Annotated in this window: 56 protein-coding genes and 1 riboswitch (1 of these 57 only partly in view); of the genes, 23 read left to right on the top strand and 33 right to left on the bottom strand. The window is 63.9% G+C overall.

Going from position 1 to position 56,670, the window contains the following annotated elements; all coding sequences use genetic code 11:
- The 6 genes from PJL15_RS18315 to PJL15_RS18340 form a co-directional block, all read right to left on the bottom strand.
- On the bottom strand, positions 1-542 hold a 542-nt coding region (locus PJL15_RS18315; protein WP_281452565.1), incomplete at its 3' end, for a serine dehydratase beta chain.
- Positions 543-1,231: 689 nt separating this feature from the next.
- Complete coding sequence (gene glyA / locus PJL15_RS18320; RefSeq protein WP_281452566.1) at positions 1,232-2,551, bottom strand: serine hydroxymethyltransferase; 1,320 nt, start codon at positions 2,549-2,551, stop codon at positions 1,232-1,234.
- Positions 2,548-2,931, bottom strand: coding sequence for a glycine cleavage system protein GcvH (gene gcvH, locus PJL15_RS18325; RefSeq protein ID WP_281452567.1), 384 nt, complete (start codon positions 2,929-2,931; stop codon positions 2,548-2,550). Before gcvH ends, glyA begins: the two co-directional genes overlap by 4 nt.
- A 23-nt stretch (positions 2,932-2,954) precedes the next feature.
- Positions 2,955-4,091 (bottom strand): glycine cleavage system aminomethyltransferase GcvT, encoded by a 1,137-nt coding sequence (gene gcvT / locus PJL15_RS18330; protein ID WP_281452568.1) that lies wholly within the window; start codon positions 4,089-4,091, stop codon positions 2,955-2,957.
- Positions 4,092-4,102: 11 nt separating this feature from the next.
- Complete coding sequence (gene gcvP, locus PJL15_RS18335) at positions 4,103-6,994, bottom strand: aminomethyl-transferring glycine dehydrogenase (RefSeq protein ID WP_281452569.1); 2,892 nt, start codon at positions 6,992-6,994, stop codon at positions 4,103-4,105.
- A gap of 137 nt (positions 6,995-7,131) precedes the next feature.
- A riboswitch (glycine riboswitch) is annotated at positions 7,132-7,230 on the bottom strand.
- 74 nt (positions 7,231-7,304) lie between these two features.
- Complete coding sequence (locus tag PJL15_RS18340) at positions 7,305-8,798, bottom strand: PucR family transcriptional regulator (protein WP_281452570.1); 1,494 nt, start codon at positions 8,796-8,798, stop codon at positions 7,305-7,307.
- Positions 8,799-8,963: 165 nt separating this feature from the next.
- Here PJL15_RS18340 and PJL15_RS18345 point away from each other — a divergent pair, with 165 nt between their 5' ends.
- The 13 genes from PJL15_RS18345 to PJL15_RS18405 all read left to right on the top strand — a co-directional run bounded on the left by PJL15_RS18345 (position 8,964) and on the right by PJL15_RS18405 (position 23,608).
- The gene (locus tag PJL15_RS18345; RefSeq protein ID WP_281452571.1) at positions 8,964-10,346 is read left to right on the top strand and encodes an MFS transporter; all 1,383 of its coding nucleotides are present in this window, start codon (positions 8,964-8,966) and stop codon (positions 10,344-10,346) included.
- Positions 10,343-11,347, top strand: a complete 1,005-nt coding sequence (gene speB, locus PJL15_RS18350; protein ID WP_281452572.1) for an agmatinase — start codon at positions 10,343-10,345, stop codon at positions 11,345-11,347. Before PJL15_RS18345 ends, speB begins: the two co-directional genes overlap by 4 nt.
- Complete coding sequence (locus tag PJL15_RS18355; protein ID WP_281452573.1) at positions 11,344-12,795, top strand: purine-cytosine permease family protein; 1,452 nt, start codon at positions 11,344-11,346, stop codon at positions 12,793-12,795. The genes speB and PJL15_RS18355 overlap by 4 nt, the downstream gene beginning before the upstream one ends.
- A 41-nt stretch (positions 12,796-12,836) precedes the next feature.
- Positions 12,837-14,363, top strand: coding sequence for an aldehyde dehydrogenase family protein (locus PJL15_RS18360; RefSeq protein ID WP_281452574.1), 1,527 nt, complete (start codon positions 12,837-12,839; stop codon positions 14,361-14,363).
- 29 nt (positions 14,364-14,392) lie between these two features.
- A complete protein-coding gene (locus PJL15_RS18365) occupies positions 14,393-15,673 on the top strand; it encodes a D-arabinono-1,4-lactone oxidase (protein ID WP_281452575.1) in 1,281 nt (426 codons plus the stop codon).
- A gap of 187 nt (positions 15,674-15,860) precedes the next feature.
- Positions 15,861-16,310 carry a large conductance mechanosensitive channel protein MscL gene (gene mscL, locus PJL15_RS18370; protein WP_281452576.1) on the top strand — a complete coding sequence of 150 codons (450 nt, stop codon included), beginning with the start codon at positions 15,861-15,863 and terminating at the stop codon, positions 16,308-16,310.
- 185 nt (positions 16,311-16,495) lie between these two features.
- Positions 16,496-17,374: an amino acid-binding protein gene (locus PJL15_RS18375; protein ID WP_281452577.1), complete on the top strand. Its 879-nt coding sequence runs from the start codon at positions 16,496-16,498 to the stop codon at positions 17,372-17,374.
- Positions 17,375-17,752: 378 nt separating this feature from the next.
- Positions 17,753-19,093, top strand: a complete 1,341-nt coding sequence (locus PJL15_RS18380) for an MFS transporter (protein ID WP_281452578.1) — start codon at positions 17,753-17,755, stop codon at positions 19,091-19,093.
- Between the two features lie 106 nt (positions 19,094-19,199).
- The gene (locus PJL15_RS18385) at positions 19,200-19,883 is read left to right on the top strand and encodes a GntR family transcriptional regulator (protein WP_281452579.1); all 684 of its coding nucleotides are present in this window, start codon (positions 19,200-19,202) and stop codon (positions 19,881-19,883) included.
- Positions 19,880-20,686 (top strand): aspartate/glutamate racemase family protein, encoded by an 807-nt coding sequence (locus PJL15_RS18390; protein ID WP_281452580.1) that lies wholly within the window; start codon positions 19,880-19,882, stop codon positions 20,684-20,686. Before PJL15_RS18385 ends, PJL15_RS18390 begins: the two co-directional genes overlap by 4 nt.
- 26 nt (positions 20,687-20,712) lie before the next feature.
- Positions 20,713-22,131, top strand: a complete 1,419-nt coding sequence (locus PJL15_RS18395; RefSeq protein ID WP_281452581.1) for an amidohydrolase family protein — start codon at positions 20,713-20,715, stop codon at positions 22,129-22,131.
- 30 nt (positions 22,132-22,161) lie between these two features.
- Positions 22,162-22,887 carry a maleate cis-trans isomerase family protein gene (locus PJL15_RS18400; protein ID WP_281452582.1) on the top strand — a complete coding sequence of 242 codons (726 nt, stop codon included), beginning with the start codon at positions 22,162-22,164 and terminating at the stop codon, positions 22,885-22,887.
- A gap of 97 nt (positions 22,888-22,984) precedes the next feature.
- Positions 22,985-23,608, top strand: coding sequence for a hypothetical protein (locus PJL15_RS18405; RefSeq protein WP_281452583.1), 624 nt, complete (start codon positions 22,985-22,987; stop codon positions 23,606-23,608).
- Positions 23,609-23,705: 97 nt separating this feature from the next.
- Here PJL15_RS18405 and PJL15_RS18410 read toward each other — a convergent pair whose 3' ends face one another.
- A complete protein-coding gene (locus PJL15_RS18410) occupies positions 23,706-25,259 on the bottom strand; it encodes an MDR family MFS transporter (protein ID WP_281452584.1) in 1,554 nt (517 codons plus the stop codon).
- 114 nt (positions 25,260-25,373) lie between these two features.
- Between PJL15_RS18410 and PJL15_RS18415 the strand changes: the two genes are divergently transcribed.
- On the top strand, positions 25,374-25,961 hold the full coding sequence (locus PJL15_RS18415) for a TetR/AcrR family transcriptional regulator (RefSeq protein WP_281452585.1): 588 nt from the start codon (positions 25,374-25,376) through the stop codon (positions 25,959-25,961).
- 36 nt (positions 25,962-25,997) lie between these two features.
- Here the strand turns inward: PJL15_RS18415 and PJL15_RS18420 are convergent, their stop codons facing one another.
- The 5 genes from PJL15_RS18420 to PJL15_RS18440 form a co-directional block, all read right to left on the bottom strand.
- On the bottom strand, positions 25,998-26,345 hold the full coding sequence (locus tag PJL15_RS18420; RefSeq protein WP_281452586.1) for a hypothetical protein: 348 nt from the start codon (positions 26,343-26,345) through the stop codon (positions 25,998-26,000).
- A 75-nt stretch (positions 26,346-26,420) separates the two neighbouring features.
- Entirely contained in the window at positions 26,421-26,675 is a 255-nt protein-coding gene (locus PJL15_RS18425) for a hypothetical protein (RefSeq protein ID WP_281452587.1), read from the bottom strand.
- A 125-nt stretch (positions 26,676-26,800) separates the two neighbouring features.
- Complete coding sequence (locus tag PJL15_RS18430; RefSeq protein WP_281452588.1) at positions 26,801-28,174, bottom strand: NAD(P)(+) transhydrogenase (Re/Si-specific) subunit beta; 1,374 nt, start codon at positions 28,172-28,174, stop codon at positions 26,801-26,803.
- Positions 28,171-28,503, bottom strand: a complete 333-nt coding sequence (locus tag PJL15_RS18435) for an NAD(P) transhydrogenase subunit alpha (RefSeq protein ID WP_281452589.1) — start codon at positions 28,501-28,503, stop codon at positions 28,171-28,173. Before PJL15_RS18435 ends, PJL15_RS18430 begins: the two co-directional genes overlap by 4 nt.
- Positions 28,503-29,699, bottom strand: coding sequence for an NAD(P) transhydrogenase subunit alpha (locus tag PJL15_RS18440; protein WP_281452590.1), 1,197 nt, complete (start codon positions 29,697-29,699; stop codon positions 28,503-28,505). The genes PJL15_RS18435 and PJL15_RS18440 overlap by 1 nt, the downstream gene beginning before the upstream one ends.
- A gap of 185 nt (positions 29,700-29,884) precedes the next feature.
- On the opposite strand from PJL15_RS18440, the gene PJL15_RS18445 reads away from it, so the two are divergent.
- Both PJL15_RS18445 and PJL15_RS18450 read left to right on the top strand, forming a co-directional pair.
- A complete protein-coding gene (locus PJL15_RS18445; protein WP_281452591.1) occupies positions 29,885-30,496 on the top strand; it encodes an NADPH-dependent FMN reductase in 612 nt (203 codons plus the stop codon).
- 118 nt (positions 30,497-30,614) lie between these two features.
- Entirely contained in the window at positions 30,615-31,013 is a 399-nt protein-coding gene (locus PJL15_RS18450) for a hypothetical protein (RefSeq protein WP_281452592.1), read from the top strand.
- Here PJL15_RS18450 and PJL15_RS18455 read toward each other — a convergent pair.
- Positions 31,010-31,693 (bottom strand): HAD family hydrolase, encoded by a 684-nt coding sequence (locus tag PJL15_RS18455; protein WP_281452593.1) that lies wholly within the window; start codon positions 31,691-31,693, stop codon positions 31,010-31,012. The two genes, PJL15_RS18450 and PJL15_RS18455, sit on opposite strands and share 4 nt — an antisense overlap.
- Entirely contained in the window at positions 31,683-32,009 is a 327-nt protein-coding gene (locus tag PJL15_RS18460) for a hypothetical protein (RefSeq protein ID WP_281452594.1), read from the bottom strand. The genes PJL15_RS18455 and PJL15_RS18460 overlap by 11 nt, the downstream gene beginning before the upstream one ends.
- Before the next feature lie 115 nt (positions 32,010-32,124).
- Here PJL15_RS18460 and PJL15_RS18465 point away from each other — a divergent pair, with 115 nt between their 5' ends.
- The 3 genes from PJL15_RS18465 to PJL15_RS18475 all read left to right on the top strand — a co-directional run bounded on the left by PJL15_RS18465 (position 32,125) and on the right by PJL15_RS18475 (position 35,384).
- On the top strand, positions 32,125-32,766 hold the full coding sequence (locus PJL15_RS18465) for an NADPH-dependent F420 reductase (RefSeq protein ID WP_281452595.1): 642 nt from the start codon (positions 32,125-32,127) through the stop codon (positions 32,764-32,766).
- A gap of 125 nt (positions 32,767-32,891) precedes the next feature.
- On the top strand, positions 32,892-34,484 hold the full coding sequence (locus PJL15_RS18470) for a phytoene desaturase family protein (RefSeq protein ID WP_281452596.1): 1,593 nt from the start codon (positions 32,892-32,894) through the stop codon (positions 34,482-34,484).
- A gap of 120 nt (positions 34,485-34,604) precedes the next feature.
- Positions 34,605-35,384: a VOC family protein gene (locus tag PJL15_RS18475; RefSeq protein ID WP_281452597.1), complete on the top strand. Its 780-nt coding sequence runs from the start codon at positions 34,605-34,607 to the stop codon at positions 35,382-35,384.
- A gap of 72 nt (positions 35,385-35,456) precedes the next feature.
- On the opposite strand, the gene PJL15_RS18480 is transcribed toward PJL15_RS18475, so the two are convergent.
- Positions 35,457-36,341 carry a PaaX family transcriptional regulator gene (locus PJL15_RS18480; RefSeq protein ID WP_281452598.1) on the bottom strand — a complete coding sequence of 295 codons (885 nt, stop codon included), beginning with the start codon at positions 36,339-36,341 and terminating at the stop codon, positions 35,457-35,459.
- A gap of 202 nt (positions 36,342-36,543) precedes the next feature.
- On the opposite strand from PJL15_RS18480, the gene PJL15_RS18485 reads away from it, so the two are divergent.
- Positions 36,544-37,077, top strand: coding sequence for a hypothetical protein (locus PJL15_RS18485; RefSeq protein ID WP_281452599.1), 534 nt, complete (start codon positions 36,544-36,546; stop codon positions 37,075-37,077).
- Positions 37,078-37,159: 82 nt separating this feature from the next.
- On the opposite strand, the gene PJL15_RS18490 is transcribed toward PJL15_RS18485, so the two are convergent.
- From PJL15_RS18490 to PJL15_RS18520, 7 genes are read right to left on the bottom strand one after another with little or no spacing between them, the layout of a single operon-like run.
- Positions 37,160-37,573, bottom strand: coding sequence for an acyl-CoA thioesterase (locus tag PJL15_RS18490; RefSeq protein WP_281452600.1), 414 nt, complete (start codon positions 37,571-37,573; stop codon positions 37,160-37,162).
- 7 nt (positions 37,574-37,580) lie between these two features.
- Positions 37,581-38,936 carry an MFS transporter gene (locus PJL15_RS18495; RefSeq protein ID WP_281452601.1) on the bottom strand — a complete coding sequence of 452 codons (1,356 nt, stop codon included), beginning with the start codon at positions 38,934-38,936 and terminating at the stop codon, positions 37,581-37,583.
- 2 nt (positions 38,937-38,938) lie between these two features.
- On the bottom strand, positions 38,939-41,329 hold the full coding sequence (locus tag PJL15_RS18500; protein ID WP_281452602.1) for a bifunctional salicylyl-CoA 5-hydroxylase/oxidoreductase: 2,391 nt from the start codon (positions 41,327-41,329) through the stop codon (positions 38,939-38,941).
- A 14-nt stretch (positions 41,330-41,343) separates the two neighbouring features.
- The gene (locus PJL15_RS18505) at positions 41,344-43,014 is read right to left on the bottom strand and encodes an AMP-binding protein (RefSeq protein ID WP_281452603.1); all 1,671 of its coding nucleotides are present in this window, start codon (positions 43,012-43,014) and stop codon (positions 41,344-41,346) included.
- Between the two features lie 43 nt (positions 43,015-43,057).
- Positions 43,058-43,924, bottom strand: coding sequence for an acyl-CoA thioesterase (locus PJL15_RS18510; RefSeq protein ID WP_281452604.1), 867 nt, complete (start codon positions 43,922-43,924; stop codon positions 43,058-43,060).
- Between the two features lie 3 nt (positions 43,925-43,927).
- Complete coding sequence (locus tag PJL15_RS18515; RefSeq protein WP_281452605.1) at positions 43,928-44,410, bottom strand: cupin domain-containing protein; 483 nt, start codon at positions 44,408-44,410, stop codon at positions 43,928-43,930.
- Positions 44,411-44,436: 26 nt separating this feature from the next.
- Positions 44,437-45,273, bottom strand: coding sequence for a fumarylacetoacetate hydrolase family protein (locus PJL15_RS18520; RefSeq protein WP_281452606.1), 837 nt, complete (start codon positions 45,271-45,273; stop codon positions 44,437-44,439).
- 135 nt (positions 45,274-45,408) lie between these two features.
- On the opposite strand from PJL15_RS18520, the gene PJL15_RS18525 reads away from it, so the two are divergent.
- The 3 genes from PJL15_RS18525 to PJL15_RS18535 all read left to right on the top strand — a co-directional run bounded on the left by PJL15_RS18525 (position 45,409) and on the right by PJL15_RS18535 (position 46,718).
- Positions 45,409-45,807, top strand: coding sequence for a RidA family protein (locus PJL15_RS18525; protein WP_018779341.1), 399 nt, complete (start codon positions 45,409-45,411; stop codon positions 45,805-45,807).
- Positions 45,808-45,908: 101 nt separating this feature from the next.
- Positions 45,909-46,289 (top strand): VOC family protein, encoded by a 381-nt coding sequence (locus tag PJL15_RS18530; RefSeq protein ID WP_281452607.1) that lies wholly within the window; start codon positions 45,909-45,911, stop codon positions 46,287-46,289.
- Between the two features lie 84 nt (positions 46,290-46,373).
- Positions 46,374-46,718: an iron chaperone gene (locus tag PJL15_RS18535; protein ID WP_281452608.1), complete on the top strand. Its 345-nt coding sequence runs from the start codon at positions 46,374-46,376 to the stop codon at positions 46,716-46,718.
- A gap of 12 nt (positions 46,719-46,730) precedes the next feature.
- On the opposite strand, the gene PJL15_RS18540 is transcribed toward PJL15_RS18535, so the two are convergent.
- From PJL15_RS18540 to PJL15_RS18590, 11 genes are all read right to left on the bottom strand, one after another.
- On the bottom strand, positions 46,731-47,534 hold the full coding sequence (locus PJL15_RS18540) for an IclR family transcriptional regulator domain-containing protein (protein ID WP_281452609.1): 804 nt from the start codon (positions 47,532-47,534) through the stop codon (positions 46,731-46,733).
- A gap of 45 nt (positions 47,535-47,579) precedes the next feature.
- Positions 47,580-48,248 carry a 3-oxoacid CoA-transferase subunit B gene (locus PJL15_RS18545; RefSeq protein WP_281452610.1) on the bottom strand — a complete coding sequence of 223 codons (669 nt, stop codon included), beginning with the start codon at positions 48,246-48,248 and terminating at the stop codon, positions 47,580-47,582.
- Positions 48,249-48,250: 2 nt separating this feature from the next.
- Complete coding sequence (locus PJL15_RS18550) at positions 48,251-48,934, bottom strand: 3-oxoacid CoA-transferase subunit A (protein WP_281452611.1); 684 nt, start codon at positions 48,932-48,934, stop codon at positions 48,251-48,253.
- A 5-nt stretch (positions 48,935-48,939) separates the two neighbouring features.
- Positions 48,940-50,160, bottom strand: coding sequence for a thiolase family protein (locus PJL15_RS18555; protein WP_281452612.1), 1,221 nt, complete (start codon positions 50,158-50,160; stop codon positions 48,940-48,942).
- A 77-nt stretch (positions 50,161-50,237) separates the two neighbouring features.
- Positions 50,238-50,684: a 4-carboxymuconolactone decarboxylase gene (gene pcaC / locus PJL15_RS18560; protein WP_281452613.1), complete on the bottom strand. Its 447-nt coding sequence runs from the start codon at positions 50,682-50,684 to the stop codon at positions 50,238-50,240.
- Positions 50,681-51,484, bottom strand: a complete 804-nt coding sequence (locus PJL15_RS18565; protein ID WP_281452614.1) for an alpha/beta fold hydrolase — start codon at positions 51,482-51,484, stop codon at positions 50,681-50,683. The genes pcaC and PJL15_RS18565 overlap by 4 nt, the downstream gene beginning before the upstream one ends.
- Entirely contained in the window at positions 51,477-52,898 is a 1,422-nt protein-coding gene (locus PJL15_RS18570) for a lyase family protein (RefSeq protein ID WP_281452615.1), read from the bottom strand. The genes PJL15_RS18565 and PJL15_RS18570 overlap by 8 nt, the downstream gene beginning before the upstream one ends.
- Positions 52,895-53,503 (bottom strand): protocatechuate 3,4-dioxygenase subunit alpha, encoded by a 609-nt coding sequence (gene pcaG / locus PJL15_RS18575; protein ID WP_281452616.1) that lies wholly within the window; start codon positions 53,501-53,503, stop codon positions 52,895-52,897. The genes PJL15_RS18570 and pcaG overlap by 4 nt, the downstream gene beginning before the upstream one ends.
- Positions 53,504-53,507: 4 nt before the next feature.
- Entirely contained in the window at positions 53,508-54,377 is an 870-nt protein-coding gene (gene pcaH / locus PJL15_RS18580; RefSeq protein ID WP_281452617.1) for a protocatechuate 3,4-dioxygenase subunit beta, read from the bottom strand.
- A gap of 44 nt (positions 54,378-54,421) precedes the next feature.
- On the bottom strand, positions 54,422-56,296 hold the full coding sequence (locus tag PJL15_RS18585) for a bifunctional sugar phosphate isomerase/epimerase/4-hydroxyphenylpyruvate dioxygenase family protein (RefSeq protein WP_281452618.1): 1,875 nt from the start codon (positions 56,294-56,296) through the stop codon (positions 54,422-54,424).
- Positions 56,296-56,670, bottom strand: partial view of a shikimate dehydrogenase gene (locus PJL15_RS18590; protein WP_281452619.1) — the 3' portion only. Its footprint extends 543 nt past the window's final position; 375 of the gene's 918 nt are visible here — the last part of the coding sequence; the start codon falls outside the window, past its right edge; it ends in the stop codon at positions 56,296-56,298. Before PJL15_RS18590 ends, PJL15_RS18585 begins: the two co-directional genes overlap by 1 nt.

Here is a 56,670-nt window from a genome sequence, read left to right on the forward strand (position 1 = left end):
TCCGCCGCCGTCCGGAACGGCAACGGCAACTCCTTCTTGGACTCCTCCAACTCCTGCTGCGCCGCGTTCTCCTCACCCTCACGAACAATGAACCCACCACCGACCGAAAAGAACGTCGCCTCCTTCAGGACATTCCCCTCAGCATCAAAGACCTGGAACTTCATCCCATTCGTATGCCGCGGCAACACCGTCAACGGATGCAACACCATATCCTCCACGGCGTAGTCCAGGAGCACACCGCCAGCCAGGTTCAGCTTCCCCGTTTCGGCTATAGAGGCAAGCCGCTCCTCCACTTCGTCAGGAAGGATTTCCTCGGGCTCGAAACCTTCGAGGCCCAACAAGGTGGCCGTGAATGTGCCGTGTCCCTTCCCTGTGGCAGCCAACGAGCCGTAGAGGTCCACCCGCAACGAGGCGACGGATTCGAGCACGCCGGAGGTACGCAGCTCGCGGGCAAACACCGCCCCGGCCCGCATCGGCCCCACAGTATGCGAACTCGACGGACCAATACCCACAGAGAACAGATCGAAAACACCAACAGCCATAGCCGTGATCCCTTTCAGGGAAGAGGTTAAAACAAACAAGAATGCGGGGCCGGGCCAAATCCCGAGCCAAGGCGGCCCGGCCCCAGGAGGTCCCAGTGCGGACCTCCAACCCGGTTTTTGTGTGCAGCATTCGTTCCCAGCAAATGCAACACCCGGGTAGATCAAAAAGCTGCTCCGTCGAGCCATCGGCCGGTTGGCCCGTTGCCGGTTGGCCCGTGGGGCCGTTGCCGGTTGGCCCGTTGGGGCCGACGTCCTCTGCGGCCTCGGTCGCAGTTGCACCCGCTGAGCGGATGCGATGCTCCCTTAGACGGCCGCTGCCGGACCCCGCCCCCAAAGGGGCCGCCGCGTCGTCACCTCCGTTTCGGGGTCCAGCTGCCAAACATGCCGTGCGCACGGCACACCCAGCAGCCAACCCACGAACCGGCCAGACAACATGTCCCCAAACCAGCCCGGCCCCCCTCAGAACACGTCCGGTAGCTAAACCCCTCCACAACAAGCCAACGAACGACGCCCCCACTCACGCTGAGCCCCGCGAGTAGACCTCCCGGCAGCCACCCCATCCGGGGCAACCCAGGATCCGGTGATGAGACCTCAGCACGCCTGCCCCTATGGGCCTGACATCCGGCAGCGGGCGTCTTCGCGACCGAGCCCGCAGAGAATGTCAGGCCCGCGGGCCGCCGCAGCGAGACTCAAGACAGGTTCGCAACCCCCGGATACAGCGGGTGCGCCGCAGCCAGGGCGTCTACGCGGTGACGCAACCCCGAAAGGTCCGCGTCGGCGTCGGCGATCAACGCTTCGGCGATGATGTCCGCAACCTCGCGGAAGGCTGCTTCCCCGAAGCCTCGGGTGGCCAAGGCCGGCGTGCCGATCCGCAGGCCGGACGTGACCATCGGCGGGCGGGGGTCGAAGGGGACGGCGTTGCGGTTGACGGTGATGTCGATCGCGGCGAGGCGGTCTTCGGCTTGTTGGCCGTCCAATTCACAGTTGCGCAGGTCCACCAAAACAAGGTGTACGTCCGTGCCGCCCGAAACCACCGAGATTCCCTTGGCTGCGACGTCGGGCTGAACCAAGCGTTCGGCCAGAATCCGCGAGCCGGCCAGAACGCGCGACTGACGCTCACGGAATTCCTCCGAAGCGGCGATCTTGAACGCCACGGCCTTCCCCGCGATCACGTGCTCCAGCGGTCCACCCTGCTGGCCCGGGAACACGGCCGAGTTGATCTTCTTGGCGATGTCGGCGTCGTTGGAGAGGATGATGCCGCCACGCGGACCGGCGAGGGTCTTGTGCGTCGTCGACGTCGTGACGTGGGCGTGCGGGACCGGCGACGGGTGCAGCCCCGCGGCCACCAGGCCGGCGAAGTGGGCCATGTCCACCATGAGGTAGGCCCCCACGGAGTCGGCGATCCGGCGGAACTCAGCGAAGTCCAGCTGCCGCGCATACGCGGACCAGCCGGCAACGATCAGTGCCGGTTTGTGCTCCTGGGCCAAAGCTTCGACCTCGGCCATGTCCACGGTGTGGGTGTCCTCGCGGACGCCGTACGGGACCACGTTGTAGAGCTTGCCGGAGAAGTTGATCCGCATGCCGTGGGTGAGGTGGCCGCCGTGGGCCAGGTTCAAGCCCATGATGGTGTCGCCGGGCTTGATCAGCGCGTGCATCACCGACGCGTTGGCCTGGGCTCCGGAGTGCGGCTGGACGTTGGCGTACTCGGCGCCGAACAGGGACTTGATCCGGTCGATCGCGAGCTGCTCAATCACGTCAACGTGCTCACAACCACCGTAGTAGCGCTTGCCCGGGTAGCCCTCGGCGTACTTGTTGGTCAGCACCGAGCCCTGTGCCTGCATCACGGCAACCGCGGTGTGGTTCTCGGATGCGATCATTTCCAGGCCGTCGCGCTGGCGGCCCAGTTCGTCGTCGATCTTCGCGGCGATCTCGGGGTCCAGCTCGGCGAGCTGCGCGTCCAACGACGCCGACACAACCTGCTCGAATTCCGTCACTGCTGCCGGGTTCACAGTTCGCCTCCGTTGGCTGCTGCGTACTCTTCGGCGGACATGAGCGGCCCCTCTTCGGTGGCGGCAACCTTGAACAGCCAACCCGCACCGTAGGGATCGTTGTTGATGAGCGCGGGATCTCCGACCACGGCGTCGTTGATCTCAGTGACCTCACCGGTCACGGGCGAGTAGAGGTCGGACACGGACTTGGTGGACTCAACTTCGCCACAGGTCTGGCCCGCGGTGACAGTTGAACCGACCTCGGGCAGGTCCACGTACACGATGTCACCCAGGGCGTCAGCGGCAACCGCAGAGATCCCAATCCCCACGGGTCCACCGCCATCGGCGGAAACCCACTCGTGCTCAGCCGAGTACTTCAATTCAGCAACTACCTTGCTCATTCCAATTCCTATCTGTGGTCTGGTTACTTTTGGCGCTTGTAGAACGGCAGGGCGACGACTTCGAACGGTTCGGCTTTGCCGCGAAGGTCCACGTCAACAACGGTGCCCGGCTCGGAATGCTCGACGTCGACATACGCCAACGCCACCGGGTAACCGAGTGAGGGGCTCGGCTGGCCCGACGTCACCTCACCGATCAGGGAACCGTCCTTCAGGACCGAGTAGTGACCGCGGGCGGCGCGACGTCCGGCGCCCTTGAGGCCCACGAGTTTCTGGCCGATGGTGGATCCGACGCCGGCGGCCTTGATCGCGGTGAGTGCTTCCCGGCCCACGAAGTCGCTTTCCTTGGCCAGTGAAACCACCGGGCCAAGTCCTGCCCCGTAGGCGTTGACGTGGCGGGAGAGTTCGTTGCCGTACAGCGGCATCCCAGCCTCCAGGCGCAGTGAATCGCGGGCGGCGAGGCCTGCGGGGATGAGTCCGTGGTCTTCGCCGGCTTCAAGCAACGCCTCCCAGAGCGAAGGGGCGTCGGAGTTGGCCACGTAGATCTCGAAGCCGTCCTCGCCGGTGTAGCCGGTGCGGGCCAGCAGCAGCTCGTCGCCGTCAATCGTGACCTCAACAGCCGCGTAGTACTTAAGCTCCGTCACCAGGGCGTGCTGTTCGGCTGGCACAAGCTTCAGCAGGATCGCTTCGGCGTTCGGGCCTTGCACTGCGATGAGTGAAGTCTCAGCGGAAGCATCCTCAACCGCGACGTCAAAACCGGTAGCGCGTTCCATCAGCTCGGAAGCAACCACCTTGGCGTTGCCGGCGTTGGGAACAACCAGGAACTTGTCCACGCCTTCTTCGGGTGAGGGGCGGCGGTAGGAAATGAGGTCGTCGATGATGCCGCCGTCGGCGTTGCAGATCAGCGAGTATTTCGCCTTGCCCACGGTGATCGCCGAAAGCTTGCCCACCAGCGCGTAGTCCAGGAAGGCTGCGGCGTCCGGTCCGGTGACCCAGATTTCGCCCATGTGGGAGAGGTCGAACAGCCCCGCTGCGTTGCGTACGGCATGGTGTTCGGCGAGCTCGGACTCGTACTTCAGGGGCATCTGCCAGCCGCCGAAGTCCGTAAAGGAGGCGCTGGCCTTTTTGTGCTGCTCGTAGAGAGCGGTGTGGTTCTCAGTCATGTCGGGAATCCTTAGTTCTCAAAGTCTGCTGTGTTTTCCTCGAACGCCTCGAGCGGCGGGCAGGAGCACACCAGGTTGCGGTCACCGGCGGCGCCGTCGATCCTGCCAACCGGCGGGAAGTACTTGTCCTGCTTCAGCTGTTGGACCGGGAAGGCGGCCTGCTCACGCGGGTAGTCACGGTCCCAGTCGGAACTTACGACGGCGGCAGCCGTGTGCGGCGCGTTGCGCAGCGGCGACTTCTCAACAGTGAAATCACCGCTGGCTACCTGTTCGATCTCGCCACGGATGATGATCATGGCTTCGATGAACCGGTCGATTTCGGCCAAGTCCTCGGACTCCGTGGGTTCGACCATGAGCGTGCCGGCAACCGGGAAGGCAAGCGTGGGGGCGTGGAAGCCGAAGTCGATGAGGCGCTTGGCCACGTCCTCGGCCGTCACACCTGTGCGGGCCGTGAGTTCGCGGAGGTCCAGGATGCATTCGTGGGCCACGAGTCCGCCTTCCCCCGTGTACAAGACGGGGAAGTGCTCATCCAAGCGGGAGGCAACGTAGTTCGCAGCCAAGAGCGCAGATTTCGTGGCTTCGGTGAGTCCTTCGCCGCCCATGAGCTTCACGTAGGCCCAGGAGATCGGGAGCACACCGGCCGAGCCGAAGCGTGATGCGGAAATCGCTACACCCTTGTTCGAAGAAGCATCCTCGGAAGAAGCGTTCGCGTCACCGGGCATGAACGGTGCCAGGTGTGCTTTCGCAGCAACCGGGCCAACGCCCGGTCCGCCGCCGCCGTGCGGGATGCAGAAGGTCTTGTGCAGGTTCAGGTGGGACACGTCGCCACCGAACTTGCCGGGCTGGGCAAGGCCGACCAGGGCGTTGAGGTTGGCGCCATCAACGTAGACCTGTCCGCCGGCCTCGTGAACGGCGTCGCACACTTCGCGAACATCAGCGTCGTACACACCGTGCGTGGACGGGTACGTGATCATGATGCAGGACAGGACGTCCCGGTTGGCTTCGATCTTGGCCGTCAGGTCCGAGTGATCGATTGTGCCGTCAGCAGCGGTGGCCACAACAACAACCTTCATGCCGGCCAGCACTGCCGAAGCAGCGTTGGTGCCGTGGGCAGAGGCCGGGATCAGGCAGATGTTGCGCTGCTGGTCGCCACGGGAGTGGTGGTAGCCGCGGATCGCGAGCAAACCGGCGAGCTCACCCTGGGAACCGGCGTTCGGCTGGATGGACACCTGGTCGTAGCCGGTGATCTCGGTCAGGTCGGCCTCAAGGTCCTCGATCAGTTCGCGCCACCCGGCTGTCTGGTGGTCCGGAGCGAACGGGTGGATCGAAGCGAACTCCGGCCAGGAAATAGCTTCCATCTCGGCCGTGGCGTTGAGCTTCATGGTGCACGAACCCAACGGAATCATGGTGCGGTCCAGTGCGAGGTCCCGATCGGACAGCTTGCGGATATAGCGCAACAACTGTGTCTCGGAACGGTGCGTGTTGAACACCGGGTGCTGCATGAAGTCGGAGGTCCGGACCACAGCCGAAGGCAGCTCGAACCCGGCGGCGTCCCCTACCGGGCCGGCGCCAAACGCGACGGCCACCGCGGACAGTACTTCCGGCGTCGTGGTTTCATCGACACTGACCCCAACGGTGTCGGCGTCGATGATCCGCAGGTTGATGCCGCGGGCTTCGGCTGCCGCGATGACCTTGTCCGCCTTGCCGGGGACGCGGACGGTGAGGGTGTCGAAGAAGGAGTCGGACACGAGTTCGCGGCCGGCCTTCTGCAGGGTGGTAGCCAGGACGCGGGCATGTCCGTGGACGGTTTCAGCGATCGCCTTCAGGCCCTCGGGACCGTGGTAAACCGCGTACATCGAGGCAACGATCGCAAGCAAGGCCTGGGCCGTGCAGATGTTGGACGTGGCCTTCTCACGGCGGATGTGCTGCTCGCGGGTCTGCAGCGCCAAGCGGTAGGCGGGGACACCGGCGTCGTCCTTTGAAACACCCACGATGCGGCCCGGAAGAGTGCGCTCCATGCCTTCGCGGACGGCCATGTAGGCAGCGTGCGGGCCGCCGAAGAACAGCGGCACACCAAAGCGCTGCGCGGTTCCGACGGCGATATCCGCACCCTGTTCGCCGGGGGGCGTGATGAGGGTGAGCGCCAGCAAATCAGCGGCAACCGTGACCAGGGCACCGCGTTCCTTGGCGTCGGCGATCACAGCGGAGTGGTCGAAAACCCGGCCCGAAACGCCAGGCTGCTGCAGGACGACGCCGTTGATGGCGCCTTCCGGGAGGCCTGCGCTCAAGTCAGCGACTTCAACCTCGAAGCCCAGTGCCTCGGCGCGGCCCTTCACAATGGCGATGGTCTGCGGGAGGAGGTCGGCATCCAGGACAGTCTTGCCGTCCTTGGCAGTCTTGTTCTTGTTCGCGCGGCGCATCAACAGCACAGCCTCGGCCACGGCGGTAGCTTCGTCCAGCAGTGAAGCGTTGGCCACGGGAAGGCCCGTGAGGTCCTGCACCATGGTCTGGAAGTTGAGCAGCGCCTCAAGGCGGCCCTGGGAAATTTCCGGCTGGTACGGCGTGTAGGCCGTGTACCAGGCCGGAGCTTCAAGGATGTTGCGGCGAATGACCGGCGGGGTGACGGTGTCGTAGTAGCCCTGGCCGATCATCTGGACGGCGGTCTTGTTCTTCGAGGCCAGCTTGCGCAGCTCGGTAAGGACCTGGGTTTCGCTCAGCGCCGCCGAAAGGGTCAGGGGCGAGGTTTGACGGATGGAATCGGGGACGGCTACGTCCACCAGGCCGTCGACAGAGTCGTAGCCGATGGCCTTGAGCATGGTGTCAACGTCGGCCTGGCGGCGGGCGCCGATGTGCCGGTCCGCGAAAGCGGTGGGGGTTGATTGAACAGTCAAGAGGAACTCCATGATTCAGGCGCCCAGTGAGCGCCACGATGATGTGGGGTTCCTCCCCGCTCTGTATTGGACCTGAGAGATTCCGCAGGAATGGTTGCCTGCTTGCACCGTCGGTGAGCCCAGTTGCCCGGACTGCTTTCCAGAGTTGCCTAACCGCGGCGGTACATGGGCCTGAGAGATTCCTGGGGAGGATTTGCTCCTACGGCGCCTGACTGGATGTACCGGCAGGACTCTCCCGCCGCAGATCAAAAGCGTTGCGCCACGTGAGTGACACGCTTCACACCATAGCTGGTTGTTTTGAAAAAGCGCAAGCAAGGTGTGGCTACTGATGCATCGCCTCGTGGATCTGGAGCGCGAACCACAGCTGGGCCACCGTGGACGTCTCACCCATGTCCAGGCCCGTCAGTTCACCGATTTTGCGCATGCGGTAGATGATCGTTTGACGGTGCGCGAACAAGGCTGCGGCCGTCTTTTGCCATGACCGTTGCGAGTCCAGATAGGTCCGCAGCGTCACAAGGAGATCTCCGTCCTGGCTCTGCTCATAGTCGAAAATCGGACCCAGCAGCCGCCGGACCAATGCCGTCCCTTCCTCGAATCCGGTCAGCCCGAGCCACGACGGTCCCTGTGCATAACGGGCCAGCTCAAGCTTGTTGGCGCGTGCCGAGCCAAGCGCCCAGAGGGACTCCTGGAGCGCGCGCTGGATGCTCGCCACAGCGGCCGGAGCACTGATCCCGATCGTGGCGCCCGGTCCGGCGCAATGCACCAGGACCTCATCGGGCACGTCGGCGGGAACCACCACGTGGAGCCTGTTGTTCCGCTTCAAGGACGCCGACGCAACCCCGTGCCTCCACAGTTCGACGTGGACGCTGGCCAGCCGGTCGCCGTCGTCCGCTGAGATCGAGGCGACCAAAAAGTCCTGGGACGGGACCTCGAAACCTGCCAGCCTGCTCTCCATTTCCGCCGCGCCCAGCCGTCCATCCATTGCCTGCAACAGGAACTCACCGGCCAGCCTGTGGCGGCTCTCCAGGGACAGGACGATCCGCGAAAGCTGCAGCCCCAGCACGGTTGCGGCGTGCAGGAGCACGACGGCGTCCGGGTGCGGTTCGCTGTTGGGCAGCACCACCAGGAGCGCGTTGGCGTGGGTGGGGATGTCCATGGTGAGCACATGCCGGCCACGAACCCGGTGCCACTGGAAATTCTTGCCCGCCAAGGACACCTGGCCGGGTGTCGCCGACCATTCCTCAGCGAGGAACACCGGGAGCTCGTGCCCGTCGGGATGCCAGGGATGAAGGCACCGACGGTCCACCACGAACAGCTCCGCATCGAGTTCCGTGGCCAACCTCCGGACCAGGCTTTGCCAATGGTCTTCTGCTTCCCCGGAAGTACGCAGGAGATCGTAGACCCGGGCAGTCTGGCGCAGGCGGCGGGATTCTTCGAGCAGCGACGACTCGGCCACTGAGCGGGCTATCGCGATGAACGGCAGCGGGTACGGGATGTTGAGCAGGGGCAGCGGGAGGCGGTCGCAAGCAGCCAGGAACTCCGGATGAAGCGCTGGGGCGTGCATCTTTTCGCCGATCGCCAAGGCGCTGGCACCGGCATCCACCATGGCTTCCGCGAGCGCCACTTGACCGTCGGCGTCGGCCGGGATGGACAGGCCGTTGGTCATCATGAGCTCGCCGCCAGTGACCCATTCCCACAGCCGGGGCAGGTCCGACGTATGGGCCCACGTGATGCGGTTGTCCCGGCCTTCCAGCCCAGCCAGGATGGTCAGTCCCAGCTGCGGTTCGGCCACCAGTTCGGCCACGGTGATTGCCATGAAGCTCCGTATGCTTGAGCGGCCTGTTCTTGGGTTCTTAGACATTCGTCTAAGCGTCTCGGCCATTTGTAGTCAATCTACCGCTATACGCCGTGATGCGCGTCACCAAGACTTGAAATACATACTTTCCGCTCAACGATGAGCACTAACGAGAGAGGGATTCCAATGAGCGCAACGAGCAATCTCATTGACGACGCCCCACTAACCACCTTCCACAAAAAGCTGACGTTCTTCGCTTCGGGTGGACCCTTCATCGACGGCTACGCGCTGTCCATCATCGGCATCGCACTGATCACCATGGTTCCGGGCTTGGACATGACGCCCACCGAAATTGGCCTGGTGGGCGCGGCAAGCCTGGTGGGCATCTTCTTCGGTGGCGGCATCTTTGGATGGCTCACCGACAAGATCGGCCGGCACAAGATGTACATCGCCGACCTCATCGCGCTGGCCCTGTTCTCGGTGCTGAACGGCTTCGCCACCGAGATCTGGCAGGTTGTCCTCTGCCGGTTCTTCCTGGGAATGGCCATCGGCGCCGACTACCCCATCGCCACCTCCCTCCTGGCCGAGTTCCTGCCCAAGAAACACCGCGGCCGTCTCCTGGGCGCCACGTTCGTGGTCTGGGCGATCGGCGCCGCAGTTGCCTACGCCGTCGGCTTCCTGCTCCGTGACATGGGCCCCGATGCCTGGCGGGTCATGGTTGCCAGCCCGGCGATCTTCGCCATCATCACGCTGCTGTTCCGCCTTGGAACGCCCGAGTCACCACGCTGGCTGCTTTCCCGTGGCCGCCGGGACGAGGCTAATGCCGTGATCAAGAAGGTTTACGGACAGCAGTACGGCCTGGCTGATATCGCATCGGACAGCGAAGGTCCGGCGAAGCAAGGCAAGTTCCGGGATATCTTCCGGGGCCAGTACTGGAAGCGCACCCTCTTTGTCTCCATCTTCTGGACCGCCCAAGTCATCCCGCTGTTCGCGGTGTATACCTTCGCGCCGGACCTCCTGCACTCCATGGGCATGACCGGGGACGCAAACCTCTACGGCGGATCATTCCTGATCTCCATGCTGTTTGTCGTTGGCGGCATCCCGGGACTGTGGCTTGTCGAGAAGATCGGCCGCCGAAAGCTGCTGTTGTCCAGCTTCACTGTGATCGTGGTTGCCTTGGCTGTCCCGGCCTTCATCCCCAACGCGCAAGCCACGCCACTGTTCATTGCCTTGGCCGTCTTCGCACTTGCTTCCGGCGCCTCAAGTTTCCTGGAGGTGGTCTACCCCAACGAGCTGTTCCCCACGGAAGTCCGGGCAACCGCCGTAGGCTTCGGAACCGCAATCAGCCGGGTTGGCTCCGCAGCCAGCACCTACCTCATGCCAGTGGCCATCATCAATTTTGGGGCCGCAGGGTCTCTGCTCATCGGAGCCGGAATCTCCTTGGTGGGCCTCCTGGCCACCTTCTTCCTGGCCCCGGAAACGGCCAACCGGTCCCTCTCCGAACTCACCACCGAAACCAAGCCGGCGTCGCCGGAAACCAGCAAACTCACCGAAGGATCCCTGTCATGACCACCCACAAGCCCATCGGCCCCGTCGACGCCACCAAAGTCCCCCGCTATGCAGGCCTCGGCACCTTCGCCCGACTTCCCCAAATCGACCGCGTCCCGGATTACGACATCGCCATTGTGGGCGTGCCGTTCGACGGCGGAACCTCCTTCCGGCCCGGCGCACGTTTTGGTCCTGCTGCAGTCCGCGAGGCCTCCCGGCTCCTGCGCCCGGGCTACCACCCGGAGCTCGACGTCGAACCGGTCTACGAGGCCCAGGTCGTGGACGCCGGCGACATCGCCTGCACCCCTTATGACATCACCCGGGCCGTCCGCGAGATCGAGGAACAGGCGCTCCCGCTGATCAGTGCGGACAAGAAGTTGATCTCGATCGGCGGTGACCACACCATCGCGTTGCCCATGCTCCGGGCCCTGAACAAAGTCCACGGCCCGGTCGCCCTGCTCCACTTCGATGCCCACCTGGACACCTGGGACACCTATTTCGACCAGCCGATCACCCACGGAACCATCTTCCGGCGCGCGTTCGAGGAAGGCCTCCTTGTGGAGGACAAGTCCATGCATGTGGGCATCCGCGGGCCAGTCTATGACCGCAACGACTTCCTCCGCGACCACGAGTTCGGCTTCCAGATCATCCGCTGCTCAGACCTGGACGTCATCGGCGTTCCGGCGGCCATTCAGCGCGTGAAGGACAGGCTGGGCGACACCCCGGTCTACGTGTCCATCGACATCGACGTCCTGGACCCGGCCTTCGCCCCCGGCACCGGCACGCCGGAGATGGGCGGGCTCCACTCCCGCGAACTGCTGGCGCTGCTCCGCGGACTGGACGGCATAAACATAGTGGGCGCCGACGTCGTGGAAGTTGCCCCGGCATACGACCACGCGGACATCACCACCGTGGCCGCGGCTACCCTGGTGTTCGATCTCCTGGCGCTGATGGTGAACCGCAGCAAGGCCGAATCGGAGACGGTCCGCGAACTTGCCTCGGCATCCCGGCCCCTGTCATGAATTCTCACGCAACAGCCCCGGCCACCGCCGAAGTACCGCGGCTCGAAGACAAGACCATCCAGCCCATCCCCTTGAATGAACGGCATGGCAAAGCCAGGGACCTGTTCACCATCTGGTTCGGTTCCAACATCATGATCATGACCATCGTGACCGGCGGCCTCGCCACCACGGTGTTCGGCTTGGGCTTTGTTCCAGCGATCGTGGGCATCATCATCGGCAACGTGGTGGGCGGCATCTTCATGGCGCTCCACTCAGCCCAGGGCCCGCAACTTGGCGTGGCCCAGATGATCCAGACCCGCGGCCAGTTCGGTTCATTCGGGGCGCTGCTGATCGTGGTGATCGTGGTGGTCATGTACGTGGGCTTCTTCGCGGCGAACCTGGTGTTCGGCGGTGAAGCCATGGCCGCGGTCAGCCCGGGCATCAGTGTTGACGCGGGCATCATCATCATTGGCGTGGTGAGCGTGATCGCCACGATTTTCGGTTACCGGCTCATCCACGCCTACGCACGGGTGCTCAGCGTCGCAGCCGGACTGGCACTGCTCCTGGCATTCGGTTGGATCCTGGTTGTCCACGGACTGCCCTCCAGCTTCCTGGAGCAGGGCAACTTCAACTGGGTCGGCTTCATGGGAACCATCTCGGTCTCGGCCCTGTGGCAGCTGGCCTACGCCCCCTACGTCTCGGACTACTCCCGCTACATGCCGCAAGGCACAGGATCCGCGCCTGCCTTCTGGGCCTCCTACTCGGGCTGCGTCCTTGGAACACTGTTCCCCATGATCCTCGGTGCATTGGTGGGCACGCTGGCCATGACCATGAGCGCCGACAACGTCGAAATCGTTGGCAGCCTGGGCGCGTTGCTTCAGCCGTGGACGCTCATCATCGTCGGCATCTTCTGCCTGGGGGTGGCGGCGTCGAACGCAATGAACCTCTACTGCGGCGTCCTCTGCACCCTCACCATCGGGCAGACGTTCAGGCCAAACTGGTTGCCCCGCGCCAAGACCCGAAGCATCGCGGCCATCATCCTCTTTGTCCTCGCGGTGTCCATTGCACTGTTTGCCCGCGACAACTTCATCCTCTTCTACACCAACTTCCTGTCCTTCCTCATGTACGTCCTGGTCCCGTGGACAGCCATCAACCTGGTTGACTACTACCTTTTGCGCCACGGCGACTACCGGGTTGAAGACTTCTTCAAGCGCGACGGCGGCGTGTACGGGCGGTTCAATTGGATCGCCATCGGCTCCTACGTGGCAGGCGCCCTCATCCAGGTCCCCTTCTCGGCAACCGCCATCTACACAGGCCCGATGGCCGCCGCATTGGGCGGCGTGGACATCTCCTGGATTGTCGGCCTCGTAGTGGTGGCGCCCCTCTACAACATCGCGGCCCGGGTCTTCCGGAAAAAGACGGAAGCCGCCCCCTTTCCTTCCGCTGCACTCACCGCCGACCTGATCTGATCAGCCCCTCTGGCCAGCCCCTCATCTGAAAGCGAACCATCATGACTACCACCCAGACCGAACAGTTCACCGTCCGCCGCGCTCCTTCGCACCAGTCCACTGAGGGCGTCGGTCCCTTGCCGCTGCCTCTCTCCTTACCTCCGGTGGGGCACTTCATCAACGGCTCCTTCGCCCCGGGCTCCTCAGCCCAGAGCATCGACGTCGTGGATCCCACCACCGAGCACGTCATCGCCTCGGTGCAGGCCGGCACGGCCGATGACGTCGACGTCGCTGTTGCCGCCGCCGTCGACGCCCAAAAGAGCTGGGGTGCCACCACCCCCAAGGAACGCGCGGATGTCCTGAACCTGATCGCGACGATCATCGAGGAAAACCGCGAAGCGTTCGAGGCCATCGAGTCCGCCAACACCGGCAAGCCCAAGGCTGTTGCCGAGGACGACGTCTCCAGCACCATCGACACCTTCCGTTTCATGGCTGGGGCCTCGCGAACCCTGACCTCCATGGCAGGCGGCGACTACGCCTCGGACCACACCTCGGTGATCCTCCGGGAACCTGTTGGCGTGGTGGGTGTCATTACTCCGTGGAACTACCCACTGCTCATGGCGGCCTGGAAGATTGCCCCCATCCTCGCGGCGGGCAACAGCCTGGTCATCAAACCGTCCGAACAAACCCCTTTATCCACACTGAAACTTGCCGAAGTCACTGCCGGACGCATCCCCGACGGCATCCTCAACGTCGTCACAGGCCGCGGCCGGACCGTGGGGCAGCGCCTGTCCGAACACCCCGATATCGCCTTGGTTGCCTTGACCGGCAGTGTGGTCAGCGGCCAGGCGGTGGCCGAAACCGCTGCCAAGTCCGTCAAGCGCGTCCACTTGGAGCTCGGCGGCAAGGCGCCCGTTGTGGTCTTCCCCGACGCCGATCTCCGCGCAGCCGCCGCCGGCGTCCGGAACGCCGGGTTCTGGAACGCCGGACAGGACTGCGGCGCCGCCTGCCGCGTGCTGGTCCACGAGTCCGTCGCAGAAGAGTTCACAGAGCATCTGGTCCGCGAAGTCGGCACCCTGGTGATGGGCGCGCCGGACGCGGGCGACGACGTCGAAATTGGCCCCATGATCTCCCTGCCGCACTATGAACGCGTGAAGGAATCACTCGCCGACGCGAGGGCTGCGGGGCTGGAGATAGCCATCGGCGGATCCGCAGTGGATGGCCCTGGGTACTTCATCGAGCCAACCGTGATCACCAACGTTCCCGCCGGCGCACACATCGCGACACACGAGATTTTCGGCCCCGTCGTCACCGTGGAAACGTTCAGCACCACGGAGGAAGCAGTCACCCGTGCGAACGAAAGCCCCTACGGTTTGTCCGCCTCGGTGTGGACCCGCGATTCCAGTTTGTCCCTCCGGATTCCCAAGCAACTCGATTTCGGCACGGTCTGGGTCAATGCCCACCTTGTGCTGGCGTGCGAGGTACCGTGGGGCGGATTCAAAGGGTCCGGCTATGGCCGCGACCTCTCCCTCTACGCCCTGGATGACTACTCGCGCACCAAGCACGTCATGATCAACCACGGCGCCTAGGCGTTCAAACAAGCAACGGAGCTTCTTCGATGACCACCAACCTTTCCGCTGCGGGTGCTGCGACTCCCACGGCCCCCTTTGATACCGACACCACCTGGACCAATTGGGGCGGGAACCAGAGTGCGACGCCTGCCTTTACGGTGCGGCCCCGGAACGAACAAGAAGCGCTCGACGCCGTCCGTTTCGCCATTCGCGAAGGCTTACCCGTGCGGGCGGTCGGCTCGGGGCACTCGTCCTCGCCCCTGGTCCAGACGGGCGGAGTACTGATGGACATGTCCGGGCTCTCGGCGATCACTGGCACGGATCGCCTGGCGCGTCGGGCCAGGGCTCTGGCCGGGACCACTATCAACGCTTTCGGCGATCCCCTCTGGGCCCAGGGGCTGGCGCTGAGCAACCAGGGCGATATCGACAAGCAGCAGATCGCCGGTGCCCTGGCCACCAGCACGCACGGCTCCGGCAAGGACCTGGGCAGTTTCTCCTCCAAGTTGCGATGGGTGAAACTGATCAACGGCTACGGCGAAATCGTTGAAATCGGCGAGGGCCAGCTCCGGGAGCTCCGGGCCGCGCAAGTGGCCCTGGGCACGCTGGGGATCTTCCTGGAAGTTGAACTCGCCGTGGAGGACAGCTACTACCTGCAGGAACAGATCACCTATCCCACGTGGTCCGAAACTGCGGCCTCCTGGCAAACCGACATCGACTCGAACAGGCACTACTCCTTCCTGTGGTGCCCCGAGGACGACTCATGCGAGCTCCTGGACCTCCCCGGCTCACCCGAGCACCGGATGGCGAACCGCAGCTACACCAAGCGGTACAACGTGGCTTCGATCCAGGATGAAAGCGAGATCTCCACGGTGGAAGGTGCCCGGCTGGACCGCTCCTACCGGATCTACCCGGACGGTTTCACCACGCAGTTCCACGAACTTGAGTACTTTGTCCGCAGCGAGGACGGCTTGGAGGCCGTCGAGTCAATCCAGGACCTCATCCGCAGCAAGTATCCCGAGCAGAAGTACCCGGTGGAAGTCCGCTGGGTGAAGTCGGACGACGCCTACATGTCCCAGTTCCAAGGCCGCGACAGCACTGTGATCACCCTGACCACGGAGCCTGGTACGGACTACTGGCAGTTCTTCCGGGACGCAGACGCCGTGCTGCAGGAATTCGAGCCGCGCGCCCATTGGGGCAAGATCCACTTCATGACCCGGAGCCGTCTGGAGCGCCTCTACCCGGAGCTGGACACCTTCCTCCAGGTCCGTCGCGAGTTCGATCCCCGCGGCATGTTCCTCAACGACCACACCCGGGCGCTATTGGCGTGATGTGGGAGAGGGTTTGCCCGAAGAGGGGTGGGATGTGAGAGAGGATCCGCCAGAATTGGACCCTCCCTCACATCCCACCCCCTTCCGACCAACCCTCTCGCATATCCCTGTGACACCCGCCCGAAACCCCGGAATGGTAGTTTGATTTCTGCTGAGGCAGACAACGCACCCAACCGGAGGACCACCCATGTTTAAGGGTTTCAAGGACTTTATACTTCGCGGAAACGTGATCGAACTGGCCATTGCTGTCGTCATCGGCAGTGCATTCACCGCACTCGTCGGAGCTTTCACCAACCACATCATCAACCCCGTGATCGCCGCCGCCGGTGGCATGAACGCCGAAGGCCTGGGCTTCAAGATCTGGGAAAACAACCCCGCTACATTCGTCGATTTCGGCGCCGTCCTGACCGCACTGGTGACCTTCCTGATCACCGCCGCCGTGGTCTACTTCATTTTCGTGGCGCCCATGAACAAGATCAATTCCCTTGTCAAGGACCGCCTCTCCACCGAGGAGCCCGAGGAGGAGCCGCTGCCCGCAGACACCGCACTGCTGGCCGAGATCCGCGATCTCCTGAAGGACGCTGCCGCCAACAACCGCGGAGGCAACCGCGATCTGGACGAAGACCCGATCCGCTAGTAACCCAAGCCCGCCAGGAAAGCCCGCCGCATCCTCCCTGTTGTTGCGGTCCTTCCGGTTGGCCCCGTAGAAGCCCGGCGTTCTCCCCGCGAGAAGGCCGGGCTTTTGCTTGCCCAAAGGAGCTGCCGCGAGACCGTGACGCAGCAGCAACCCACACGAAACACCAGGACGACACCATTGGATTCATGAAGCCCAATGCGAGCTCCCCCGCAACCGCAGACCTCTTGTGCGAAGTGTGCGGACAACTGCCGGAGCCTCCCAAGGCCCGGCTGACCCTGGCCAATATCGCCGTCATGCTGCCCATCGAGCTCCTGGTACACGCGGCAGTGGTGGAAACCCACCTCCCCTATCTGGCCAAGGTCCTGCTGCTCACTGTGACGGCCACCGTGCTGGTGATTTGGGTGGCCGAACCGTCAGCGGCAAAGGTCCTGCGCCGTTGGCTGCATGCTCCGGCTCTCCGCCATCGGCGAAGGCTGAATATGGCTCCCGCCCTGTGGAGGGCCCGCACCCTCCTGCTCGACCAACCCGGCTCGCTGCAGCAGATCACCCAGTCCCTGGCCAAACTGGAGACCAACATTCTCAGCATCCACGTGCATCTCATGGATGGCGCCGGCCCCAAGGGGACGGTTCTGGACGAGTTCGTCTTGTCCGCACCTGGCCACCTTACCGAGCACGAGCTGCTTGAGGCAATGCACGACGGCGGCGGGCATGAGTCGCGCGTTTGGCCCACCACGGCGTTGGCCATGGCCGATGGCCAAACCAAGGCCCTGAGCCTGGCGGCCCGGATTGCGGGAAACCCCGCGGAGCTTCCCCTTGCCGTTGCGGAACTGCTGTCCGCCAAAGTAGTCTCCACCGATCCGGAGCGTCCGGCGCCTGGCGGAACCTCCGTCGTCGGGCTTTCCGCCGATGTCCTTAAGATTCCCACTGCCTGGCATGGCCCACTGGTGTTCAGCCGCCCCGGCGAACCGTTCACACCGGCCGAGTCCGCGAGGGCTCATCGTTTGGCCGAGCTGGCCGAAATCCTGGCATACACTCCGGGCGTTGCTGTCTCGACCAAAGACTGACGGTATCCCAAAAGACCTCTCACACCCTTGGCGTTTGACAGCCTTCCCAGCGAGTAGGGCTGAATTTCCGCACTTCAGAGCTGTTTCCATCCTAATGAGCGTGTATGAGCGCTGTTGCTCCTCGCCACTGGGTCACAATGCGTCCGGAAGCATTTGTATACCAAACCTCTTGACAGTGCCATAGGTCACACCTATCTTTGATTTTGGGATCCCAAAACGGGATCCCAAAGGATTCCATCACCGGCTGCGGCCCCTCCCCACCAACGGGCAGGGACCGCAACAGTTGCCGCCGGCACGGATCCGGCTGTAGCGGTATCCCGCCCGGCTCATCCCCCCAAAAAGACATTCCGTCCCGTTACTCCTAATGAAGGAGAAGCTGTGTCTCTCCAAAACACCCAACAGGCAGCGCAGGAAACCGAGCCCACATCCGGCAAGAACGGCGTGCAGCGACGCACGAACGTCCGCTGGAAGTTGTTCATCCTGCTTCTGGTCCTCGTCTCGGTCAACTACATCGACCGCGGCTCCATCTCCGTAGCCCTGCCCATCATCCAGAAGGAATTCAACATGCCGCCCGAGCTTGTCGGGCTCCTGTTGTCGGCGTTTTTCTGGACCTACGCCCTGATGCAAATCCCCGTTGGCTGGCTGATCGACAAGTTCGGCCCCCGCAAAATGGTCACCGCTTCGTGCATCGGCTGGGGCGCGGCAACGGCCGCGTCCGGCTTCGCAGGCGGATTCCTGAGCATGTTCATCGCCCGCCTCGGCATCGGCGTCACCGAAGCAGGTGTGATGCCCGCCGGTGGCAAACTCAACGCCATCTGGATGCACAAGAAGGAACGTGGCCGCGGCGCTACCATCCTCGACGCCGGAGCTCCCCTCGGCGCCGGCCTGGGTGGCATCCTCATCACCTGGCTCATCGCCTCCACCGGGAGCTGGCGGATGTCGTTCATCATCGCCGGTGCCGCCACCATCCTCATGGGCCTCGCCGTCTGGTGGTACGTCCGCGACAACCCCCGCCAGCACAAGGGTGTCAATGAGGCCGAAGCCGCCTACATTGAGGCTTCCCACGCGGAAGACGACGCCGAGGCCGCCAAGGAAGGGGCGCAAGGCAAGCGCGCGCTCCTGCCGTACCTAAAATTCCGGTCCTTCTGGGCCATGTGCTTCGGTTGGCTCGGCTTCAACGGCGTCTTCTACGGGTTGCTGACCTGGGGACCGCTCTACCTGGCGCAGGCCAAGGGCTTCGACCTCAAGACCATCGGTTGGTCCACGTTCGTCATCTTCGGCGCCGGCTTCGTCGGTGAAATCCTGGGTGGCATCATCGCGGACAAGTGGCGGGCATCGGGCGCTTCGGCGAACCGCGTCATGCGCACCCTGCTGGGTTTCTCCAGCGTCGTAGTGGTGGGCGGCCTGGTAGGTGTCACCGTGGTCGCCGACCCGATCACCGCCGTCGTGCTTCTCTCGGTAGTCCTGTTCTTCCTTCGCTGGGTCGGCCTTTTCTGGTCCATCCCTTCCATCCTCGGAGGCCGCACCAACGCCGGCGTCCTCGGCGGTGCCATGAACTTCAGCGGCAATATTGCCGGATTCGTCACCCCGATTGTGGTAGGCCTGATTGTCGGAGCCACCGGTTCCTACACCTGGGCGCTGCTCTACTTTGTTGGATCCGCAGTGGTCATGGGCGTCTCCGTCCTGACCCTCGACTACAACAAGCGACTCCCGGTCTAACTCGCAAATCGACCGGTCCGGCCGGACGGTCCTGAACCGCCGAATGGCCGGATGCCCGCCGGGTTGCCGGGCGCACTGCCTCACACATCACGAAATGGAGCTGGAAATGCTAGCCGCAGAAGACACGAACAACACCGACCGCCCCCTCCGGGAGTCAGTGCGTGACACGCTCCGTTCCAGGATTTTCGAGGGGCACTATGCGCCCGGCGCCCGGCTGGTGGAACGCGACCTTGCCGCCGAATTCAACGTCTCCCGCCTGCCCATCCGCGAAGCACTCCGCATGCTGCGCCAGGAAGGCCTGATCCGCGACCGGTCCGGACGTGGCTCCGAAGTGAGCGGCTTGAGCCCCAAGGACGTGGAGGATCTCTTCGACGTCCGCCAATCCTTGGAGGTCCTCGCCTGCCGGCTGGCGTCAAAGCGGGCCACCTCCGAAGACCTCGACCGGCTCCAGGGCCTCCTGGACGAGGCCGACCGCTGCCTGGCCAAAGGTTCCATCCTGGAAGCCCACCGCGCCAACAGCGAATTCCACGACGCCATCACGGGCATCGCCAACAACGATTTTCTCCGCTCCGCACTGGAACCCCTGCAGGGCCGCATGCACTGGCTTTTCCGCCATGTCAGCGACCTCCCTGAGCTCATCCAGGAACACCGCGACCTTTACGCCGCCATCGCCAGCGGCGACCCGGACCGCGCCGCCGACCAATCGGCGTCGCACATTGGAAAGTACCGCGAACAGTTCCCGCAGGAGTCCACAGTCGCTGAGCCCAAGCTGCATCGGAAGAAACCATGAAACTCCTGGTCATCAATCCCAACATCAGTGACGACGTCACTGCGCTGATCCAAGCCGAGGCCCAACGATCGGCCGGTCCGGACACTGAACTGATCGTGCGAACCGCAGGGCACGGCGTCGAATACATCGAAACGCGCTTCGAGTCGCTCATCGCCGCAGGTGCGGTTGCCGAGCTGATCGCCGAATACGCGCACGACGGCGGCCCACACTCCCGGCCCCACGGCAGTGCCGCTGTGGACGGCGTAGTTGTGGCCGCCTTTGGGGATCCCGGCATGCCCGCACTCAAGGAACTCGTGGACATCCCGGTCATCGGCATCACGGAAGCCGCGTTGTGTGCTGCCGCCCTGCAGGGACACCGCTTCTCGATCATCGCCATCTCGGACCGCATCCAAGCCTGGTACCTCGATTGCGTGGAGCGATTCGGCTTCGGCGGGCGCCTCGCGTCCATCCGTTCCATCAACCAGAGCCTCAATTCCATCGGCTCCGTGCAGGCCGACTTCAAAAAAACCCTTCTGGCACTTAGCCGACAGGCCGTCGCCGAGGACGGCGCCGACGTCGTGATCCTGGCAGGTGCGCCGCTGGCGGGACTGGCCCGCGAGCTGGAAGGCCAGATCGCCGTACCCGTGGTGGACGGTATCTCCGCCGGCATCCGCATGACCGAGGCCGTGGTTTCGCTGAAGTCGGGTACCCACCGCGGTGGTTCTTTCGCCGCGCCGCCCGTGAAGGCCCGGCGCGGCCTGTCGGAAAACCTCGACGCTGCCCTGGCAGCAGCGCAGTCCGCGCATCTGTCCCCCACAACCTAAGACATTCCCCGAAAAGGAGGACAACGATGTCCCAACTCCCAGACCTCGTCATCGCCCACGGCACCGTGGTCAACGCCTTCGGCCGGCAGAACGCCCATGTGGTGGTCGACGGCGGCCGCATCACGCAGCTCATCAGCGCCACCGAACCCGTGCCTGCCGCCCAACGGACGGTGGACGCCGGCGGCAAGTTCGTCGTCCCCGGCGGCGTTGATGGCCATTGCCACGTTGCCCAAGTAACCGGACGGTTCCGCACACTGGATGACTACGCCGTTACTTCCCAAGCCGCGCTCTGGGGCGGCACCACCACCATCATCGACTTCGGCATCCCCCGCGACGCCCAGGAAACCCCGCTTGATGCTGTGCTCAACAAAAAACGCCTCGCCCAGGAGTCCCGCTGCGACGTTGCCCTGCACGGTTCGGTGGTCAGCTGGGACGAAACCGTGCCGTGGCAACTCGAACAACTGGCTGCCGAAGGCGTCCGGTCCGTGAAGATGTACACCACCAACCGCGGCTCCACCATGGCCGATGGCGACACCATCCTTAAGGTCATGCGGGAAATGGTCCGGCTGGATGGACTGACCTACATCCACGCCGAGCACGACCCCATCATCACCGACTGCACCGGGCAGCACGCCTCGGACGGCCGGATCGGGATCGAACACCTGCACCAGACACGTCCGGAACTCGCCGAGGAAATTTCGGTCAAGGAAACGCTGGCGATGGCCGAATACACCGGAGCGCCTGTGTACTTTGTACACCAGTCAACGCCCGGCGCCGTGGATCTGGTGACCGAGGCCCGGGAGCGCGGGCAGGAAGCCTACTCCGAGACTTGCCCGCACTATCTGACGCTTGACGACACCGTCTATGGGTCCTCGTTCCCCGAGTGGTACGCCTGCTGCCCGCCCATGAGGAGCGCCGAAACGGTGGCGGCCCTGAAGGATCGTCTTGCCGCGGGTGCCATCCACACCGTTTCCTCGGACCACTCCTGCTACGACCTGTCCCAAAAACGCGAGCGCACGGACGACGTCAGGTTCATGCCGCATGGCCTTCCCGGTGTCGAGACCCGGATGCCCGTCACTTTTACGACCCTTGTCTCCGAGGCCGGTGGTTCGGTGGAGGACTTCGTTGAAGTGTTTTCCGCCGGTCCCGCCCGGATCAACGCGCTGCCCCGGAAGGGTGCCATCGTTGAGGGTTTCGACGCCGACGTCGTGATTTTCGATCCCGCCGAACAGCGAACCGTCGACGGCGGTGCGTTGCACATGGGCACTGATTTCTCGCCTTTTGAGGGGAAGACGCTGAACGGTTGGGCCGCCGTCGTGGTTTCCGCCGGACGCGTGGTGCTCGATGGTGACGGCTTCCACGATCCCGGTCCCGTTGGCCGCTTCGTAGCCCGGAACGGGTTCACCGAGCACCGCGATGCCCTCTCTGTTCCCCTTTCCGTCTAATCTGTTCCTCTTTCAGCCAAGGAGCCCCCGATGCCCTCCCTTAACCGGCCTACACGTATCGGCATGATCGTGCCGTCGTCGAACACCTGCCTCGAACCGCAGACCTACCGGATTCTTGGCGACCGCCAGGATGTCACCATCCACTCAACCCGTATCCCGGTCACACGGATTGCCCTGGACGATTCCTCGGACAAGCAGTTCGATGCGTCGGTGATGCGCGCTGCTGCAGGGCTGCTGGCCACCGCGAACGTGGACGTCATTGCCTGGAACGGAACGTCCGGATCCTGGCTGGGCGCCGATCATGACCAAGCAATTGTCCGGGAAATCACCGAGGCCACCGGCATCCCGGCCACTACTTCCACGTTGGCGTACCTTGCAGCGTTTGCCGCCTTCGGCACCGAACGGATCGGGCTGTTCACGCCCTACACGTCTGACGTGAACGATGCCGTGATTTCTTCCTACGAGCGCGAGGGGATCAAGACTGTCGACCACAGGCACCTCGACCTCAGCGACAACGAGTCCTTTGCGCGGGTTACTGACGAGGAGATGCTGCCGGCCTCGTTGGAGTTGGCCGAATCCCGCCCGGATGCCCTGGTGTACCTGTGCACCAATCTGTACGGCGCCAACATCACGGCGGAGGTGGAGGCCCGCACCGGAGTACCCGTTCTCGATTCCGTGGCGGTCACACTCTGGCATGCCCTGAAGTTGGCCGGGGCACCCCTGCTGGATCCGAAATGGGGCCGGTTGCTGGGCTAAGGCGCCAGCACGGGCCGCGATTCGTGTCGCATTGCGTTGCGACTCTTCCGGCGTGCGAATATTTGTCCATCATTCGCATCTTTCCCTGGGGGGACCTTTGTCTGAAAACACGCACTCCGGCGCGCCCGAAACCGCCGGTTCCAACAACACGCCCGGCCCGGAATCCGGGGCGCAATTCCCTCCAAGCCAGGGCCCGGACGTTCCGGCCTGGCACCCGGAGGCCCAGAACACGGCCGGCACAGGGCCGAGCGCCTACGGAGCGCCGATTCCTGCAACACCGCGGGAAGACGTGGGCCGCGGAACCATCTTTGCCTTGGCCGCCCTGCCCATTGGCGTCATCTTGTGGATGGTCATCTGGGGCTTCGGCTGGATGTCGTCCCTGGTCACATTCGCGGCTGCAGTCATGGCCGCCAAGTTCTATGTTGCGGGCGCCGGCTCGTTGAGCCGAAAGGGCGTTTGGGTGGTCGCCGCAGTCACCACCGCGACTGCTCTCCTGTCCTTCGTGGGCGGGGTCTGGCTCGATGCCGTACAGTACCTCGGCCGCGAGCCGTTGGCCATGGTGCTCGATTCCGAGCCGTGGTCCCTTATTGGCAATGGCCTTGCGTATAACCCGGACTTCGTAGGCTTCTATATGAAGGACTTCCTTCTCGCACTGCTGTTCGGCGCCCTTGGGTGCTTCTTCACCCTGCGTCAACTGTTCGCAGCCACCAAAGCCGCATAAAGATACATGGCACGCAAACGGGCTGGGGCCACTTGAATTCAAGTGGCCCCAGCCCGTTTCTGCGTCGACAGGACAATCACACCTGGCGAGGAGGTTCTCAGACGGCGAGTTCTTCGGCGGTTGCTTCTGCTGCTTCGCTGGGCGTTGGCGCGTGGCCGCGCAGCGGAACATGCCTTATGAAGAGGGCCAGGACGAAACCGGCGGCCGCGACAATGGCCGCCCAAAGGAAGACTGACTGGATGCCGTCCGTGACAGCGGTCTTGAAGAGCTCTTGGACTGCTGCCGGCAAGGACTGAAGCGTTGCCGGGGTGATCTGTCCGTCTTGGTGCAGGCCACCGCTGCCGCCGCCCATGGCATCGGCCAGGCGTCCGGCGTAGATCGACCCGAGCACGGAAATCCCGAGGGAACCGCCCATGTTCCGGGCGAAGGTGCTGGTGCCGGTCGCGGCTCCGATATCCCGGATGTCCACACTGTTCTGCGCGATGAGGTTGGTGGTCTGCATCATGCAGCCCATGCCTGCTCCGAGAACTGCCATGTAGACACCCGACTGCCAGGCCGGGGTGTCCAGGCCCATGGTGGAGAACAGGAACAGTCCCACGGCCATCAGCGCGGACCCAACGATTGGAAGGGTTTTGTAGTGTCCGGTCCTGGTGACCAGCAGGCCGCCGCCAAGGGAGACAATCATCGCAGAGATCATCATGGGCATCAGCAGCAGCCCGCTGCTGGTGGCTGATTGGCCTTGGACGTACTGCTGGAACTGCGGCAGGAACGTGATGCCGCCGAACATGGCGAACCCGACGATGAAGCCCAACGCGTTCGCCAGTGAGAAGTTGCCGCTTCGGAAGAGCCGCAACGGAATGACCGGTTCGGCCGCACGGTTTTCGATGAACAGGAAGAGGACCAGTCCGATCGCGGCTGTTGCACCAAGGCCGATGATTTCAGGGGAGTTCCAGTCGTACTGGCTGCCGCCCCAGCTGAGCATAAGCACCAGCGCGGTGATCCAGACGCTAAGGACTGCGGAACCCCACCAGTCGATCCTGACTTTCGAGGTCCGCTCCTGACGGGGCAGCTTAAGAGTGAACCAGCACACCACCAGGGAGAGGATGCCCAAAGGAATGTTGACGTAGAACGCCCAGCGCCAGGACGCATTGTCCGTGATGAAACCGCCCAGCAGCGGGCCTCCGATCATGGCCAGCGGCATGACCGCCATCATGATGCCTTGGTACTTGCCGCGTTCGCGTGGGGGGACCATGAGCCCGATGGCCGCCATGATTCCCACCATCAGCCCGCCGGCGCCCAGACCCTGGAACGCGCGGAAGCCGATGAGTTCGGTCATGTCCTGGCTCATTCCGCAAAGCGCCGATCCGGCCAGGAAGAGCACGATCGAGATCATGAACGTGCGGCGGTGTCCGAAGATATCGCCGAGCTTTCCCCAGATAGGCGTCGCCACGGTCGAGGCCAGGACATATCCGGTGGTGACCCAGGCGAGGTGGTCCATGCCGCCCAGCTCGCCAACGATCGTGGGCAGCGCGGGGGCCACGATCATGTTGTCCAGTTGCGCAAGCAACATGGCGATGATGAGCCCGCTCATCGCGGTAATGATTTGCCGTGGGGATAACCGGGCCGGCGCTGGATTCTGTTCAGCTGTCATCAGCGTGTGTCCTTTATGAGTTATTCTTGCGTTTGCTTACCGCACGGTTAGCATAGTACTTACCGGCCGGTTAGTTAGCAAGCGGCCGGTATGAAAAGGGCAGGATGAACGACAGTGACAGATGAGAATCGGGATCTCCCCACCGGGAGCGGGACCAAGGAAAACATCCAGATGGTAGCGCTGCGCTTGTTTTCGGAGCAGGGCTACGAATCGACCTCGATGCGACAGATCGCCGAGGAACTGGGGTTTACCAAGGCCGCGCTGTACTACCACTTCAAGAGCAAGGAAGACATTGTCCGCTCCCTGATGGAGTCGATGCGCGCCCAGGTCACCGAACTGCTCGCGTGGGCACGGACGCAGGAACCCAGTCAGGAACTTCGCCGCACCGTGATCACGCGGTGGAGGGAGATCGTCCATGCCCAGGGGCTGCGGATATTCCGCTTCCTCGGATCCAATGCCCGCCTGATCCGTGACATCAAGTCGGAGTCCGGGCAACGCGAAGGAATGGCTGCCGCCGTCACTGAACTCTTCGAAATCCTCACTCCTCCCGGCGCCAGCCTGGAGGACCAGCTCCGGGTCCGCTTCGCACTGCTGACCACCAACATGCTGGGCATGGCCGCGCGCGACCTCGACGCCGACGAGGATGACATTCTCGAAGCTGCGGCACGGATCTCTGCCGGCCTGCTGCCCCCCGGCTTCTGATGCAGCAAGGTCCGGGCGCGGGCTTTCAGGGGCCGTTCAGTCCTCGTCGATCTTCTCCAGCAGCTTCCCCAGGGCATCGCGGATGTCGTCGTAGTCGTACTGGCCCGCCCGGCTCTCAGCTGAGATCACGGCGCAGCGGTGGATTTTCTTGAAGTCGCCGAACGGGAACTTGTAATGGCCTTTTTGATCATCGGGATGTTCGTCGTCCACGCCAAGGAACCATTTTGAGTACTCGGCATGGCCGTTCTTGTCCAGAAACGCGTTCTCATCATCAGCGGAAGGGGCGTGCTCGCTCCAGTCATCCCGGGCGTCCTTGACGGTCTTGCCATCCCGGATGAGGTGTTTGGCGTTCTCGAAGGCCTTCTTGTTGAGTTTTACAGCCATGCTCAACCTCGCTTCGGAGTATCAGTGGAAAGGACAGGGCACTTCTTACCGTTCACCTTAGGCCCGGCTCCCTCACTATTTGAAGACCCCGACCTTGACGATGGTGCCCCGCTCCTTCATCACCATCCGGCGACCGATGGCCCCTGTTTGGCGCAGCCACAGGACGCTGCCGTCAAAGGTCACAGCATCCACCACGCCTTGGTCCACGATTTCCTTGCCGCGGATGATTTGGACAGTTTGGCCCACGAGCAACCTCCAGTCGGACACCCGTTTGCCCCCTGCTTGGTCAAAGCGGACCCCGAACAGCGACTCTTTCGACTTCTCCTGCAACGCTGGCTCCTCGCGTCCTCTACAAAACCCTGTACAGGAGGTGTGCCGTCAGCCCTCAATCCATGACGCGATTCGTTGGCCGATTTAATTAATGTTCACAACTTAATGCCTCGGGACTTAACGCGTCAGAGCGCTTTGACCGCGCCCAGCACCTTGGTCAGGGAGTCCTTGGCATCGCCGAACAACAAGGTGGTCTGCGGCTCGTAAAGAAGCTCGTTCTCAATCCCCGCGAATCCCGGACGCATGGAGCGTTTGAGGAACACCACTTGCCGGGCATCGGCCACTTCCAGAATGGGCATCCCGTAGATCGGCGACCCGGAGGTTGTCTTCGCCGCTGGGTTCACGACGTCGTTGGCGCCGACCACCAGGGCAACGTCCGCCGTCTTGAATTCGGAATTGACCTCGCTCATCTCCTTGAGGGATTCGTACGGGACATTGGCCTCTGCGAGCAGTACGTTCATGTGTCCCGGCATCCGGCCCGCAACGGGGTGGATGGCAAAGTCCACTTCGATTCCCCGCGACTCCAACGCCAAAGCCAGCTCGGCCGCAGTGTGCTGCCCCTGTGCCACGGCAAGGCCATACCCCGGAACGATGATCACCCGTTGCGCATAGCCGAGCAGGACCGCGACGTCCTCAGCACTGGACGAACGTACCGGCCTCTCACTCACCGCAGTGGAGCCGGCAGTGGAGCCGCCCTTGAAAGCGCCGAACATGATGCCGGCAACGCTGCGCCCCATCGCAGCCGCCATGGCCCGGGTGAGGATGGTGCCGGACGCTCCAACCAAAGTCCCGGCCACCAGAAGCAGCACGTTACCCAGCACCAGTCCGGACGCAGCCACAGCCAAACCCGTAAAGGCATTCAACAGCGAAATGACGATCGGCACGTCCGCCCCGCCCACCGGAAGCACCAACAGGACGCCGGCAAGAAGGCCAAGGACCAACAGGATCATCGCCAGCACCAGCGAACCGGTCAGGATCACCGCAACACCTGCCCCGACAGCTGCCAGCAGCACCAGGGCCATCAGCACGGGGAGCCCCGGGAACGTCACTGGCCGGGTGGTCATGAGCCCCTGGAGCTTCGCAAAAGTCACGCCGGACCCGGCAAATGACACTGCGCCCACCAGCAGCGTAAAGACAATTGCCAGCCGAACCCAGGCGTCCTCAGTGTGCGAAAGCTCCAGCAAGGCAACCAGTGCCGCGGCGCCGCCACCCACGCCATTGAACAGGGCAACCAGTTGCGGCATCTGCGTCATCTGAACCCTGCGGGCCACCGGGGCAGCCACACCTGCACCGACGGCAACCGCCCCGAGAATCCAAGGAACGTTATCCAGCTTCACCGACACAAACACCGTCACCACGGCCAGGAGTGCCCCAACAGCCCCGATCAAATTTCCGCGCCGGGCGGTCCGCGGGGAATTGAGGCCTTTGAGGGCAAGGATGAAGCAGGCCGCTGCTGCCAGGTACAGGATCGCCGTCCAGGTGGGATTGATCAGGGTCACCGGCGGTGCTCCTCAATTGCGCCCGCGGCTGTTCCAGGTTTCGACGGCGGCCGCTGCCTTCCCCGGAACATCTCCAGCATGCGGTCGGTCACCACGAACCCGCCGACGAGGTTGGCCGTGGCAAGGACAACAGCCAACAGGGCGATCGCCAACACCCACGGATCCCCGGCCTGGCCCGCCACGATGATGGCCCCCACCAGGATGATGCCGTGAATCGCATTCGCCCCCGACATCAGGGGTGTGTGCAGGGTGCTGGAGACCTTGGAAACAACTTCGAAGCCCACAAACACGGCCAGCACAGTGATTGTCAGCAGGCTTATGCCGTCCATCAGCGCACACCTTCCGTTCCAGGATGGATATTTCCAAAGGGTGCACTCTCCCCGGCGAGCGCCGTGAGCGCCTCCGCCGTGGGTCCATGACGGACAGCGCCATCGTGGGTGAGGCAGGTGCCGGCCACCACTTCGTCGTCAAAATCAGGGGAAACCACGCCGTCCGTGGTCATGAGCGCCAGCAGGTTGGCCACGTTCTTGGCGTACAGGCGGGAGGCGTCCGCGGGCATTGCCGAGGCGACGTCCTTCATCCCCACCAGCGTCACTGCGCCTTGCCCGTCACCCGTGGGGATGGAAATGTCCTGGCCGGGGATACACCCTTCGACGTTTCCCCCTGATTCGGCGGCGAGGTCTACCACCACCGACCCCGGCCTCATTCCTTGAACCATTTCGCGGCTCACCAGCAGGGGCGCTTTCCTGCTCGGAACGGCGGCAGTGGTGATCAGGACATCGGCTTGTGCCACGTGCGGCGCCAGAAGTGCCCGCTGAAGTGCTCCCCTGTCGGCGCTGAGCTCCCGTGCGTACCCGCCTGATGCTTCAGCTGTTTCCAGGTCCAACTTGATGAACGTGCCGCCCATGGAGGCAACCTCGTCCGCTGAAGCCGGGCGGATGTCGTTGGCGGAAACCCGGGCGCCGAGCCTTTTGGCGGTGCCGATGGCCTGCAACCCGGCCACACCGGCTCCCAACACAAGAACGCGGGCGGGCGGGATGGTTCCTGCTGCCGTCATGTACAGCGGGAAGAACCGCGGCAAGCGCATGGCAGCCTCCAGGACGCACCGGTACCCCGCCACCAGTGCCTGCGAGGTCAGCGCGTCCATGGACTGGGCACGTGAGATCCGGGGAACCAGCTCCAGGGCAAATGCGGTAATTCCACCGACAGCGAGCGCCCGGACGGTGGGCAGCTCCGACGACGGCGACCCCAGGCCCACGGTGACGGCGCCCCTGCGGAGGGCTCCCGCCGTCGTCGGATCCATGGGACGCACGTGGCAGTAGACGTCCAGCGATCCGAGGTCCAAGGATCCCACCACGGCCGCTCCTGCGAGGCGGTAGTCGTCGTCGCTGTGCCCGGCGGCCAGTCCGGCACCGGACTGGACATCCACCCCCAGACCCAGCCCCACCATTTGCTTGACTGTTTCCGGCGTGGCGGCCACCCGCCGCTCGCCGTCGAGCGCCTCGCGTGCTATGCCTGCCTTCACCCGCCACCCCTCTTCCGAACGCTCCAGAACCCGGTTGGCATGAGTCTATGACCGCGAGGGTCCGGGCGGGAGTAGGGGGGCTGCGCTATGTGCACAAGTCCACTAGGGTCGATTGAAGCGGATCAACCCGCCACCACACCGTCGACGAGCCGGTTCCGGCCGTGCCGTCGGAAAGGAACGCCGCTATGGACACCTTCAAAATCGGTTATTTCGTTGGAAGCCTGGCCAGCAATTCCATCAACCGGGTCCTCTCCAAAGCGCTGATCAGCGTGGCGCCCCCGGAGCTCGATTTCCATGAAATCGCCATCAAGGATCTTCCCCTCTACAGCTCGGACTACGATGCCGATTTCCCGCCCGCCGGCAGGGAGCTGAAGGATGCCATCGCGGCGTCGGACGGGATCCTGTTTATCTCTCCCGAATACAACCGCTCCATCCCGGGCGCCCTGAAGAACGCCATCGACTGGGGCTCGCGCCCCTGGGGCACCAACTCCTTCGCCCGGAAGCCCACCGGCATCATCGGCGCTTCGCCTGGCGGCATTGGCACCGCAGTGATGCAGTCCTCCATGCGCAGCGTTTTGAGCTTCCTGGACGCGCCGCAGCTGAACGCGCCTGAGGCGTACATCCGCTTCGTGGCAGATGCATACGACGACGACGGCTCAGTCAGGGACGAAGGCACGGCTGCGCTGTTGCGCCACTACATGGAGGAGTACAGCGCGTTCGTCCAGCGTGTCCTGGCAGCGAATGCACCCGGCCACATCGGTGACCAGGAGCCGGATTCGGCCAAGCTCACCCGCTAGCCCGGCCCGGGGGTGCCGTCCTGCGAAGCGGGCGGCATCCCCGGGAACGCCTATTATGACGATTTAGTCAGTATGCTTACGAGTATGAGGATTCGCGCCCCCTACTCAGGAGATACCGATGCTTCGTAAATTAGCCATGACAACAGCGGTATTGGCCCTTTTCGTGGGGTCCATGGCATCCACCGCCGCCGCCGATGCAACAGTTACAACTCATGTCCAAAGCAACGTGGCCGCCACCACGTCCACACCCACGCCGGAACCCAGCAACCCTTCCGGCCCGTCAACGCAGACGCCCACCAACCCCGCCCCTTCCTCGGGAGCGCCAAGCACATCCAACCCTGCGGGCAGCGGGCCCGCCAACCCGGGAACCGGAGAATCCGACCCCCAGGAGCAGACGCGCACCAGCGCCGTTCCCTGGGTCCTGGCAGGCGTTGCGGCGGTCATCATTATCGCCTTGATCATTTGGACCCTGCGGAACCGGCGCGGGCGGGACAAGGGAATCGGCGAGGACCGCTAGGTCAGCTTTCCAATAAGGCTGCCCTCAAGGTTCTCCAACAGGTGCCGCGGATTGTCATAAACTTCCGCGGCACCTGCGTCACGCAATTCGGCCTCACTGATTCCGCCGCAGGTCAGGGCGATCACCGGAACACCAATGGCCGAACCGGCCTTGACGTCCCACACCGCGTCGCCCACAAACACAACATCCTCCGGGCCCAGGTGGAGCTTCTCCAGGCAGGCCTCCAGGATGTCGGGCGCGGGCTTGCTGGCACTGGCGTCATTGGAGCTGGTCCACGCATCAATGGCCGAGCCGGCGTCGAGGAGCTGGCGGCTCACCTCAAGATCCCGATCCTGCGCGGAGGACGCCAAACCAACGGCCAGCCCGGCGTCCGAACACGCCGCCAGGAGGTCGCGGGCAGATTCGAAGGTCCGCAACGTGGGCCAGAACGTTGAAAAGACCGCACTATGCGCCGATTTCAGGTCCTCCTGCAAGTCCTCGGAAGAATCGGGCACCAGGCTCTGGATGAGCCGGTCGCCGCCCATGCCCACGCAACGATGGATGGCCGACATTTGGACGTCCAGCCCTTCGCGCCGGAACGCCTGCCACCACGCCATCGCATGGAAGTAGCTGGAATCAATCAGGGTGCCGTCCACATCGAACAGGACACCGCGCTTCTTTTGGGTGGAGTCAGCTGCCACAGTTGGCCACCTCCGCCCGCGCCTGCGAGCCTTGGGCCTGCCCCGCCCGGGCCTGCCCCGCCCGCGCCTGCGAGCCCTGGGCCGCGAGAGCAGAATCGATCACGGGTTCTTCCAGCATCAGTACGGCGTAGCGTTCCGCAGAGCCCTTTTGCAGGAGGCCGGTGCCTGCCACTTCCCTGATGGCGGCCACCCCTTCCACGGCATCGTCCACGGAGGAAAACCGCTTGGACAGGCCCATCAGCGAGTCCCCGCCATCCACCATCAAAATCCGATATCCCCCATCGGGCGTTTCAACCAGTTCCAAGTGCCCGGCCATTCGCTACCTCCTCGTCTTCGATGAAAAACAGCTTAGTAAGTTTACTTAGTATAGACCGGCGGAAATAATCCGTAACGCTGGAAATACGCGCCTGCAACTTCTTGTTGGCGTGGATATGACAACAATCGGAATCATCGGTGCAGGACATATTGGAAGCCAGGTTGCACGGAAGGCCGTGGAGCTGGGCTACGACGTCGTGATCAGCAACTCACGGGGTCCCGAAACGCTGGGTGAGCTCGTGGCGGAACTCGGGCCGCGCGCCCGCGCCGCCACGGCAGCCGAGGCAGCAGCGGCAGGCGATTTCGCCGTCGTGACCGTTCCCCTCAAGAACTACCGCGACATTCCCGCCCAACAGCTCGAGGGCAAGGTGGTTATCGACACCAACAACTACTACTGGGAGCGTGACGGCCGCATCCCGGAACTGGACAACGGCGAAGCCACCACCTCCGGATTGCTGCAGAAGCACCTTCCCACCTCCAAGGTAGCCAAGGGCTTCAACCACATCATGGCCAAGGAGATCACCAGCGACGGCACCCCTGCGGGGACACCGAACCGCCGCGCGCTGGCCACCGCCAGCGACTTCCCGGAAGCAGCTGAACTCGTCACCAGGCTCTACGACGAGTTCGGCTTCGACACCGTCAACATCGGCCCACTCGAAGACAGCTGGCGCGTCGAGCGTGACCGCCCGGCCTATGTCATTCGCCAGAACGCGGAAGAGCTCCGCGAAAACCTCGCCAAGGCCAGCCGCACCATCTAGGACAACGCACTACGGCGGGCAGGCGGCTTACGCTTGCCCGCCTCCTGCCTGCCGCGAGAACAAGGATCGCTTACTTTGCTGAGCGGTTTCGATAAGCAACACCCATCCATGGTTAGTCTCAGCCCATGGAAAACACACACTACGACGCAGTCATTGTTGGTGGCGGCCACAACGGGTTGACGGCGGCCGCATACCTGGCCCGGGCGGGTAAGAGCGTTGCCGTTCTTGAACGCAATGACCATTTTGGTGGCGCCGCGGTTTCAGCGGCCGCTTTCAAGGGCGTCGATGCCCGGCTCTCGCGCTACTCATATCTGGTCAGCCTGCTCCCGGAGCGGATCATCCAGGAACTGAACCTGGACATTGCCCTGGCCCGTCGCCGGTATTCCTCCTACACGCCGGACCCGGACAAGCCCGAAACCGGCCTGCTGATAGATGCGGGCGACTCGACGGCGAGCCGGGAATCCTTCCGCAACGTGGGCGCTGAAGCCGATTTCGATGCCCTGGAAAACCTCTACACCGACACCGGCAAGCTGGCGCAGGCGCTGTTTCCCACAGTTTGCGAGCCGCTGCCCACCCGATCGGAAGCCCGGGCACTGGTAGCCGATGACGAACTCTGGAACGCCTTCATTGAAAATCCATTGGCCCAGGTCATCACCGAACGCCTAGGCCACGACCTTGTCCGGGGCCTTGTTTCAACCGACGCCCTGATCGGCACCTTCACATCGCCCGAGGATCCCTCCCTGGACGCCAACCGCTGCTTCCTGTACCACGTAATCGGCAACGGGACCGGGCACTGGGACATCCCCCTGGGCGGCATGGGCAGCGTTTCACGGGAACTTGAGCGGGCTGCCCGGGAAGCCGGCGCCGTGCTGCTCGCCAACGCCGAGGTAACAGCGATTTCCGACGACGGCGGAGTCCGGTTCCGGCACGACGGCGCGGAACGGGTAATCCGCGGCAGGCGCGTCCTGTCCAACGTATCGCCGTGGGTCCTGCAAGGCCTCCTGGGCGAGGCTTCGCCACTGCAGTCGGCCCAGCCACATCAGTGGGTGCGGCCGGAAGGCGCACAGATCAAGGTCAACCTGCTCCTTCGCCGGCTACCGAAGCTCCTGGACACCTCAGTCACTCCCGAAGCTGCGTTTGGTGGCACCTTCCACATCAACGAGCGGTACCAACAACTGGCCGAGGCGCATCAGGCGGCCACAGATGGGCGCATCCCCAGCCCGCTCCCCTGTGAAATCTACTGCCACTCGCTGACAGACCCCAGCATCCTTTCCGATGAACTCATTGCTGCCGGAGCCCAAACCTTGACGGTGTTCGGACTCCATACTCCGGACAGGTTGGTGACTGAAGAAAACAACCACGAAATGCGTTCCAAACTCCAGGCAGCCGTGCTCGAATCACTGAACTCCGTCCTGGCTGAGCCCATCGAGGATCTCCTCCTCAAGGACGCAGACGGAAATCCCTGTGTTGAGGCCAAGACCACCCTTGACCTTGAGCATGCACTGAACATGTCGGGCGGAAACATCTTCCATGGCGACCTGCAGTGGCCTTTCCTGGAAGATGACGAGCCCCGCATCTCGCCGGCCGAACGATGGGGCGTGGCCACGGGGCGACCCAACATTTTCCTATGCGGGGCAGGCGCACGTCGCGGCGGAGGAGTCAGCGGATTGGGCGGACACAACGCCGCCATGGCCGTCCTGGAGGATTTGCAGGACTAAACCGTGTCACGAACCGGGACCTTGGCGCACTTTATGGGTGGCGGCCTCCCCGGACGCTCGGCGCATCGGGCTTCCGGGGAGGCAGCTGTGCCCTGACACGCAGCTACCCGGAGGAGTCCCATGTCCACCAAAATTTCCGCTTGGCCACCGGCGACGCCCATGTGGGTGGATCTGGGAGTGGATGACCTCGATGCCGCCATGGCCTTCTACTCGGATCTTTTCGACTGGACCTTCCACCCAGGCGGCCCGGAGTCGGGCGGCTACGTGCTGGCAGAACTCCGGGGTCGCGCTGTGGCAGGACTGGGTCCGAAGCAGGACCCGGGAATGCCGAACACGTGGACCACGTACTTGGCGTCGGACGATGTCGATGCCACAGCCAGGAAAGTCGCGGCAAGCGGCGGACAACTGATCGCACCGCCCTTCGACGTGATGGACTCCGGCCGAATGGCCGTGGTTTTGGACAGCACAGGCGCTGTCTTCGGAATCTGGCAGGCCGGGAACCACATCGGAGCTGAACGCGTCAACGAACACGGCGCACTGTGCTGGAACGAACTCCATACACGCGACCATGCGGCCACCGCATCCTTCTACGCGGATGTCTTCGACGTCAGTTTCCAGGACATCAACGACGACAACCACGTCTACTCCACTATCCGCAGGCCGCTGGACGGCCGGGAAGTCGGAGGAGTCCTGCACGACGCCGAGGCCTCCATCAACGACCATTGGATGACGTGGTTTGCCAGCGACCACGTCCACAGCACTGCGCTAAGGGCCGTGGAACTTGGCGCCACCCTGGTGCGGCCCGTCGCTGAGAGCCCGCTGGGTCGTACGGCCATTGTGCGAGCCCCGCAAGGTGAGACTTTCGGCATCATCGACGCCCCGAGGACAAGCGACAGGTAGAGCGCACTCAGGCTACAACGCCGTCAGGCTACAACGCCGTCAGGCTGCAAGCCGTGTCAGGCTAAAGCGCACTCAGGCTACAGCGGGGTCCAGGGCCTCCGAAATCACCTCATGGGCGTGCGCCGCAGCAAGGGGGGCGGCCAAGCGATGGACCGCCAGGAAGGTCTTTCGAACGGCCGGTCCGTGCCACTCCGGCGGAAGGTAGTCCTCGGGCAGGTTCGGGTCCTTGTAGGGGAACTTCCGCCACATCGTGAGCATGGGTATGTAGTAGCGGAAGGCTTCACGCCGGAGCTCCTCGGTGGAGTCGGCCAGAGCGGCCTCAGGATCGCTTCCCACGCGCTCCGTCCACTGCCGTTCCGCGCCCTCGTAGAGCTCCAGGAACTCAGTGAATTGCTGGTCGAGGTCTTTCAGGTCCCACCACTCGGAGATCTTGGGTCGCATGGGTCCATCGAAGACGTAGTCGCTGCGGAAAAGGTCCACGAACTCGATCAAGCCGCTGACCGTGAGGCGTTCCCTGGCTTGCTCCAGCTTGTTCGCCGGGGCGATCCACACGCCGTTGGCCACGGAACCAAATCCCAGTCCAAGCAGCGCAGAGCGTAGTTGGTGCCGGCGGTTTCGCATGGACTCAGGGACGGAAAACACCGCCAGCACCCATGTGTCCACGGGCGCGGGTTGCTCGGGGGCGAAGATCCGCCTGTCGCCTTCACGGAAAACGTCGCTGATGGACTCCGAAATCTTGTACTTGGCGATCCCGCCTTCACGCACGCTCTTGAGCACGCCTTTGGCCTTGAGCCTGGACACGGAGGACCGCACTCCCGGGGCGTCATATCCCAGGGACCCCAGCATGGAGATCAGGGCCGAGACCGGCAAGGCATCGCCCGCGTTCCGCCCGTAAAGGCCGAAGATGGTGACGAGCAATTGCTGGTGGCGAACCGGGGGTGCCGGGACGGCGAACATCGAAGGATCCTCATTTCCGCGCCGCACTGCAGGCGCCAGTCCACTTCATCATAGGTGTGGGAACAGCCCGGCCCCCTCAATGAACGGCAGCGAACTGGCATGGGCATAGTAAGGATGCTTACTATGGGAGGACACTTGAACTCCGCATCAGGATCAAGCAGCCACACAGAGTACTTTCCGCATCAACGATAGGAAGCACATCATGGCAGGAAATCTTGTAGCCCGCTCCATCCACGACCTCACGGCTGCGGCATGGTTTGGCGGGTCATTGATGGGGGCCATCGGACTTAACGGTGCCGCAGCAGAGGCCAAGGACCCCACCGAGCGCACCCGCTTGTCCAGCAAGGGCTGGGGAAAGTGGGCTCCAGTCCAGACCGCGGCCTTCGCGGGCCACCTCGCCTCCGATCTCGCCATCGCTTGGGAGAACAAGGGCCGGATCGCCAAGCAGGACAACGTTGCCGCCAACACCGTTTACAAAACCGTGGTGACCCTGGCCGGCGCCGCGGTGACCCTGTACGCAGGCGTTGTGGGCAAGAAGGTGGACGAACTCTCCGGCGAGGGTGCCGAAGGAGCCACGGAGCCCCGTGCGGGAGCTTCGAATGAACTGAAGTCCGCCCAAACCCAGTTGAAGGCCCTCCAGTGGGCCATCCCCGCCTTCGCGGCCTGGGTGATCATTCTTGGCGCCAAGCACGGAGAGATGCAGCGCCCCAAGAACATCCTGAAGGGCTTGCGCTGACCCCACCCCGGCAAACCCTTATCCCCCAAAAAACCCCCGCCGGGTTGGCAGTTAATGACAATCCCAGAGCTCCACATTGTCATTAATTGCCAAGTCGAGGGACGGATGATGCCCCCTGCACAGCCCTGACCAGGTTCTCCGGCCAGGGCTGTGCGGTGGTGGTTCCTTGGGGGACGTGGACCGTGGTGACCGTCCCGTAAGCGGCGACGTCGCCGGCGTCGGACTTCACTTCAAACGCCATGGTCAACGAGGTCCGTCCGAGCGCATGGATCTTCACCGTGGCCGTGATGCGTTGGCCGAACCAGAGCTTGGCCTTGTAATTGACCACCTGTTGGACCCGCGGAGCGCTGGGAAAGTAGTCCGGCAAGTCCAACAAACGGAAGAGCTCAGCCTCCGCGGCTTCAACCCACCGCATAATGGCGGAGTTGTGCTGGTGCCCGGAGGCGTCCGTGTCCACCCACTCGACGGTCCGCTCGACGCACGCTTCCGGAAACATGATCCCCCTAGCGCGCGCTGACAGCGGCGTCGTCAGGATCGACGACGGCGGCTACCGGCGCCTCGGGCTGCGGTTTGGGGATCATCGCGACGGCGGCAGCGGCCAGTACGGCGATCCCGGCGAAGATCGCGAAGTTGGCCTCAAAGGGCAGCTTCGAACCTGCAATCCAGCCGCCGATCAACGGACCGGAAATGGCTCCAAGCCGGGCGAAGCTGAGCGCCCAACCTGTTGCCGTACCGCGGACCTTCGCCGGGTAGTAGTCGGCAATGTAGCCCGTGAGGACCAGCGATGTGGAGATGGAACCCACCCCTGCGAAGGCCACGAACAGCAGGTTGACCACCATTGTGTTCGGAAAGACCAACAGCATGATGCCAAGGCCGCCCAGGATGTAGAAAACCACCAGGATGAGCTTCTTGCCGTACTTGTCCGCCGCGCGTCCCAGGAGCAGGCCGCCGATTGCCGAGGCAAGGCTGAAGACCAGGAGGAACGTCAGGGATGAACCGAGATCGTACCCGGCCTTCTTCATGATGCTCGGCAACCAGGTGTTCAGCCCATAGACCAGCACCAGGCCACAGAACAACGAGATCCAGAAGAACACGGTGGAGCGCAGATACTTCCTGGAGAACATGGTGGTGATGGTCTTCCACCAAGGCTCGGCACCGCCCTGGGCAACGGGAGCCACCGGAACCACCGGCCGGTAGTCGGCGATCCGCAGCCTGGTGGCCAACGCCTTGGCCTCTGACCTGCGCCCCTTGGACTCCAGGTACTCCAGCGACTCGGGCAGGAATTTCCAAATGATGGGCAGCAGGACAATCGGTGCGGCACCAATGGCAATCACGGCACGCCAGCCGCCGACCGGCAGGACAAACAGGGCGGCGAGTGCTGCTGCCACGATCCCCAGGGAGTAGCCGGAGTACATCAGTCCGTAGTTGAACGACCGCTTGTTAGGGGCCGAGTACTCAATGGTCAGTGCAGCGGCCACCGGGATGACACCGCCCATTCCTAGGCCGCCAACGAGCCGGAACAGTCCGAACAGTTCAGGGGTCGGAGCCCAGGCCGCGCCCACCTGGGTGATGGTGAAGATGACCATGGAAGCAAGGAGCATCTTCTTGCGTCCCACGAGGTCGCTGAGGGTGCCAATAAACAACGCCCCAATAAGCATGCCGATCAAGGCATATGATCCGAGGCCGCCCAGAGCAATGGGTGAAAGGTTCCACTCCTTGTACTCCGCGAGGGCCGGGAGGACAGCCCCCAGGACGCCGACGTCGTAGCCTTCGGCGAGGATCGCAAGCCAGCAGCAGAACAGCACCAGGCCGGTGGTCTTCTTGGGCACGTTCCAGTCGTTGACTGGTGCGGTGGCCATGGCTACTTCACCAGCAGCGATGCGGCGGCAGACTCGGGAGTCCAGCGCAGGTGGGTGTTGGATTCTTCAATGTCCGTTTCCTTCAGCAACGACAGGCGGGGGCGGACAGCGTCAGTGCGCGAGCTTGGCGGCTTGCGTCGACCGGCGCGGAACTGCGGTATCCATTGCGCTCCGGGCCCTTGGTATTCCTGTTCGGCCGCAGCGTGCAATGTCCACTGGGGATCGTACAGATGCGTGCGTCCCAGGGCGATCAAGTCGGCGCGGCCAGCCAGAAGGATCGAGTTCACGTCGTCATAGCTGGAGATGGCGCCGACGGCGATCACCGCCACGCCTGCCGGTGCGGCAACTTCCTGGCGGATCCGGTCGGCGAACGGCGTTTGGTAGCTGCGGCCGAACGCGGGCTTCTCTTCCTTGGCCACCTGGCCGGTGGAGACATCCAGGCCGGCGGCACCGTGTTCAACAAACGCCTTCGCGATTTCCACTGAATCGTCGGACGTGTTGCCGCCCTCGATCCAGTCCGTCGCGGAGATGCGCACGGTCAAAGGCTTGTCGGCGGGCCATGCCGCGCGGACGGCGTCGAACACTTCAAGCGGGAACCGCAGCCGGTTCTCCAAGCTGCCACCGTATTCGTCGGTCCGCTTGTTCGAAACGGGCGAGAGGAAGGAGGAGAGTAGGTAGCCGTGGGCGGCGTGGATCTCCAGGAGGTCGAACCCGGCTTGCTCCGCACGGACCGTGGAGGCGACGAATTCCGCCTTGATGGCGTCCATCCCGGCGCGGTCCAGCTCCACGGGTGTCTGGTTTTCGGCGCTGTACGGCAGGGCGGAAGGCCCGACGGCGGTCCAGTTGCCGGACTCGAGGGGCTGGTCGATGCCCTCCCACATGAGCTTAGTGGAGCCCTTGCGGCCGGAGTGGCCCAACTGCGCGCCGATCTTGGCGGTGGAGCGGCCGTGCACGAAGTCCACGATTTCCTTCCAGCTGTCCCGCTGCCCGTCCGTGTACAGGCCGCTACAGCCGGGCGTGATGCGGCCCGATTCGGATACACACACCATTTCGGTCATGACCAGGCCGGCACCACCCAAGGCCTTGGAGCCCAGATGGACCTTGTGGAAGTCGCCCGGGATACCGTCGACAGCGGAGTACATGTCCATCGGCGAAACGACGATCCGGTTCTTCAACTCCAGGCCACCGATGCGGAACGGCTGGAACATGGCCGGCGCGGTTTCCGTGAGTCCCTGCGAGGAGGCGAAGTTCCGGTCCACTGCCTCGGCAAACTCCGGATCGCGAAGGCGCAGGTTTTCCTGGGTGATGCGGCGGCTGCGGGTAAGCAGGTTGAACGCGAACTGGGTGGGGTCCTGGTCCTTGTACTGGCCGATGCGCTCGAACCATTCCAGCGAAGCCTGGGCCGCACGCTGGGTGGAAGCCACCACGGGCCGGCGCTCTGCCTCGTAGGCTTCGAGCGCTTCCTCCACCGTGGGGTGCTCGTGCAGGCAAGCGGCCAACGCAAGGGAGTCCTCCATGGCCAGCTTGGTGCCGGAGCCAATCGAGAAGTGGGCTGTGTGGGCAGCATCGCCCAGCAGCACCACATTGTTGTGGCGCCAGCTCTGGTTGCGGACGGTGGTGAAGTTGATCCACTTGGAGTTGTTGGTGAGGACCTCGTAGCCGTTCAGTTCCTCGGCGAAGATTTCGCGGATCCTGGCGATCGCCTTCTCATCGGACACGCCGGGAGGGAAGACTTCGTTGGCGGTCTCGTCGAAGCCCGCCGCGTGCCAGACGTCCTGATGCATTTCCACAATGAACGTGGAGCCCTCGTCCGAGTAGGGGTAGCCGTGGATCTGCATGACGCCCCATTCGGTCTCCTTGACGAAGAACTTGAAGGCTTCAAAGACCTGGTTGGTGCCGAGCCACATGAACTTGTTGGTCCGTGGATCCAGATTCGGCTTGAACGATTCGGCGTACTTGGCGCGGATCTGTGAGTTGACGCCGTCTGCCGCGAGCACGAGGTCGTAGTTGGCCTCGAGTTCCTCCACCGGCGGGGCCAGGGTGCTGAACCGCACGTCAACGTTCAGTTCGATGCAGCGGCGCTGGAGCAGTTCCAGGAGTTCCTTGCGGCTCATGGCGGCGAATCCCTGGCCACCCACGGTCTTCATTTCGCCCCGGAAATGGATGTCGATGTCCGACCAGCGGGCGAAGCGGCGGCTCATGTATTCGGCCACCACGGGATCGGCGTTGCCGATCCCACCCAGCGTCTCATCCGAAAATACGACGCCGAAGCCAAAGGTATCGCTCGCAGCGTTGCGTTCCCACAGGGTGATGTCGTGGGACGGATCCAGCTGCTTCATCAATGCTGCGAAGTACAGGCCCCCGGGCCCGCCTCCTACGATTGCGATTTTCATGGTCATGCTCCTTTTCAGGCCTGGCTCTGGCCGGCAGGGGTAAGTTCGTTTGTGCTTGGGATGTCCTGTGCGAGGACGCGGTCGCGCAGCTTGAAGTGCTGCAGCTTGCCGCTGGGATTGCGCGGAAGTTCGGTGACGAAGCGGACATCGCGCGGGTATTTGTACGGAGCGATGGTTTGCTTCACGAAATCCTGGATTTCCTTGCGCTTGGCGGCGTCGCCGGTGACTCCGTCGCGCAGGACGACGAAGGCGCAGACGATGCTGCCGCGTTCCTCGTCCGGGATTCCGATAACCGCGTTTTCCACCACATCCGGGTGCTGGTCGATGGCCGATTCAACCTCGGGGCCGCCGATGTTGTAGCCGGAGGAGACGATCATGTTGTCCGAGCGGGCCTGGTAGGTGAAGTACCCGTCGTCGTCCATGGCGAAGGTGTCCCCCGTGACGTTCCAGCCACGGACCACGTAGTTGGCCTGCCGGGGATCGTCCAGGTAACGGCAGCCGGTGGGGCCGATGACCGCAAGGCGGCCGATGTTTCCCGGGCCGAGTTCATTGCCGTCGTTGTCCAAAATGGTGGCCCTGAAGCCTGGCACGGCCCGCCCGGTGGTGCCCGGCCGGATGTCGTCTCCGGCGGCGGAGATAAACACGTGCAACATTTCCGTGGCCCCGATGCCGTTGACCAGGCGCAGCCCTGTCGCCTCACGGACAGCTTCCCAGGTCTCCTTGGAAAGGTGCTCTCCGGCGGAGACGGCAACCCTCAAGCCACGAAGGAGGTCTCCGCGCTTCTCCTTCAGGATGGCCCTGTATGCCGTGGGGGCGGTGAAGAGGATGGTGGCGCCTGCCGCGGCAGCGTGCCCGGCCAGTTCCACAGGCCCGGCCTTCTCCGTCAGGAGCGACGACGCGCCGAACCTCAGCGGGAAGACCACCAGGCCGCCCAAGCCGAAGGTGAAGGCCAACGGAGGCGATCCGGCAAAAACATCATCCGCCGTGGGCTCGAGGATGTAGCGGGCGAAGGTGTCGGCATTGGCCAGGATGTCCCGGTGGAAATGCATGGTCACTTTCGGCACACCGGTGGTCCCCGACGTCGGACCCAGCAGGGCAACGTCGTCTGCGGAGGTGTCCACAGCCGTGAACTCCCCGTTTTTGCGCCCGCAACGGGAGGTGAGGTCGTCGCCGTCGTCTGCTCCGTAGGTGAGGACTGCAACGTCGTCCCCCGCCGCAACCACGAGCTCGTCCACAAAGCGGTGGTCGGAAATGGCCACTACGGGCTTGGTGAGCTGGATCAGGGTGGAGACCTCGGTGGAGCGCAGCATGGGCATGGTGGTAACCACCACGGCGCCGGCCTTCAGGACGCCGAGCCAAGCTGCGACGATCCACGGGTTGTTGGGGCCGCGCAGCAGGACGCGGTTGCCGGGAACAACCCCGAGGTCTTCGGTGAGGACCTGGGCTACCTGGTTGGAGTGTTGCTGGAGCTCGCCGTAGCTCCAGACTTCGCCGTCTGCAGTGCGGAGGGCCGGGCGGTCGGCTCCGTACTGGGCGACGGCGTCGTCGATCAGTACAGCGGCTGCGTTGAGTCGTTCGGGGTAGTGGAGTTCGGGGAGGGTGAATTCAAGCGCAGGCCAGGTATCGGCGGGCGGCAAGTGGTCGCGGGTGAACGTGTCCACGTGGGCCGATGGCAACATGCTCATGGCCGTTCCTTTCAGTGGTGCGTCGTTGAAGCTGGGGGTGGGGTTAAGCGCGGATCATGCCTTCTTGGGCGACTGTTGCCAGGAGCCTTCCTTGCCGGTCGAAGAACCGGCCCATGGCGAGGCCCCTGTTGCTTTGGCCGGATATGGCTTCCTGGGCATACAGGACCCATTTGTCAGCGCGGCCGTCGCGGTGGAACCACATGGAGTGGTCCAGGCTGGCCGTTGCGAGTCCGGGGCTGGACCAGTTAAGGCCGTTGACCCGCAGCAGCGGCTCCAAAATCGTGTAATCGCAGACGTAAGCCAGCGCTGTGCGGTGGAGGTCGGCGTCGTCAGGCAGCGCATCAAAGGCTTTGATCCAGATGGCCTGCTGGGGCACCTGACCGCCCTCCAGTTCGATGTATACCGGTCCGGGAATATGCCTCATGTCGAAGCTCCGGCCGGTCGACCAGTACTCTGCGGCGGCCCCGTCGGTTCCGTCCAGGGCCTCCGCTGCGGTCCGTAGCGATTCAGGCTCGACGGCGGCAGGCGCCTCGGGCTGGAAGTCCGGGCCGTTCTCGGGAACCTGGAAAGAACCCATGGCGGCGTAAACGGCTTTGCCGTTCTGGAACCCGCGGACCGTCCGTGTGGAATATCCGCGGCCATCCCGCAAACGCTCCACCTCATAGCGGACGCTGGAACCGATATCCACAGGGCGCATGAAATAGCTGTGCATCGAGTGCAGCGTCCTGTCAGCATCAACGGACCGCATCATTGCGGCCGCAGCCTGTGCCACCATGTCTCCACCATAGGCTTTTGGCCACGGCACGTACTGGGTGGTTGCTTCGTATGCTTCGTCGAAGACCCCAGCGTCAACCTGCGTGAGCTCCACGGCCTTCAGGAAGGTCTCCGAGGTGAGGGTTCCAGTAATCATGGCCTACGCCCTGCGGTAATCGGCGAGGATCTCGTCAGGAACGTCTTCCAGGTTGACCACGAGGTTTTCCGGGGTGCGGGCGGTCAGCCAGACGAGCTCTTCGGTGACGGACATGTTGGCCTCGACGTGGGGCATGAACGGGGGCACGAAGACCCAGTCGCCGGCCTTCATGTCCAGGAACTCCGAGTAGTTCTCGCCGAAGTAGATCCGGCCGTGGCCGCGGAGCACGTAGCCGCCGGTTTCGGCTTCTCCGTGGTGGTGAGGGAGCGAGCGGTAGCCGGGGGTGTTGGACACCTGGCCGAACCAGATCTTGGTTGCCGGGGTGTGCTGGATACTGACACCCGAGACCCGGATGCAGTCGCCGGACTGGGCAGTGTTGGTGTCCTCTTCTCCGGCGCGGGTGACCACCGGGACAACCTTGCCATCAGGCTGGGCGTAAATGGAGTTGTCGCCCTCAAGGACGTATTCAGTGGTGGACTGGCTCATGGGGTTCTCCTTTGAATGGGTGGGTTTCAGGCGTTTGCCGCGACGGATGAATGGATCCGGAAGGTGTTCTCCAGGCAGCCGATTCCGTCGATTTCGGTGGTGAGGATGTCCCCGTCCTGAAGGAAGCGGGGCGGGGTCATGCCCATGCCGACTCCTCCGGGCGTCCCCGTCAGGACGAGGTCACCAGGACGAAGGATGGTGAACTGGGAAATGTAGGACAACAGCTGCGCGGGGCCGAACACCAGGGTGCTGGTGTTCCCTTGCTGCACGAGCTCGCCGTTGACGTAGCCGCGGACATCGAAGTGGCCGCCGGCCTCGTCTGGCGTGACCATGACCGGGCCCACGGGGGTAGTTGCGTCCCAGGCCTTTCCTTGGAACCACTGCAGGGTGCGGTTCTGCCAGTCGCGCATGGAGACATCATTGGCGACCGTGTACCCGGCGATGGCTTCGCGGGCCTGGTCCTCATCGGCGCGGTACAGCTCGGAACCCACGACGACGGCCAGCTCGGCTTCCCAGTCGACGCGGCCGCTGCCGTGGACTTCCACGGCGTCGTTGGCGCCTACCAGGGTATCGGCGTACTTGGCGAACAGGGTGGGGTATTCCGGGAGTTCGCGGCCCATTTCCTGGATGTGGTCGCCGTAGTTCAGTCCGCAGCAGATCACTTTGCGAGCGTTCGGCGTAAGGGCCGCGTACTCAGGGTTGCCGATGGTTTCTCCGGCCGCCGCGTCCACAACGGCGCGCCAATCCGGCTGTCCCAGGAGCGCGCCAACATCACTGGCCGGAAGCGCGAGGTAGGTGGCGTCGCCCGTGGCGATTGCCGCCGTCGTACCTCCGCTGGCCGTTCGCAAGGTGGCGAGTTTCATTGCGTTTCCCTTCAGGTTTTTGGATGTGTCGACTTTTTTACGATCGTCACATATGCTCAACGTAGCACGGCGGAAATGATCTGCACAGGGGCTTCCCGAAAGTTTTTGCAGTTGCCACAACCGAGGAGGAACAGCATGAGCCACACAACAATCAACCCGGAGTCACTGGCCAAACCATCCGGCTACGCGCACGGAATCCTGGCCGGCAACACGGTCTTCCTGGGCGGACAGACGGCCTTGGACAAAAACATGAACATCGTTCCCGGCGGAATCGTGGAGCAGTTCAAGCAGGCATTCACCAACGTCCTCACCACGTTGCGTGAGGCCGGCGGCGAGCCCGAAGACCTGGTCAACGTGACCATCTACCTCACCGACGTGGACGACTACATGGCCAACGGCCGCGAAATCGGACGCCTTTGGCGTGAAATGGCCGGCTCGCAGTACCCCGCGATGGCGGGCATCGGCGTCACGCGGCTGTGGCAAAAAGAGGCTTTGATCGAAATCCAGGGCATCGCGGTAATTCCGGAGCGCTAAGAGCTGCGGCAGCTATTTCCGAGAGCTGAGTTCGGTTCCATAATGGCCCTGAGGGTGTCAGAACCCTGTCGCCCTCAAGCTGGCGAACAAAAGGAACCATCATGCTAAAGGATCTGGAGATCATGTCCGTCCTCGCCGCGAAGGACATCGACCGGGCGAAGGACTTCTATCGGGACAAGCTGGGACTTGAGCCCTCCGACACCATGGAGGACGACAGCCTTTTCTACCGGTGCGGCAAGGGTACCGGCTTCCTTATTTATCAGACTGAGAACGCGGGTTCGGCCAAGAACACCCAGATGGGCTGGGAAACGGACAACCTGGAACGGGAGATGGAGGAGCTGCGTGGCCGCGGCGTCGTCTTTGAGGACTACGATTTCCCGGGCCTGAAGACGGAAAACGGCGTAGCCACGAATGAGTGGGGAAAGTCCGCCTGGTTCCTGGACAGCGAGGGCAACATTCTCAATCTTTCGCAGCGCGCGTAACCTTCCGGCGCGTTTAACCTTCCAGCGCGTTTAACGGCGGCGGCCCTGTACACAAATTCCCGTCAGGTGGCGCACCATATCCCTATGGGAACCGTCACTGAATACTTGGAGAACGTCACAGGGCCGAACCGTCCGGCGTTGGAGCGGATCGTGGGGATCGCGCGTGAGCTCGCGCCCGATGCCGAGGAAGGCACCAGCTACGGCATGCCTGCGCTGCTGGTTGACGGCAAGGGCTTGGTGAGTGTGCTGGAGACGAAGAAGCACTTGGCGCTCTACCCGTTCAGCGGCCAGATCCTGCCCGAGATGTCGGAGGAACTTGGTGGCTACTCGTGGTCGCCGGGGACGTTGCGGTTTTCTGTGGACAATCCTGTGCCGGACTCGCTCGTGCGGCGGATCCTCGAGACCCGGTTGGCGGCAATCCGGAAGTAACTCCGCCTACTCCTAGTGCTTCGCGGACACGTCCTGCGAGATCGCGTTGGCGGTTGCCACTACTTCCAGCCGCACTGAATCCAGGTACTTCTCGGGATCCGACTGGGCAGCCACTGCCTGGGCCTGGAGGGACACGTTGATCGCTGCCACGTTGTCGCCGTTGTTGTGGTTCCACACCGGAGCCGCGATGGACATCAAGCCGATCTCCAGTTCCTGGTCCAGCAGACACCAACCTTGCGCACGGACGCGCTCGACGGCGGCCCTCAAGTCAGGCACGCTGGCTACGGTTCGCGGCGTGAGCGGCTTGAGTTCCGCCGTCGAGAGGTAAGCCTCGAACTTTGCCTGCGGCAATCCGGCAAGCAGGACCCGGCCCATCGACGTCGCATAGGCGGGGAAGCGCGTGCCCACCGTGATGCCGACGTTCATGATGCGCTTGGTGGCGACGCGTGCCACGTAGAAGATGTCCTGTCCGTCCAGTACTGCCGCGGAGGTGGACTCCCCCAGTTTCAGGCTGAGTTGCTCCAGATGCGGCTGGGCCAATTGTGGCAGGGAAAGCGCCGACAGGTACGAATACCCCAGCTGCAGCACCTTGGCCGTGAGCGCGAACGTCTTGCCGTCGGTCCGGACGTAGCCCAGCTCAAGCAAGGTGTGCAGGAACCTCCTGGCGGTTGCGCGGGTCAGGTCGGTACGTGCTGCGACTTCGCTCAGGGTCATCACTGGGTTGTTCGCGTCGAAGGCCCGGATCACAGCGAGTCCCCGCGCCAACGACTGCACATATTGGTCGCTGGCCTGCGGGGTAACTGCGGAGTCGGTCATGGTTACCAATCCTAGATGGCGCTGCGGGGCCTGGACCGGCGACGCCTACTCTGCCCTTTTCAGCGCAAGCGGTACGAGTTCCTGGATTTCCTCAAAACTGCATCCAAACGTCTCGCGGACGGTCACGCCGTCGGGGCCCGTGAGGAAGACCGCTTTGTCCGTGTACACGCGGGTTACGCAGCCGACGCCGGTGAGCGGGTAGGTGCAGGCTTCCACGAGCTTGGACGTACCATCGCGGGTCAGGAGGGTCATCATCACGAAGACGTCCTTGGCACCCGTGGCCAGATCCATGGCACCTCCGACGGCCGGGATCGCGTCCGGGGCGCCTGTGTGCCAGTTGGCGAGGTCACCCGTTGCCGAGACCTGGAAGGCGCCGAGGACGCAAATGTCCAGGTGCCCGCCACGCATGATCGCGAACGAGTCGGCGTGGTGGAAGTACGAGGCTCCGGGCAGCTCGGTGACGGGGATCTTGCCGGCGTTTATCAGGTCGCCGTCGATCTCCTCGCCCTCGGCTGCCGGGCCCATGCCGAGCATTCCGTTCTCCGTGTGGAGAGTGATGTTCTGTTCCTCGGTGAGGTAGTTCGACACCAGGGTGGGCTGGCCGATGCCCAGGTTCACAAACGAACCCGGAGCGATGTCCCGCGCCACCAACTGGGCGAGTTCGTCGCGGCCCAGCGGCTTCGCGGAGGTCTGGATGCTGGTTTCGGTGCTCATGGTCAGGCCACCTTTTCCGTGTCGAGGCCGCCTACGCGGACTACCGTATTGACGTAAATCCCCGGCGTCACCACGTTCTCCGGATCCAGGGAACCGGTAGGCACGATCTCCGAGACCTGGACGACCGTGTGCTTGGCTGCGGCGGCCATGATGGGACCGAAGTTCCGGGCGGTCTTGCGGTACACGAGGTTGCCCTTGCGGTCGGCCTTCAACGCCTTGATCAACGCGACGTCGGCATGGATCGGCGTTTCGAAGACCTGCCATTTCCCGTCCAGGAAGCGGGTTTCCTTGCCCTCGGCCAAGGTGGTGCCGTAACCGGTGGGCGTGAAGAACCCGCCAATACCGGCACCCGCTGCACGGATGCGCTCGGCCAGGTTGCCCTGCGGGACCAGCTCCAGCTCGATCTCACCGGCGTGGAACTTGGCATCGAAGTGCCAGGAATCGGACTGCCGCGGGAACGAGCAGATCATCTTGCGGACCCTGCCTTCCTTGATCAGCAACGCGAGGCCCTGATCGCCCTGGCCGGCGTTGTTGTTCACCACGGTCAGGTCCTTTGCGCCGCATTCCATGAGGGCATCGATCAATTCGAACGGCTGCCCGGCGTTGCCGAACCCGCCGATCATCACCGTGGATCCGTCCTGGATCCCGGCCACGGCCTCGCCAACAGTGTCAATGAAATTCAACATCGCCCTCAGGCCCCTTCCGAAACACCGGCAGTTACGTTTTCCAGCACCACAGCCAGGCCTTGGCCCACGCCGATGCAGATCGCCGCGACACCCCACCGCTGGCCGGAGGCCTGCAAGGAGCGCGCCAGCGTGCCCAGGATGCGGGTACCGGAGGCCCCGAGCGGGTGGCCCATCGCGATCGCCCCGCCGTGGCGGTTCACGATTGCCGGGTCGATCCCCCACGCGTCAACGCACGCCAGCGATTGCGCGGCGAACGCCTCGTTAAGTTCGACGGCACCAACCTGGTCCCAGCCGATGCCCGCCTTCGCGAGGGCCTTGTTCGCGGCCTCCACCGGGGCGAACCCGAAGAACTGGGGATCATTGCCATGGGCGCCACGGCCGGCGATGCGGGCCAACGGATCAAGGCCCAGCATCGAGGACGCAGCCTCGGAACCGATCCACGCCGCCGAAGCACCATCAGACAAAGGTGAGGCGTTCCCGGCGGTGACCGTACCGCCGTCGTGCCCTGAACCCTCGGGACGGAACACTGTCTTCAGACCAGCCAGCTTCTCCGCCGAAGAACCCGCCCGGATACCCTCATCACGGACCAGGTCCGTGCCCGGAACTGCAGTGACAAGGTTGTCGTAGAAGCCTTCGTTCCACGCGGCATCGGCCAGGTTGTGCGAATCAGCGGCAAACTGGTCCTGCCGCTCACGGGTAATGCCGTACTTCTCGCGCAGCCGTTCCGTGGCTTCGCCCAGGGAGATGGTCCAGTCCTTGTTCATGGCCGGGTTCACCAGGCGCCAGCCAAGGGTGGTGGACGCGAGTGTCATGTCACCGGCCGGGTAGGGCTTGGAGGTCTTGGGCAAAACCCACGGCGCACGGGACATGGATTCGGCGCCGCCCACCAGCATCAGCTCGGCATCGCCGGCGTTGATCTGCCGGGAAGCGATGATCGCCGCATCCAAGGAAGAGCCGCACAGACGGTTGACCGTGGTCCCCGGAATCGACACGGGCAGGCCAGCCAGCAGGGTAGCCATGCGGGCCACGTTGCGGTTTTCCTCGCCGGCACCGTTGGCGTTGCCGAACACCACCTCATCGATCCGCTCAACATCCAACCCCGGGGCTCGGCGAACAGACTCGCGGACCACGTGGGCTGCAAGGTCATCGGGGCGGACGGCGGCAAGACCGGAGCCGAACTTGCCAAACGGAGTGCGCACGGCGTCGTACACAAAAGCCTGGTTCATGGAATTTCCTTATCTGTGTACCCAACTAAGTGACAGCAAACGTTGCTATGAGCCCTCATTGGGACATGTGCTGTTACTTAGTTGGGTGAGTTGGCGTCGATTTCTGCGAATACTTTTTGGGCCGTCTTGAACGCCGAGTTGGCCGACGGAACACTGCAATAGATGGCGGTCTGGAGCAGGATTTCCTTGATCTCGTCCCTGCTCAGGCCGTTGTTGAGGGCCGCCCGCACGTGCATGGCGAGCTCCTCCCAGTGCCCGTGGGCCACCAGCGCGGTCAGGGTTACGGCGGAGCGCATCTGCCGGCTTAGCCCGGGCCGCGTCCAGATCCCACCCCAGGCGATCCGGGTGATCATGTCCTGGTAGTCCTCTGTAAAGGCATCCTTGGCGGCGTTCGCGCGATCCACATGCGCGTCGCCAAGCACTTCGCGGCGAACCACCATTCCGGCGTCGTAAATGTCCTGCGCGGTGGCATCCGCCTGCACGGCGCCATTCCGGGCAGCACCGTTGACCTCAGAAGTGCTCATCGACCGTTCTCCTTCATGAAAGTGCGCATCAGTCCGGCCACAACGGCCGGCGCCTCTGCGGGCGCGAGGTGCCCGACGCCGTCGAGCGCCACTGCCTTGGCAGTACCGCCACCAGCGACGATTCCGGCTACAAGTTCCTCAGCCATCGACGGCGGCGCTACCTCGTCCTCGACGCCGGCAATCACCTGGGTGGGGACGGTAATGCTGCCCACCTGGTCGCGGACATCCAACCCGGCGAGCGCTTCGCAGCAGAACGAGTAGCTGAAACGGTCGGCGTCCCGGAGCGCATGCAGCAGGCGGCTGCTGATCTCAGGCTGGCGGTCCATGAATCCATGGCCGAACCAACGCTCAGCGGAACCCTGGATCATCACCGGAGTTCCCAGCGACCGCACGGTTTCCGCGCGCTCAAGCCAGCCCTCGGGAGTTCCGAGCTTGGGTCCGGAGCACTGGACCGACAGGCTGCGAAGCCGGTCGCCGTACTTGATCCCGAGTTGCAGGCCGGTGGCCCCGCCCAGCGAAACGCCCGCGTAGTGGAACTTTGCGCCCGGCGAAACCGAATCGACAAGATCGACGACGGCGTCAGCCAGTTCCGCGACGTCGAAACCTTCCGTGGCGGCCGGCGAGATGCCGTGGCCGGGCAGGTCCCAGCCGATGACGTCGTATTCGTCTCCCAGGAGAGCGGCGGTCTCGGACCACAACACGGTGGACGTTCCCAGAGACGGGCCTGCCACCAGGAGCGGTTTGGCTCCCAGCTCACGCTGCGGGGACAGCAGCACTGCCTTGATAATCGGCTTAGCCACGAGGGGCTCCCTTCATAGTGGATCCAGTGAAGTCGGGGTAGGCGGCGAGAATCCGGCGGCTGATTTCGGCAGCTTCGCCGAGGTAGCTGGCGGGATCCAACAGGGCTTCAAGCTCGTTGTCAGGGAGCTTGCCGGTCGGGACTGCTTCCCGGAGGAGCTTGCGGTAGGTGTCCGCCTGCTGCGGGGCCGGCGCTGCGAGAGTCTGGTCGACGACGGCCTGCAGCCTCTGCTTTCCGTCCTCGCCCAGGAGAGGGGCGACGGCGGCCGACACACCTTCGCTGAGGAGCAGCGGACCGGAGATCCCGAGGTTCCGACGCATGGCTTCGGGGAAGACACGGAGGCCCTCGGTGAGTTCGCGGAGGTGTCCGGCTGCGCCCAGGGCCAACGCGAGCAACTGGCGCAGGGCCGGCCATTCGGTGTGCCAGCCACCGTCCGGGCGTTCGTCGTTGAAGGTCGCTGCGGCCAGGTGCAGCTGGGACGCGAGTGCCGGGGCCTGGAGCGCGGCGCTGCGGATCAGCACTGACAGCACGGGGTTTTGCTTCTGCGGCATTGCCGAGGAAACACCACGTCCGGCGGCCAAGGGTTCACCGAGTTCCCCGACTTCGGGGCGGCTCAGGAACAGCAAGTCCCCGGCGATCTTGCCGAAGGAATCAACCAGTGCAGCCAGGCCGTCACCGAGACCCGTGACAGCGAGGCGGTTGGTGTGCCACGGAGCAGCGGCAGGCGCGAGGCCGAGCTTGGCGGCCAGTGAGTCAGCCAGCGTGAACGGCGTTTCCGCAGAGCCGGTTGTCAGCTTGGACCCGGAAGCCAGGGTTCCTGCGGCGCCACCGAATTGCACTGGCAACTCAAGGGCTGCCAAACGTGAAGCCGCAGCCGCCACGCCGTGGAACCACTCGGCAGCCCGCAGCCCGAACGTGTACGGAAGGGCATGCTGGGTCAGGCTCCTGCCCACGCACAGCGTCTCCGCATGGTGTGCCGCCAAAGTGGCGAGCGCCGTCGTCGTGCCTTTGACGTCACCCAGCAACGCCGTGATGGTGCGGCTGGCGAGCAGCATGAGGGCGGAATCGAGGACGTCCTGGCTGGTGAGCGAGGTGTGGACGGCCTTGCCTGCGCCGACGCCGTCAGCATCCAACCCGCGGACCCGGGCGCGAAGATCGCCAAGCAGGGGGATCACCGGGTTGCCGCCACCTTGGGCGCGTTCGGAGATGGCCGCGACGTCGTAGGCGGCGGGATCGGCGGCTTCGGCCACCACGGCGGCGGATCCTGCCGGGGCGAGCCCGGCTTCCTCGAGGACGGCCGCCCAAGCAGCTTCGACGTCGAGGATTGCCGCGATCACGGCACGGTCGCCTGTCAGCGCCGCCACCGCGGGCGACGCCGTGACGGGGCTGAGGAGGCCGAAGTCGCCGTTGGTCATGAGTGGTTTTCCGTTGCCGAATCGCCAGTTGCCAGATCGAGCGAACCGTCCTGCTGGAAATCCAGGAACACGGTCTCGTCGCCACCCTGCAGCCGGATGTCCCAGGTCAAGCCACCGTCGGCGTCGCGGCGTGCGATCAGGGTCTTGCGGCGCTCAGGGTCGAGGGAGCTCAGCAGGGGATCGTTGGCCAGGGCTTCCTCGTTTTCCGGCAGGTACACGCGGGTGAAGAGCCGGTTCATGAGTCCGCGGGCAAAGACGGCCACGGAGATGAAGGCCGCAGCTCCCTGCGCCGTGGGCCCCGGGTTCACGGTGGTGAACGTGTACACGCCGGAGTTCCCAACGGAGCTGCGGCCCCAGCCGGTGAAGGTGTACCCGTCGCGGACCAGTGAACCGGTGCGCTGGACGATCTTGCCATCGGAGTCCGGCTGCCAGATTTCAAGGATGGCGTCCGGGATGGTGTTGCCTGCGCCGTCGTACACGGTGCCCTGGAGGCGGATGCTGCCGGGGCTGCCCGGTGCGAGCAGTTCGTTGTCCTTGTTGAAGGGAAGTGCGTAGCCGTAGAAGGGGCCTACGGTCTGGCCCGGTGTGGGTGCCAGCTTGCTCATGCGCTTACTCCTCGTCCCCGGCGTCGCCGTATGCTTCGTTTTCGGTCCAGGTCCGCTTGGAACCGGTCAGGATGATGTCCCATTTGTAGCCGAGGGCCCACTCAGGGCTGGTGAGCTCATGGTCGTACTGTGCCACCAGGCGGTCGCGGGCGTCCTGGTCCACGATCGACTGGTAGATGGGGTCCAGCGGGAACAACTGGTCGCCCGGGAAGTACATCTGGGTGACGATGCGCTGCGTGAATTCCGAGCCGAACATGGAGAAGTGGATGTGGGCCGGGCGCCAGGCGTTGAGGTGGTTCTTCCACGGGTACGCGCCGGGCTTGATGGTGGTGAAGGAGTAGGAGCCGTCGTCGCCGGTGATGCAACGCCCGACGCCGGTGAAGTTCGGGTCCAGCGGTGCGGGGTGCTGATCGCGCTTGTGGATGTAGCGGCCGGAGGCGTTGGCCTGCCAGATCTCAACGAGCTGACCGGCAACCGGGCGGCCGTCGCCGTCAAGGACACGACCCGCGACGATGATGCGCTCACCCTGCGGCTCTCCGTTGTGCTGGATGGTCAGGTCCGATTCCAGCGCGTGCACGTCCTGGTGGCCGAACGCGGGCGAGTAAAGCTCAATGGTTTCCGGGTCCGCGTGGTGCAGGCTCTTGGTGGGATGGCGCAGGATACTGCTGCGGTACGGCGCGTAGTCGAGGCGCGGCATGGTCTCGGCAGCCTTGCCGTCCTTCAACGACTGGGTGTAGCGATCCTTAATGCCGTTGATCTCAGCGCTGAGATCCGCCTGCGTCTCAACCTTCTTGGCATCGTGCGCGGCGTGCGGTTCAGCTGGCGGCACGAGTTCCTCGGTTTCGAGAGCTTGTGCGGTGTATTCTTGCGGCACAGCCGGCTCCTTTCGATGGTTGGTTCTCTTGGTTGGCTGGGCGGCTAGGCCCGGTGGAGTGAGTCGTATTGGACGGCGTGGCGAACAGGGGCGTTGGGCGCCCCGTAGCCGTCGTAGTTGCCCCGGCGTTCCACCATCTCGAAGAACACACTGCCCACTGTGGCGGTGTAAAAGTGGAGGAATTCGCCGTTGGCGTCTCGGTCGTACAGGAGGTTGAGCTCCTTGAGGGTGGCCAGGAATCCGGGTTCAAGATCGAACCGCGCATCCAGGTCCTCGTAGTAGTTGGCCGGAATCTGCAGGAACTCAAGGCCACGGTCGCGGGCGGCCCGGGCTGTCGCCACGAGGTCGTCCACGGCGAAAGCAATGTGTTCCTGGTACGTTTTGCGCTGTGTTTCCTGGGATTGCTGCGCGGGAGCCAGGTTCAGCACCAGCCTCACGGCGCCGTTGCTGGTTTCCATGACCTGCGAGCGCACGAGGCCGCTGGGGCTCGGAACCTCCGCGAAGGGCTGTGGCTCCAGAGCGAGGGCGCTGGTGTAGAAGAGGACTGCTTCGTCGAAGTGCTGCCACGGCTGGGCCAAATTTACGTGGTCGATCACGGCGTTTTGTTCAGCGTGGGGGCGTTCCAGCCCTTCGCCGAACTCGTGTGTCCATGCCGCCGTGCCGTCCGGGCTGCCCTGGCACAGGAAGATCTCCGTGGAGTCCGGGGCGGCGATGCCCTGGAACACTTCCTCGTCCGCCTGGACCTTCCGGGCGACCACAGGGGCCTTGAGTTGCTGGGCGCGGGCGGAGGCAATCACCGGCGAGTCGACGTCGAACCCCAAAGCGGCGATAGCAGGCTCCGCGTGCGACGCCGCTTGCTCGTTGATGATCACGCGGGCCTGCCCCATGGTCCACAGCTGGACGTCCTTGGTGCGGTGCCGGCCCTCAAAGCCGAAGCCCAGTTGGCCCAGGAGTTTCTCCAGCTGGGCGGTGTCGTCGGCTTTGACCTCGGCGAAGTTGAAGCCTGCGGGCTCGTTCACCTTGGGCAGCGTGGCAAGTTCCATGGGATAACGACGGCGGGACGCGCTTCCGTTGCCGGCTGCGGTTTCACCGGGGGTGCTCGCCAGCCACTTGGCGCTTTGTTCTTCCAGCCAGATGAGCGAACGCATGGCATCCACGGCCGTCCGATCCACATCCGACTGGCGGAAGACGTCGTTGAATACCTCGAGTGAGACCGGACCCGTGTAGCCCGCGCGGACTACGTGTCCCATGAACTTGGCGAGCTCGAACTGTCCCTCCCCGGGGAAAACCCGGTAGTGACGGCTCCAGGACAGCACATCCATGGAGAGCTTGGGGGCGTCGGCAACCTGGACGAAGAAAATCTTGTCCGCGTTGATGTCTTCGATCGGCGCAGTATCCCAGTCGCGGGACAGGATATGGAAGGAGTCCAGGCAGGTGCCGAGGTTGGCATGGTCCACCATCTCCACCAGGCGGTAGGCGTGCTCGTAATCGTTGACGTACTTGCCCCAAGCAAGCGCCTCATAGGCCACTTTGACGCCGTGGTCCCCGGCCAGTTCGGCGAGCTCGCGCAGCTGTTGGGCGCGGAGTTCGTCGTCGTCGATGGTTGCCGTGGCCACGTTGGAGCAGACCAGGATGGTGTCCATGCCCAGCCGTTCCATCAGGTTGAACTTGGCTTCCGCCCGCTTCAGGTTGGCCTTCAGCAGCTCCGGTGTGACGCCGTCGAAATCGCGGAACGGCTGGTAGAGATCAAGGCCCAGGCCCAGGTCGGCCGCCATTTTCCGGACGTCTTCGGGACTCAGCGGGGACGTCACCAGGTCCTGCTCGAAAATCTCGATGCCGTCGAAACCCGCAATGGCGCAGGCCTGCATCTTTTCCTTCAGCGTGCCGGAGAGGCAGACTGTGGCTATTCCGGTGCGCATCAGTGTGCCGCCTTTGCGAAGGTGCCACCGGCGAGCGCGGCTGCGGCGTCTTCCAGGGCAATCAGCTCCAGGAAATGTGCGCGCATGCGATCACGGTCTGCGTCCCTTCCGGTGAAGAGCTTGAACGCGTCCGCCGCCTGGCCCACCGCCATGCGGCCGCCGTCGAGGACTTTGCAGCCTTTGGCGCGCGCTTCGCGAACCAGCCGCGTTTCGATTGGCCGATAAACGATGTCCGCTACCCAGTGGCGCGCCTCAAGCAGCTCGATGTCCAGAGGGAGACCCGGGTGGGCGGCCATGCCGATCGGTGTGCAGTGCACAAGGCCGTCGGCGAGGGGCATCAGCTCACTCAGCTGTGCCGGCGTGCGCGGCGTGAC

Source organism: Paenarthrobacter nitroguajacolicus (assembly GCF_029952445.1).
Taxonomy (GTDB): domain Bacteria; phylum Actinomycetota; class Actinomycetes; order Actinomycetales; family Micrococcaceae; genus Arthrobacter; species Arthrobacter nitroguajacolicus_B.

Bases quoted from the DNA above. Each gene is read 5' to 3' on its own strand.
- gcvH (WP_281452567.1), bottom strand. From the start codon at position 2,931: ATGAGCAAGGTAGTTGCTGAATTGAAGTACTCGGCTGAGCACGAGTGG.
- gcvT (WP_281452568.1), bottom strand. From the start codon at position 4,091: ATGACTGAGAACCACACCGCTCTCTACGAGCAGCACAAAAAGGCCAGC.
- gcvP (WP_281452569.1), bottom strand. From the start codon at position 6,994: ATGGAGTTCCTCTTGACTGTTCAATCAACCCCCACCGCTTTCGCGGAC.
- PJL15_RS18340 (WP_281452570.1), bottom strand. From the start codon at position 8,798: ATGGCAATCACCGTGGCCGAACTGGTGGCCGAACCGCAGCTGGGACTG.
- PJL15_RS18345 (WP_281452571.1), top strand. From the start codon at position 8,964: ATGAGCGCAACGAGCAATCTCATTGACGACGCCCCACTAACCACCTTC.
- speB (WP_281452572.1), top strand. From the start codon at position 10,343: ATGACCACCCACAAGCCCATCGGCCCCGTCGACGCCACCAAAGTCCCC.
- PJL15_RS18355 (WP_281452573.1), top strand. From the start codon at position 11,344: ATGAATTCTCACGCAACAGCCCCGGCCACCGCCGAAGTACCGCGGCTC.
- PJL15_RS18360 (WP_281452574.1), top strand. From the start codon at position 12,837: ATGACTACCACCCAGACCGAACAGTTCACCGTCCGCCGCGCTCCTTCG.
- PJL15_RS18365 (WP_281452575.1), top strand. From the start codon at position 14,393: ATGACCACCAACCTTTCCGCTGCGGGTGCTGCGACTCCCACGGCCCCC.
- mscL (WP_281452576.1), top strand. From the start codon at position 15,861: ATGTTTAAGGGTTTCAAGGACTTTATACTTCGCGGAAACGTGATCGAA.
- PJL15_RS18375 (WP_281452577.1), top strand. From the start codon at position 16,496: ATGAAGCCCAATGCGAGCTCCCCCGCAACCGCAGACCTCTTGTGCGAA.
- PJL15_RS18385 (WP_281452579.1), top strand. From the start codon at position 19,200: ATGCTAGCCGCAGAAGACACGAACAACACCGACCGCCCCCTCCGGGAG.
- PJL15_RS18390 (WP_281452580.1), top strand. From the start codon at position 19,880: ATGAAACTCCTGGTCATCAATCCCAACATCAGTGACGACGTCACTGCG.
- PJL15_RS18395 (WP_281452581.1), top strand. From the start codon at position 20,713: ATGTCCCAACTCCCAGACCTCGTCATCGCCCACGGCACCGTGGTCAAC.
- PJL15_RS18400 (WP_281452582.1), top strand. From the start codon at position 22,162: ATGCCCTCCCTTAACCGGCCTACACGTATCGGCATGATCGTGCCGTCG.
- PJL15_RS18410 (WP_281452584.1), bottom strand. From the start codon at position 25,259: ATGACAGCTGAACAGAATCCAGCGCCGGCCCGGTTATCCCCACGGCAA.
- PJL15_RS18420 (WP_281452586.1), bottom strand. From the start codon at position 26,345: ATGGCTGTAAAACTCAACAAGAAGGCCTTCGAGAACGCCAAACACCTC.
- PJL15_RS18435 (WP_281452589.1), bottom strand. From the start codon at position 28,503: ATGGACGGCATAAGCCTGCTGACAATCACTGTGCTGGCCGTGTTTGTG.
- PJL15_RS18445 (WP_281452591.1), top strand. From the start codon at position 29,885: ATGGACACCTTCAAAATCGGTTATTTCGTTGGAAGCCTGGCCAGCAAT.
- PJL15_RS18450 (WP_281452592.1), top strand. From the start codon at position 30,615: ATGCTTCGTAAATTAGCCATGACAACAGCGGTATTGGCCCTTTTCGTG.
- PJL15_RS18460 (WP_281452594.1), bottom strand. From the start codon at position 32,009: ATGGCCGGGCACTTGGAACTGGTTGAAACGCCCGATGGGGGATATCGG.
- PJL15_RS18465 (WP_281452595.1), top strand. From the start codon at position 32,125: ATGACAACAATCGGAATCATCGGTGCAGGACATATTGGAAGCCAGGTT.
- PJL15_RS18470 (WP_281452596.1), top strand. From the start codon at position 32,892: ATGGAAAACACACACTACGACGCAGTCATTGTTGGTGGCGGCCACAAC.
- PJL15_RS18475 (WP_281452597.1), top strand. From the start codon at position 34,605: ATGTCCACCAAAATTTCCGCTTGGCCACCGGCGACGCCCATGTGGGTG.
- PJL15_RS18480 (WP_281452598.1), bottom strand. From the start codon at position 36,341: ATGTTCGCCGTCCCGGCACCCCCGGTTCGCCACCAGCAATTGCTCGTC.
- PJL15_RS18485 (WP_281452599.1), top strand. From the start codon at position 36,544: ATGGCAGGAAATCTTGTAGCCCGCTCCATCCACGACCTCACGGCTGCG.
- PJL15_RS18490 (WP_281452600.1), bottom strand. From the start codon at position 37,573: ATGTTTCCGGAAGCGTGCGTCGAGCGGACCGTCGAGTGGGTGGACACG.
- PJL15_RS18495 (WP_281452601.1), bottom strand. From the start codon at position 38,936: ATGGCCACCGCACCAGTCAACGACTGGAACGTGCCCAAGAAGACCACC.
- PJL15_RS18500 (WP_281452602.1), bottom strand. From the start codon at position 41,329: ATGAAAATCGCAATCGTAGGAGGCGGGCCCGGGGGCCTGTACTTCGCA.
- PJL15_RS18505 (WP_281452603.1), bottom strand. From the start codon at position 43,014: ATGAGCATGTTGCCATCGGCCCACGTGGACACGTTCACCCGCGACCAC.
- PJL15_RS18510 (WP_281452604.1), bottom strand. From the start codon at position 43,924: ATGATTACTGGAACCCTCACCTCGGAGACCTTCCTGAAGGCCGTGGAG.
- PJL15_RS18515 (WP_281452605.1), bottom strand. From the start codon at position 44,410: ATGAGCCAGTCCACCACTGAATACGTCCTTGAGGGCGACAACTCCATT.
- PJL15_RS18520 (WP_281452606.1), bottom strand. From the start codon at position 45,273: ATGAAACTCGCCACCTTGCGAACGGCCAGCGGAGGTACGACGGCGGCA.
- PJL15_RS18525 (WP_018779341.1), top strand. From the start codon at position 45,409: ATGAGCCACACAACAATCAACCCGGAGTCACTGGCCAAACCATCCGGC.
- PJL15_RS18530 (WP_281452607.1), top strand. From the start codon at position 45,909: ATGCTAAAGGATCTGGAGATCATGTCCGTCCTCGCCGCGAAGGACATC.
- PJL15_RS18535 (WP_281452608.1), top strand. From the start codon at position 46,374: ATGGGAACCGTCACTGAATACTTGGAGAACGTCACAGGGCCGAACCGT.
- PJL15_RS18540 (WP_281452609.1), bottom strand. From the start codon at position 47,534: ATGACCGACTCCGCAGTTACCCCGCAGGCCAGCGACCAATATGTGCAG.
- PJL15_RS18545 (WP_281452610.1), bottom strand. From the start codon at position 48,248: ATGAGCACCGAAACCAGCATCCAGACCTCCGCGAAGCCGCTGGGCCGC.
- PJL15_RS18550 (WP_281452611.1), bottom strand. From the start codon at position 48,934: ATGTTGAATTTCATTGACACTGTTGGCGAGGCCGTGGCCGGGATCCAG.
- PJL15_RS18555 (WP_281452612.1), bottom strand. From the start codon at position 50,160: ATGAACCAGGCTTTTGTGTACGACGCCGTGCGCACTCCGTTTGGCAAG.
- pcaC (WP_281452613.1), bottom strand. From the start codon at position 50,684: ATGAGCACTTCTGAGGTCAACGGTGCTGCCCGGAATGGCGCCGTGCAG.
- PJL15_RS18570 (WP_281452615.1), bottom strand. From the start codon at position 52,898: ATGACCAACGGCGACTTCGGCCTCCTCAGCCCCGTCACGGCGTCGCCC.
- pcaG (WP_281452616.1), bottom strand. From the start codon at position 53,503: ATGAGCAAGCTGGCACCCACACCGGGCCAGACCGTAGGCCCCTTCTAC.
- PJL15_RS18585 (WP_281452618.1), bottom strand. From the start codon at position 56,296: ATGCGCACCGGAATAGCCACAGTCTGCCTCTCCGGCACGCTGAAGGAA.